Origin of the sequence: Lunatimonas lonarensis (genome assembly GCF_000390185.1) — a bacterium.
Taxonomy (GTDB): Bacteria; Bacteroidota; Bacteroidia; order Cytophagales; family Cyclobacteriaceae; genus Lunatimonas; species Lunatimonas lonarensis.
This window is the reverse complement of the sequence record NZ_AQHR01000010.1, coordinates 1-57671: the sequence shown is the minus strand read 5'-3', so window position 1 is coordinate 57671 and position 57671 is coordinate 1. Positions and strand designations below refer to the sequence as shown.

Sequence of the window (57671 nt, the reverse complement as noted above, 5' to 3'; positions counted from 1 at the left end):
AAGGATGCCTCTTTCCATACCCTCCGGCATACATTTGCCACCCACCTTCTGGAGCAGGGCACCAACATCAGGGTGATCCAGGAACTTTTGGGGCACAGATCCCTGAGGACGACCTCGGTTTACCTTCATGTGACCAATTTCGATCCCTCGAAAATCAAAAGTCCACTGGATGGCCTGTGATGGAAACGGTCAACAGAAGGAACGGGGGAGCGGAGCTTTCCGATATCCTGGGATCCGAGAAGAAAAAATTTCTGGGCACGGGAAGGCTTTGCCCGGACCAGGTGAAGGCATACAATGACATATTGGAGTGCAGGACCGCAAGTATGGGCAGCCACACGCTCACCTGCGATGGCTGCGGCCACATCAGGGTAAGTTACAACAGCTGCCGTAACCGGCACTGCCCCAAGTGCCAGTATGTAAAACAGCTTGTGTGGGTGGAAAAGCTGAAGTGCAGAATGCTCCCGGTAAGGTATTTTCACGTGGTGTTCACCATACCGGAATTCCTCAAGCCGCTGTTTTACCTCAACCAGCGGGAATGCTACGGGATGCTCTTCGCCGCTTCGGCACTGGCGGTGAAGAAGGCGGCATCGAACCCTACCTTCCTGGGGGTGGACGGCGGCTGCCTCTCGGTACTCCACACCTGGGGGCAGGCGCTAAACTACCACCCCCATATCCATATGCTGATACCGGCCGGAGGGCTTGACCCCGACCAAATGGAATGGGTGGCTGCCAACAAGAAGTTTTTTGTACCCGTGAAGGCACTCTCCAAGATATTCAGGGGCGTATTCATGGAAAAGCTTTTCCAGGCTTTGGGCGCAGATCTGCTCAGGATACCCGAAAAACATAAAGGCATGTACGCCGCACCGGAACTCTTGAAAAAGGAGGCCTATTCGAAGATGTGGCATGTCTACATCAAAAAGACGTTCAAGGGGGCCAACCAGGCAGTTGGTTATCTGGGCAGGTACACCCACCGGGTGGCCATCAGCAACAGCCGGATACTGGCCTTCGGGGACGGCACGGTAAAGTTCAGGTGGAAGGATTACCGGGACGGCAAAAGCAAAACCATGGAACTTCCCGGTGCCGAATTTACCCGCAGATTCATGCAGCATATACTCCCCAGCGGGTTTTACAAGATAAGATACTACGGGATCATGTCTTCGGCGAACAGCAAGACCAAAATGGATGACTGTTTCAGGCTGCTGAACGTGGCAAGGTTCATTTCCTTTTACCAGGGGTTGTCCACCTATGAGATTTTGGAGGAAATACTGGGCAGGGACCTGTTCATGTGTGGAGACTGCGGTACCGGCAGGATGGTTTACGGCCTCGCCGGGGAAAAGGGCAGGGATCCCTGAAGCTGCCCCGTGAAAAAACGTTCTTTGAAAACATTGGAAAAAACGAAAACGGATCAGCGTTAATGGGAAAGGACTGCCCTTAGCGGACCGGAAATATCCGAGATCCGGGCGTTCCAACAATCTATGCGGATGTTCTGGTCACCAAACCACAAAAATGGCCCAAAAAGGGAAACATAAATGCCCATAGACAGACCCCCGGTTTCGTCCAACTAAGTTTTAACCGCAATCTAGGGAGCTGCAACCCAAATAGTTGTTTTTTTTGGCTAGATTGCGTTTAAAACCCTTTACGTTACCAGTAAGCCTAAAAGACGACACTACAACCCTCAACGTGACACCAAAAATCGACCTTTGACATCCTGACCAAACTTTACAGACGAACTTAACCCGACAGACCATTTCGCTGTAACTCGACACAGACCAGACGTAAAACTTGGGGACACACAAGCCAACGCAATGGGTTTAAAAATTTTTGCCGACCCGCATTTTAAAAAATTAATTTTCTGCCAGCCCACATTTTGCACATTTGGTTTTGCCCGACACACAAGCCCGAACCTTACAAAACCAAAAGAGCAAAATTTCCCCACCGCACAGGGTGACCGTTTCAATTAAAATTGTAATTTTGACACATCTGTCCAAAACAATTTGTCAATGAGCAACGAAACATTTGGTGACTATATAAGGAAAGCAAGAGAAGCTAAGAATCTGCCATTAAGAAAGGTTGCGGCTCATCTTGACATTGATACTTCTACACTTAGTAAAGTAGAACGTGGGGAAAGACCGGCTTCACCTGATTACTTAAAACCGCTTTCTGAAATCTTGCAACTGGACTTAAAAGAGGTTCAAACGACTTTCATAGCGGACAAAATCAATAAAGACTTTGGCGGACTGGAACACTTGACGGAAGGACTAAAAGCAGCCGAAAAACAAATTAAAAAGACAAAGAAGTAAATGCCGCAAATATTTGACAACATAGAGAATCACTTATCGGAGGGTTTAAATTATACCCTCGATGTTTCACATCGTGCCGACTTTTGTGTGGGCTATTTCAATTTAAGAGGTTGGAAGCAAGTTGCCCATCACATTGACAATTGGAATGGTGGTGATGAAAACTGTTGTCGCTTATTGGTAGGTATGCAAAAGCCACCACTGGAAATTATCAAAGAGTATTTTTCCAAGACTGAGCACGGTGGAATAGACAATCAAACCGCAATTACAATTCGCAAGAAACTTGCACAGGAATTTAAAGAACAACTTACCATTGGTATTCCGACAGAAGCGGACGAGCAAGGACTTAGAAAACTTTCAGCCCAAATTAAGGAAAAGAAAGTTGTTGTTAAGTTGTTTCTCCGTTATCCGCTACACGCAAAACTTTACTTGTGTTTCCGTGACGATAAAATCAATCCAATTATTGGCTATTTAGGCAGCAGTAACCTTACGCTTTCAGGACTTTCACTGCAAGGCGAATTGAATGTGGATGTGTTGGACAGGGACGCATCCAACAAACTTTCCAAATGGTTCAATGACCGTTGGGAGGATAAATTCTGCATTGATATTTCAGATGAACTTGCCGAAATCATTGACAACAGTTGGGCGGCTGACAAACTCATTCATCCTTATCACATCTATTTAAAAATTGCTTACCACCTTGCTCGTGAAGCAAGAGCCGGACTTTCTGAATTTAAAGTTTCCAAGGTTTTTGAAAAACAACTTTTGGACTTTCAGTTAAAAGCCGTGTTGGTGGCAGCACATCACTTGAATAAAAGAGGCGGTGTAATCATTGGCGATGTGGTTGGATTGGGAAAAACAATAACTGCCACCGCATTGGCAAAAATGTTTGAGGATGATTTTCTTTTAGAAACCTTAATCATTTGCCCGAAGAACTTAGTGAAGATGTGGGAGGATTATCGCCACAAGTATCAACTAAGGGCAAAAATTATTTCCGTTACACAAGCACAAACTTTATTGCCCAATGAAAGACGATACAGAGTAGTCATCATTGACGAAAGCCACAACCTGCGTAACAGAGAAGGTAAGCGATATAAAGCTATTCAAGAATACATTCAGTTGAACGATAGTAAAGTGATTTTACTTTCTGCAACCCCTTACAACAAAACATTCCTTGACCTTTCCAACCAGTTAAGATTGTTTATTCCTGATGAAAAAGATTTAGGAATCAGCCCTGAACACTTTATTGAAAGTATTGGCGGTAAAGTGCAGTTTATGGCTAAGTATCAAACGCCAATCCGCAGTTTACCTGCCTTTGAGAAAAGTGAATTTGCAGACGATTGGCGAGAATTGATGCGATTGTATTTGGTTCGCAGAACAAGAAGTTTCATCAAAGCATATTACACCCAAACAGACGAAACCAACAACCGTAAATTCCTCACTTTTGCCGATGGTTCAAGGTCTTATTTTCCCGACCGTTTGCCTAAGAAAGTGGAATACCACTTTGATGCCAACGACCCAAGCGACCAATACGCAAAGCTTTATGCTGACGATGTGGTGCAAATCATCAATCATTTGAATTTGCCTCGTTATGGTTTAGGTCAAGACCAATACATAAATCAAAAACCTTTGGTGAAACCAACCAAAGAAGAATTGGTGATAATGGGTAATCTCGGACGTGCAGGAGCAAGACTAAAAGGCTTTGCCCGAACTAATTTGTTTAAGCGATTAGAAAGTAGCGGCTATTCTTTTTTACTATCCATCAGCCGACACATTCTTCGCAATTACATATTTATCTATGCCATTGAAAACAAACTTCCCTTCCCTATTGGTAAGCAGGATGCCAATATGCTGGATGATTATTTGGAAGATGCAGACATAGAAAACACAGTATCAGAAATTGAAAAAATCAATCTGATGCTGAGTGAAGAATCATACTACAATCAGGCACAGAAGATTTACGATTTGTTTTCATCCACTTATAAAAATCGCTTCGACTGGATAAGCAGCCAATTGTTTTCCAATACGCTTAAAGACACTTTGCTCAACGACAGCCGTGACTTATTGAAAATTCTTGACCTTGGAAAAGATTGGAGTGCAGAAGCAGACAGACAACTCATAACGCTACATAAACTCATTACTAAAAAACACGGCAATGAAAAGGTTTTGATTTTTACCCAATTTGCCGATACAGCAAAATACATCACTGCCGAATTAAAAAAGAAAGGTGTTAAGCAAGTTGACTGTGTTACAGGCGACAACGATGACCCAACTTCATTTGCTTACCGTTTCAGTCCTGAAAGCAACGACAAACGGAAGGAAGTAAATGAAGCTGATGAAATCCGTGTATTGATAACAACCGATGTGTTGAGTGAAGGACAAAACTTGCAGGATGCTCACATCATTTTAAACTATGATTTGCCCTGGGCTATCATTCGTTTGATACAACGTGCAGGTCGTGTGGACAGAATTGGGCAGAAAGCCGACAAAATATATTGCTATTCATTTTTGCCCGAAGACGGCATTGAACGAATTATCCGTTTAAGAAGCCGTCTGAAATCTCGATTAGAGCAAAGCGATGAAGTGCTTGGCTCGCCTGATGAATTATTTTTTGACAATCAAAAAGTAAGGTCGCAACTGGAAGGACTTTACAGCGAACAGTCAGGAATTTTGGACGAGGAAGAAGATGGAGAAGTGGATTTGGCTTCTTATGCTTTTCAGATTTGGAAAAACGCCACTGATGCCGACCCTAAACTGAACAACTTCATACAGGAAATGCCGAATGTGGTGTATGCTACCAAGCAAAACACTGACATCAAAGAACACGAAGGTGTAATTGTTTATAGCCGCACGGCTGATGATAACGATGTGTTGGTTTGGGCTAACAAAAAAGGTGAAGTGATTACACAATCACAACTCACTATTTTAAAAGCGGCTCATTGCACTCCCGACACTGTGCCACAATACAAAATTCCCGAACACCACAAACTGGTGGAAAAAGGTTTGGATTACATAAAAGACATTGAAATAAGCACAGGAGGACAACTTGGCAAGCAAAGCAGTGTTCGCTATCGAATTTATATGCACCTGACACGCTATTACGAAGCATACAAAGACACTTTGTTTGTAACCGAGGCGATGAAAAGGGCTATTGACGACATTTACAAATACCCCTTGAAAGAAACAGCAAAAGAGGTTATTGGCAGACAGTTGAAAGCGGGAGCATCTGACGACCAGTTGGCAAATTTGGTAGTAACCCTGCGTGAAGAAGATAAGTTGTGCATCATTACTGATGAAGATAATGCCGATCGAGAACCGCAAATCATTTGCTCAATGGGCTTAATTAACAAGGAATAGAAAATGGCAAAACTCAACATAGAACGAACACGAAAAGCGTTGCAGTCATTCGACTTCAAAACGCTGTTCATTGAAGAATTGGGTTGGAGCAATCCTACTTCCAATAAAACCATCAATGAATCCATAAAAGAAATTGCCATTAGCCGCAAACCCATTGCCGAGTTAAGCGGTGCAGTGGTTTTTGAAATTACCACTCCCAACGGAGAGGTGCCCGAGCCAAAACAGCGAATAGCAATTGCCAAAGAAATTCAGAAGCAACACTTTGAACACGTTTTAATTTTCATAGACAAAGACCGTAAACAAAGCATTTGGCATTGGCTGAAAAATCAGGATAAGAAAGTTGTAAGCCGAGAGCATTTCTTTTTCCGTCATCAACCCGGTGATGGTTTTATTGCCAAAATTGCTTCGTTGGTGGTGGACATCAGCGAGTTTGACCGTGAAGGAAATATTGCCATTGCCGAAGTAGCCAGCCGTATTAAAACTGCTTTGGACATTGAACGGGTAGTTAAGAAGTTCTTCCGTGACTATCAGAACGAATACATTGTTTTTCTTGACCTGATTGAAGGCATTGACAATGAAGCCGACCGCAGATGGTATGCTTCGGTAATCCTCAATCGCTTAATGTTTATCTATTTCTTGCAAAAGAAAATGTTTTTGGACAATGGCGATACCGAATATCTTAACCACAAACTTGAATTTTCAAAAAAGGAATTAGGCAAGAACAAATTTTACAATGAGTTCCTTTCTAAACTTTTCTTTGAAGGCTTTGCCAAACAAGAAAACCAACGCAGTGCTGCTACCAATAAATTGATTGGAAAAATTAAATACCTGAATGGTGGTTTGTTTTTGCTGCATAAAATTGAAGTAAAATATCAGGGTAAAATCAGTATTCCTGACCAAGCTTTTGATAACTTGTTTGAGTTATTCAACCGATACAGTTGGACACTTGACGACACACCCGGAGGAGCCGACAATGAAATGAACCCCGATGTGTTGGGTTATATTTTTGAAAAATACATCAACCAAAAAGCATTCGGGGCATACTATACCCGAACCGAAATAACGGAATACCTCTGCGAGCAAACGGTTTATAAACTGATATTGGACGAAGTAAACGGAGTGGAATTGCCTGATGACATCCCCGAAAAGCTAAAACAAAAACTAACTACCAAACGCTACGATAGCATTGCCGAACTGTTATTGCATTTAGATGCGGCTACCTGCCGAAAATTGGTGGTGGGTGAAAATGCCGTATTGCCCAACCTGAGTTTGCTCGACCCTGCTTGTGGTTCGGGGGCTTTTTTGGTGGCGGCTATGAAAACCCTCATCAATGTGTATTCGGCTATCTTGGGCAAGATTGAATTTTTGGGTGATAAGAAACTGACCGAATGGAAACAGCAAATTGAAAAAGACCATCCGAGCATCAACTACTACATCAAAAAGCAAATCATCACCAACAATTTGTATGGGGTTGATTTGATGGAAGAAGCCACCGAAATAGCCAAACTCCGTTTGTTCCTTGCCTTGGTAGCCAGTGCCGAAACCGTTGACCAATTAGAACCCCTGCCTAATATTGATTTTAATATTATGAGTGGAAACTCATTGATTGGTTTGATGCGGGTGGACGAAAGCGAATTTAATAAGCACCAAAGTGGCGACTTGTTTAAGAAAAGCTACCGTGAATTGGTAAACCAAAAAGAAGCCGCCATTCGTGCCTTTAAATCTTTTGAAAGCACCAATGAAAACATACAGATAAAAAAGGAAAGCATTGACCGAATGGAAGAAGAAGCCAATGCCACTTTGAACTTGATGTTGGGGCAGGAATTTTCAAACCTCGGAATAAAGTATGAGCAAGTAACCTGGGACGATAAAAAAAACAAAGAAGGCAAAAGCATAAAGCGTAGCATCAACATCAAAGACATTCAAGCCCTTGAACCCTTTCATTGGGGCTATGAATTTTCAGAAATATTCAGAAAGAAAGACGGCTTTGATGCTATCATCACTAATCCGCCTTGGGAAGTTTTTCAGACGAACGAAAAGGAATTCTTTCAGGAATACGATAAAGAAATCAAGAAGAAAAAACTCCGCATTGAAGATTGGGAACAGAACAAAGAAGAGCTAATGGCTGACAAAGAAATTCGTCAAGCTTGGTTAGAATATTCCAGTCAATACCCACATCAATGGGCATATTTTAAAAATGCCAAACAGTATAAAAATCAAATTTCAGTCGTAAATGGAAAAGCTGTGGGTAACAAACCCAACCTGTATTGTTTGTTTACTGAACAATGTAGAAACCTGCTTCGCAAAGGTGGCTATTGCGGTATTGTGATACCAAGTGGCATTTATACCGACTTAGGAACAAAACAACTTCGTGAAATGCTGTTTGACGAAAACAAGATTACAGGTTTGTTTGGCTTTGAAAACCGTAAAACGATTTTTGAAAATGTCGATAGTCGTTTCAAGTTTGTTGTTCTCAGCTTTGAGAAAGGCGGAAATACTCAAAAATTCCCTACTGCCTTTATGCGGCACGATGTAGAAGAATTGACCAATTTCCCTCAATATGGCTCGGTTACTATTTCTGTTGACTTGGTGAAAAGACTTAGTCCTGATAGTTATTCTATAATTGAATTTAAAAGCGAACAGGAAGTAAGCATTGCTGAAACAGTTTCAAAATATCCAATGCTGGCAGGTGATGCTGAAGGTTGGAATTTGGAGTTGTATGGAGAGGAAATGAATATGACCCGTTCGGCAGGTAGTTTCTTAACCAAACCTGCAAAATTTGTCCTTTATGAAGGTGGTATGATTTGGCACTTTACCAATCAATTTTCTGATGCGAGATATTGGATAAATGAAAAAGAAATTAAGACTGACTTTTTAAGCAAGCGAGTAAAAAGAATTGAAGGTTTATATGACCAGCCAAAAGACTTGAAGAATGATTATGAAACCTATCGTTTGGCAATACGCAAAATTGCATCCAACACAAATGAGAGAACTTTAATTTCCACAATCATACCGAAGTATGCCATTGCCGGAAACTCCTTAACTGTAAACTTTCCATTCAAACACGAAAAGAAAAAATACAATGAATTGAACTTTGGGAACGATGAACTCTTTGTGCTTACGTCAATACTCAACAGCTATGTTGCCGATTTTATTTTAAGGGCAAGAGTAACAACGAACTTGAATTTGTTCTATCTCTATCAACTTCCAGTTCCCCGATTAAAACCCAAAGACAAATGGTTTACAGCCATAGTAGAAAGAGCAGCCCGTTTAATATGCACTACCGAAGAATTTGCAGAATTGTGGGAAGAAGTGATGAAAACCAAATGGACAGAGAAGAAAGCGGCTACTACGGAATACGAACGCAATAAGCTAAGGGCAGAATTAGATGGCATTATTGCTCACATTTACGGCTTAAGCGAAGAAGAATTTGCTTACATACTTTCTACTTTCCCTATTGTGCCACAACCGCAAAAGGTAGCCACCCAAAATGCCTACCGTGATGTGGAAAGAGGATTGATAAAACCGAATTAAAAAATCAGCAACGATGATTAAAAATATAGAAGTCAAAAATTTCAAAGCCATTGAAAGTGCCAAAGTAAAACTGACACCGCTAACGGCTTTTATTGGGTATAATGGAATGGGCAAAAGTAGTTTGCTTGAAGCCCTGCAAATGTTCAAATCCATCGTAACCGAAGGTTTGGATGCAGCCGTAAGACCTTGGAGAGAATTTGAACATATTTACTACAAAGGCAAAAAGAAGAAACGCAAATTCATTAAAGACGGCATTGAATTACAATTTGCCCCAATGGAGTTTGCTTTCAATGTGAAACTGGCAACCAAAAGTCCATTGAACCCAACCAAATTCTCAACTTCAATTGGTCAGGAAATAAGCAGTGCCGGAAACATATTTTTTATCGAAGAAAAAGTCAGCTACAAACTATTTGAAAGAAGCCGTGATGCAGACAATAACTACATTACACAAGACCGAAAAGCACCTTGGCAAACACCTGATAAATCTATACTATCAGCCGAATTGGAAATAAGACGATTTGTTGAAAGTTGGCAGTTTCTTTCTATGAACACCTTTTTAATGGGCGACCCTCATTCGCAAAAGAAAACAAGCGGTCCAATTACATTACATAAAGACGGAAGAAACATTGCGGAGTTTTTGCTTTCCATCAGGGACAAAGACATTGAAGTTTATAAAGGTATTTTAGAAACTCTGCAATATGTTTTGCCTTATGCTAAAGACCTGCAACCGCAGATAACACAGGAGTTGGAAAAAATGGTTTACCTGCAACTATCGGAGCAGGATTTTAAACTTCCCGGCTGGATGCTTTCAACTGGAACATTGAAAATATTGGCACTGTTAGCAGTTTTCCGTCACCCTGAACCTTCACCGCTTATTGTGATTGAAGAATTGGAAAACGGACTTGACCCAAGAACCATTCACCTTGTTATTACTGAAATCAGAAATTACATTGACAACAAAAAAGGTCAGGTTTTAATTACTTCTCATTCGCCTTATCTGCTCGACCAATTGCATATTTCTCAAATCGTTTTTGTAGAAAGAAAAGATGAGAAAGTTTCGCTTTCACGTCCGGCAGACGATGAAGAAGTATTGGAATGGTCAAAGAAATTCGCACCTGGACAATTATACACTCAAAAAGGATTCTCAAACTAAGCGTATGAAGTTAGGATTCATTTTAGAGTGCGGCCCGCAAGGGGCAGACTTGAAGGTTTGTAAAAACCTTGTAGGCAGAATCCGCCCTGCTGATGAGTTTGTAGCCATTACGCTTGACAACAAACCCAAATTAATCAGTGGTTGTGGTGAAGCAGCAAAGCAATTAATAAAATCAGGCTGTGAAACCGTTTACATCATTTGGGACTTGTTTCCCGATTGGCGTGACGACAGAACAAGGCCCTGTATGAAAGAAGACCGTGACAATATTTTTGACTCTTTAAACGCAGCACAAGTTCCATTAGACAGAGTGCATTTAGTTTGTATTGAGCAAGAGTTGGAATCTTGGCTCATTGCTGACGGACGAGCCATTTCAAGTTTTCTATCAACTCAAACAAGACAAGTAACCATCGGACACGAAAGACGGCCAGACCAAGTTCAGAATCCTAAGAAGAAGCTAAACAGACATTTCACTCAAAGCAGAGGCGGCAGCTTTAACTACATTGACTATATGCACGCAGAAAAGTTAGTAGCATTAATTCCTGACTTCCAAAAACTGAAAAAGAGTGAAACATTCAAACGATTTTATTTCAAACTGACAGGAACGCAATTGACATAACAATGAGCCAACGCAGCAGTCACACACATACCACAGCCCCGCAAGGCAACCGCACAAACCAAAGCTGTGGTAAGAGTGCGCCTGCCCCACGCAAGAAAAATTATTTTTTAAAATTTCCTCCCCTTCTAAAAATTTTTAAACCCACCACCACACAGCCGACACAGACAGCGAAAACCCATACAGACAGCGGACTGACAAGGACGGAGGACAGAAGGCCTACTGGTAACATACAAGGGCTAAACCGAAGTGGAGCGCAGCGGAATTTCGGGCTTAGCCTGTGTTGATCCCGATAGCTATCGGGACGTAGCGGGTTTTTTGAGGGAAGGTATCTATGGGGATTGAAAAGTTTGGGTGATTTCGGTGGTGTGAAAAATGGTGCTGGCGGGCGTTGGTTCTGCGGCATTTTGACTGGTTGTTTCTTTTCTTTATGCTTTCTGAGTGGTTTTGTTGGCTGATTTTACCTTGTTTTTTGGTGTTTTGGCTGTTTTCGGCCGTGCAGGCACGTGCTGTTCCGTACCGGCCGAAACCGGAAAGTTACCCCAACGCGGTAGGTGATAAGCGAGATGAGAAGTCACTAGGAAAGCGCAGTGCGTTAAATTCGCACGCTGGGTTTGACGAGGCGGGTGCTGGAAACACGATCGGAAGATTGGTGCGCCAGCACTCGACCCTACCTGTGGGAAGGTAGGGGTGAATTGGAAACCACGAATGCCGCCTATAAATAATAAATGCAGTGAGTAAATTCCCCCGCCTGACCCGATTATAGGGCATTTTAAGACGACACTACAAACCATAAATTCACCAACAAAACATGAGTGTTTTTATAAGTTATTCAACCAAGGACAGTGAATTTGTAACCAGACTTTCAGCCGAGTTGGTTAAGAATCGAATTCAAGTTTGGCTTGACAAATGGGAAATGCAGCCAGGCGATTCACTCATTGACAAAATTCAATCAGGACTATCTGACTCCTCATATTTACTTGTGGTTCTTTCAAATAATTCTGTTGACAGTGAATGGTGTAAGAAAGAACTGAACTCTGGACTAATGAGAGAGCTTAATGAAAAGAAAATCGTTGTAATTCCTATCCTTCTTGACAATTGTAAAGTTCCATTATTTCTGCAAGAAAAAGTGTATGCCGACTTTAGGACAGACTTTGATTAAGGTTTTAAATCATTGCTTCGTCCTCTTTCAAAGCTTTTTTCTGAAAATATGGGAAGACATAAAAAGAATGATATTGTAACCGACTATGCAATTCATTGGGAAATTAAAGACGGTCTTTATTACATGACAATTGACTTGATAAATTTGTATGAGAAAGAAAAGAAATCAATTCTTCTACAAATCGAAATAACCGGCTGTAAGAATGCAACAGATAGATTTTTAAAGCAAGTAGAATTGGGAATGGCTTGGCTAATGAAGGAGTCAATTATTTCAATGATGTTCGTAAATCCTGACTTCAGAAATTTAAATATCCTCGTTCAAAACAATGACATTTACAACTATCATATTAAAACACAAGACATAAGAATGGACATTACCTTTGATGTAAAACGGGGCGAATATCTTTCCCTCTCTCTTAAATGATTCGGAGCGAAGAGAGGAGCCCATATCCTTTAAGTTTCAAAAGCAGGAAGCCATTATGGACAATCAGTTCAAGCTTTATTCACCGGATGGGGGTCAAACCTATGAATTGTATGATTTGATCAACGATCCCATCGAAAGAAGCAATGTGGCGGCCAATTACCCTGATAAAGTCAAGGATCTTACGCTCCAGTTGAAACACTGGTTGATTTCCTGCCAGGAAAGCAATAGCGGTGGTGATTATTAAACATGGTAAATTTATTAAAACGATACCCCCCGCCTACAATATGGCTGCCTGGAATGGAACCGTTTGTGTGGCTGGCCGGGCGATGATGATCAGCGGACTCGCTGCCTGAGGCGCTTACGCACAGGAAGATGAATTCCAAAGACAGTAACTATCGGCTTGTCAGGGAGGAATTAGCTGGGTTGTTGCTGGAGAAGCGAAGGGAAGTCAACGAGGAGATGGATTTTAGGTATATATTGGCTGGGGGTAATGTAATCTATTAATATTCAGGTTATTGATACAATCCAGGAAGACCAGCTAGTAAGAGCAAGCTGTTATTTCATAAAATAGAAAAAGGAGACTAGCCAAAACTTTTCATGCTTGTAGGTTTGGTTTTTGGAAAGATGTGAAGTGCTGTTTTTGCATATTTCTTAAAAATGTATGCAGTTGTGGCAAGTTTTTCTTATACTTGAGAGGCACTTGGCAATGCTCCCCAAATAACTTACCATGGATCTCGTTCCGAAAAACACTTCCCCGTCTCAGGAAGCTAATCCTGAGGAGCTTTGGCTTGGGCTGAAATCCGGCGATAAACATGCGTTTGAACAATTGTACAGGCAGTATGTCAGAGTGCTTTTTCAGCTTGGTAGGTCCATTACGGGTGATGCTGAATTCACGGAGGATTGCATTCAGGAGCTTTTTATTGACCTTTGGAGGTATAGGGAAAATATCAAACCTACCGACAATGTTCGGTTATATCTTTTTAGGTCACTTTCCAATAAAATCAATAAAGCGAAAAAAAAGGCCTCTAAAGGGTTGGAGGCTCAGCGGCAGACGGCGTATGACTATCCGCAACGACTCGAAAGTGTGGAGTCCACCATCGTAAACGCCCAACGGGAAGAGGTTCTACAAAAAAAGCTGGCCAGCAGCCTGAAAGAACTTCCTATTCGGCAAAACGAAGTCATTCAGTATTTATTTTTTGAAAACCTTTCGTACGAGGCTACAGCCAAGCTTATGGGCATAAATCTTCGCTCGGTGTACACCTTGGCATGGAAAGCGCTTTCCTCGCTTAAAAAGTCCATATTAACGATTACAATTTTCCTTATTCTTGTTTTCCAACTGTAAATAATGTAAAAAACATATTTTATATGTAAATAACAATTTTTTACGGAATTCTGCCTTGTTTCCATTTTATTCCATTATTCAACAAACCAGCCTATCGCAGGGTAGATATTAACTAGGATAAACCTACTATTCCTTTTTTTTTGAAAGAAGTGAACAAATAGCAAGAATTTATCTTTTTGGACGGATAACTTTTGGGTAATCCGGGCTTATATAAATGAAAGACTTCTTTTATGAGCAACACCGAGTACACTGTTGAGGATTTTATGTTGGATCCAGAGTTTCGAAAATGGGTCCTCTCTCCCGATGAGGAAGCGAAGGCCTATTGGGAAGCTTTTTTGGAAAAAAATCCGGACAAATATGTGCGGATGGAACTGGCTCGGAAGACTTTGCTCAATCTGTCCAGAGATGTTGGTGAAATCAGCGACGACCGGGTGGAGGACATCTGGACCAACATCAACAAAGTCATCAATCAACCAAGCGAAGAGAAAGCCGAAAGGAGGGTAGTGGCCCTAAGTTCGGAGAGCACTCTAAAGCGCTTTGCCTATGGGCAACCCAGAGTAAATTACCGGTCAAATTATCAGTTTTACAGAGTCGCCGCGATTCTTGTAATGGCAGTTGCCTTGAGTGTTTTGTTTAATCTGACCTTTCAGCATCCTGAAGTGGAGCCTATCGCTGTTCCCCTGGTCTATGAAGAGCATGCAGTTCCTCCGGGTGTTAAATCCAATCTTACCCTACAGGATGGTTCCAGGGTAATACTCAATTCAGGCAGTACCCTGCGCTACGTAAAAAATTTTGAGAAAGACCGGCGCGAATTGTTTTTGGTTGGAGAGGCTTTTTTTGAAGTAGCCAAAGATAGTTTAAGGCCCTTTATCGTAAAGACCGGTCAGGTAACTACCACGGCTTTAGGTACCTCCTTTAATATCACCGCTTACGAAGGCGAGCCGCTTGACGTGGCCTTGCTTACGGGAAGAGTGAACGTTTTGTTGGATTTTGAGGAAATCCGGGAAGTCAACTTGTATCCCGGAGAGGGGCTAAATATCAAAGTTGACAAAGGAATACATAGTATGGAGCGGGTTCAGGAGGAAAAGGTATTGGCATGGACAAAAAAGACGATTCTTTTCGATCAGACACCCATAAGAGAAGCCATCAGGGTTTTGGAAAACTGGTACGGAGTCAAGATAGAGATACGTAATCGTCCGGAGAAGGGAGTGCTCCTTTCTGGGAAATTTGTAGACCAAACCCTTGAAGGCGTCCTGGAGGGACTAAGTTATTCTGCCCGGTTTGAGTTTCAGGTGAATAGGGACAGGGTAACCATAAGATTTGATGTATCATCCTAAAAACGGAATGCTTATGTAACACTCCTTTAATTCAAAAGAAAAGGCCATGGATGTTGGAGCAACCATGGCCGGTAATGGCCCACAACGCAGAGACGGCAATCTCTGTGTGGGTAAACATTTGCTTAAACAATTGGCATCGCCCAAACAAACCATCCAAATTTATGAAAAAAAACATACTTAAGCATGTATTGCACATGACCAGGCTATTCTCTATTGCTTTCCTATTCCAATGCCTTACCATGAGCCTTTTGTTGGCATGGAACGGAAATGCGCAAGTCAAGAACATTGAGGACGTAATGGTGACCCTTTCCCTAGAGGATGCAAAGATAGAAAGCGTTTTTCGGGAACTGGAAAGAAGCACAGGATTCAATTTTGTATTTACCAACAAAGAGCTTCGCGATGTTCCCAGTGTGGAGGTGTCATCGGACAGCAACTCCCTATACAATGTGCTGTTGAGTTTGGCAAAACAGACCAATCTCACGTTCAAACAGGTGGATTATAATATCCATGTAAAGAAAACTAAAAATAGTGCGTCTGTATTGATCGAGGAAAAGGCGGAAAATATCTCGGTATCAGGGACGGTTACGGATCAAAATGGAGAGCCTATGCCTGGTGTTACGGTGTTGATTGAAGGGACTTCTACGGGGACTGTAACCGATATTGATGGAAGGTACAGCCTAAATGCAGAATCTGGTTCTGTATTGGTTTTTTCTTTTGTCGGTTATGTAAACCAACGAAAAATGGTAGGAACATCCGGTATCATAGATGTGAGTATGGTGGAGGATTCCAGCTCTTTGGACGAGGTGGTGGTAGTAGGTTACGGAACACAGAAGAAAGTTAATGTCATTGGTTCCGTGTCTCAGATATCCAACCAAAATATTGAAAACAGACCGGTCACACAGCTTTCCCAAGCGATCACTGGGCAAATCCCCGGCGTCACGGTAATTCAGCGAACCGGTAGGCCAGGTGAGAGTGGAGGTTCTATTCGAGTAAGGGGGGTAGGCTCCTTCGGAGCCACACCTGATGCATTGGTGTTGATCGATGGGATTCCGGGCAATATGAATGACATTAACCCGGAGGATGTCCAGTCCATTTCAGTATTAAAGGACGCGTCTTCCGCAGCGATATATGGAGCAAGGGCCGCTAACGGCGTTATTCTTGTTACGACCAAAGATGGAAAGTCAAGTCAACTTTCGGTTTCTTACAATGGTTATGTCGGCTTCAATCAACCTACTCAATTCCCTGATTTTGTCGATTCTTGGGACTATGCCCGGATGTTCAACATTGCTTCTGAAAGTAACAGTTTTTCTCCTGAGGAGATAGAGCGATTCAGGAGGCAAGATGATCCGGACAATTATCCAAACACCCGCTTTTTGGATGAAGTATTTTCCAGAAGGGGTTTTCAGACTGGGCATACGGTGACAATAAATGGTGGCAACGATGCGCATAAATACTTCTTGTCTGGCGGAATTTTAAACCAAGATGGGTTGATCGAAAAGAATAATTTCAAACGATACAATTTTCGGTTAAACCTTATCAGCGATTTGGGCAAGAATTTTAAGCTGAATACCAGGGTTTTCGGATCCCAGGAGGAAAGGAATGAGCCTCAGGCAACAGCCAATAGAGGTGGAGATATGGCTAACCAATTGATTGCCAATGCAGTTAGGTATCCCGCTATTTTTCTAGGCCAAGCGTCTAATGGGGATTTTGGTGTTGGGCCAGAGACCAGTGGAACCCCCGTATCTTGGCTACAGTCAGCTTCTTACCTTCGTAACCCAAGAACGCGGGCAGGAATTAATATGAAGCTGGATTGGAATCCATTGGAAGGATTGACATTTTCAGCCATCGGCGGGTACACGTTTGCGCTTTTGGAACAACGATCTTACCTGGCTTCACAGCGCCTAAATGATGATGTTTTTCATGGACAGTCCTACCTGAATCAGTTTAGCAATAAGGAAATATTTCAAACGACCCAATTCTTAGGTGAGTATGCAAAGCAGATAAACCAAAATTCGTTTGGAATTTTATTGGGATATTCCTTCGAAAACCAAATGGACTCTTTTTTTAATGGTTATAGGCAGGATTTTCCCAGCAATGACTACACCGTTCTCGACATGGGAGGAGTCGACAATCAGCGAGTGGGAGGTTTTGACGAAGAATGGGCCATTCAGTCGGTGTTTTCCAGGTTTAGGTATAGCTATGCCGACAAATACCTGTTTGAATCAACCGTTCGGTACGACGGGTCTTCGAGATTTCCCGAAAACAATAAATATGCATTTTTTCCGTCAATGGCTGTAGGCTGGAGGATTTCTGACGAGGGATTTCTTCAAGGCGCAAGCTGGTTGTCCGATATGAAATTAAAGGCCTCTTGGGGTGTCCTGGGCAATCAGAATATCGGTAACTACCCCTACCAAACGGTTTTATCTTCGGGTAGGGACTATCCTTTTGGAGGGGTCATGGCTACTGGGGCAGCGTATTCGGTATTTATGGATCAAAATATCCGATGGGAATCAACCGAGACCATAGACTTCGGACTTGAGACGGTATTTTTTGATGGAAAGCTGTCGGCTGATATTACGTATTTCGACAGGCATACAAGAGACATCCTATTTAGACCTACCGGCAGCGTTTCGTCCGTATTGGGAGTTCAAATTAGCGAAGTGAATACGGGGGAAGTACGAAATTCGGGTTTGGAGTTTGATATGATGCATCGCAATCAGGTCGGCGGTTTCAAATATGCCATTGGAGGCAATTTCACAATAACCGACAACGAAGTTCTCTCCCTGGGTTTGGGAAATGTGCAGCAACCTAATGGAATGGTGGGCAATGGCTCCAACCTGTTTGTCGGCTTCCCAATGGAAATGTATTATGGATATAAATCTGATGGGGTTTTCCTAAATGCAGAAGATATACAGGGGTGGGCAAATCAATCTCCCGTTACTCCAAACCCAAGACCGGGGGACATAAGGTACAAGGATTTAAGCGGGCCTGATGGTGTACCTGATGGCAGAATTGATCCTACGTATGATAGAACTTACCTAGGTAGTCGAATTCCCAGGTATACCTTTGGTATCAATTTCAACGCAAGCTATAAGAGTTTTGACCTAGCCGTTTTTGGACAGGGAGTTACAGGAGTGAGCGGGCTTTTGGACGGTTATGCCGGTTGGGCTTTTTTCAACCTGGGAAATATTCAGCGCTGGCAGATGGATGGCAGATTTGATCCTGAAAATCCAGTGAGATACCCCAATTACCCTAGGCTAGAGGAAATAACAAATGCGGGAACCCCAAATACCGTACTTTCTGATTTTTGGGTTGTAGACGCTTCTTATTTTAGGATAAAGAATTTGCAGGTTGGCTATACACTACCCACGTCATTTCAAAAGCGAGTAGGCCTACAGAACGCCCGGATTTATTTGAGTGGCGAGAATGTCCTTTCATTAAGCGGCTACTGGCCGGGTTGGGATCCGGAAATCAACTCTGGTGGGGCCTACTATCCTATTTTGGCTACCTACACGATGGGTGTAAATCTAAGGTTTTGATCATTTAAAATGAGTACTGTCATGAAATCGATAACTAACACATACATTCTCAGTCTTTTATTGCTGATTTCATTTTCATGTGATGAAAAATTGAATCAGTTTCCAACGAACGCCTTTGCGAGTGACACATTTTGGACTTCGGAGACCAATGCTATGATCGCATTAACGGGCCTCTACCGAGGAAATATTGTTTATGGTACCCAAGTAGTTCCAACCGATTGGTGGACTTACTGTGGGATCGTTTTTTTGGAATTTGCTACGGACAATTCGTATGATAGACGGGGAGATAATTCAACTTATAACCGTCTGACAGATGGGACGTTATTGCCAAATAATAATGTCGTCTTAGGGTATTGGACAGGGTCATACCGAAGAATAGCAATTGCAAATGATTTTTTGGAAAATATTGAAAATGCGTCAATGCCGGCGGAATCAAGGAACAGGATGCGTGCAGAAGCCAAATTCCTGCGAGCTACCCAATATTTCTACCTTTCACAATTTTGGGGCAGTGTGCCTTTGGTGGTGAATACCCTGACACCAGATGAGGCCAATAATGTTACACTGGCCAGTAAGCAACAAATCGTCGATTTTGTCGAGAGTGAATTCCTTGAGAGTATCGAATTTCTGCCACGTTATGGGGCGCTTTCCGCCTCTGAAATAGGAAGAGCCAGCAAGCAGGCGGCTCTGGCTTTTTTGGCTAGATTATATCTAGGGGAAAAGCAGTTTTCAAAAGCAGCAGCGACCTATCAGCAAATCATTGGGTATGGTGAAAACATCATTGATAGTGATTATAAAACGTTGTTTTATCCTGCCAATGAAAATAGTCGCGAGAATATATTCAGTGTGCAGTTTACATCTGGGTTTGCCGCCAACTCCCTGCCTCAACACGCATATCCGGCGGTTTCCAGTGGGTGGCATATCGTAAATCCAACGGGAAGTTTGGCCGAAGCCTATGGGTTTGAAGATGGATCGCCTTTTTCATTTGACGATCCTAGATACAGCACCGCTAATATGGGAGCCAATAGGGATCCGCGATTTAGAGACACATTCCTTTGGGATGGATCTACTTTTGGCGGCAGAACCTACGTTTGTCATCCGGATTCCGCGCAGTCGGTTGATCAACTTACTTATTCCAAACAGGCTACCAGGACAGGATATGGATTGCGAAAGTTCTTTGACGAGTCTTTTTCGGGAAACTTGATTACGGACTACGGAGGAAACATCCCGATTATCCGGTATGCGGAAGTTCTCCTCGGGTATTTGGAGGCTGTTATGGAGGCGGGCGAGCCCATTACACAGGAACTTCTGGATCAAACGATCAATCAGGTAAGGGGTCGGCAGTCTGTAGGTCTACCACCAATTACTGAAACCAATGTGGAGCAATTGCGAACTATACTTAGAAACGAGCGGCGAATAGAGTTGGCCTTCGAAGGAATACGGCTTTGGGATATCTTCCGATGGGGGATAGGAGGAGAAGTTCTTAGGGGTGATTTCTGGGGAGCGGCCTTTCCTGGTTCCACCAGACTTCCCCAGGTATCCAGAAAACCTGACCCGTTGTCCAGATGGCATGTGACCACAAAGAATTTCCGCGTGGGAGTTGATGACAAATGGCCGATTCCCGAGGCTGAAACGAATATTAACCCCAAGTTACTCCAATAGGATGTCATTTAATCCGTAAATTAACTATCGTTTTCGCGCTATTATTGGAGCGTTTAAAATCATCTAACACGCTCATTGGGTCAATGCAAGTCGCTTCGTTGGCAAACACTTAAGTGAATGGGTAAAGATTATTCAATACTCCATAAAGGAATAGACGAAATAAAAGACCATAAACAAATGCAAAGAAGAAAAGCTGTAAAAGTACTTGCCCTGGGAGGAATTGGAACCTCCTTGCTTCCTGGTAGTACGTTTGGATCAAGCAGAGCTCCCAAACCACTGGATAGTACTTTCCAAAGTGATTGGCACCAATGGCCAAACCTCGACTGGATAGGCCCGGAATACTGGGGCAATCGATTGCAGGATTGGAAAATCGTGGAGGGAAAGGCTACCTGTGTGGTTAGTGGCAACAACAGAACCTTGTATCATCTAGGACTCCATCTTTCTGACCGTTTCCAGACGTTTCAGTCCAAACTGGTGTTTTCCCTAATCAATGTGGATGATGAAGAGGGATATGCTGGTTTTAGGCTAGGTGCTAAGGGTCCGTTTGACGACTATCGGTCAGCTGTGGTGTTTGGAGGAGGCTTGGACTGTGGATTGAGAGGAGATGGAAGGCTTTTCATCGGGGATAGGATTTCCGAGAGCCGAATCTCCGATCTTACAAAACCCGTTCACGCGAGCCTCCAAGCCGTTCCTGTTCAAGGTGCTTTTAGCTTAAAACTGGAGGCCTTTGATCCCAGTACCCAAAAGGTGTTATCCACGGTTGAGTTTTCCGGTGTTGATCCGAAGCAATTGGTAGGACAGGTTGGCCTCGTTTGCCATGCAGGGGGAGAAAATGTAACAAAAATCCAACCATCGGCTGAATTTGCATCTTGGGAAATGAGTGGTGAAAAACTTGATCACTACGTAGACCGGCAGTTTGGGCCTATTTGCTTTTCCTACTATACCCTGCACAAAAAGGAGTTGAGGCTAACGGCTCAAATGGCACCCGTTGAAAACTTTGTGAACCATGAAATTCACCTGGAAATACGACGAAATGGCGTCTGGGAGGCTATCGCTCAAGGGAAGATCAATCGACTGGGCAGGGTCGTTCGTTTCACACTGAGGGATTGGGACAATGCCAGCGAGGTTTCCTATCGGGTGCGATTGGATTTGCCTTTTTCCCAAGGCGTCAGGCATTATTTCTATGAAGGCAAAATAGCCGCCGAGCCACTTGGGCAGGCAGAGGTCAAAATGGCTGTTTTCAGCTGCAACGCTGACCACGGTTTTCCGGATCAGGAAGTGTCGGATAACGTAGGCAAACACCGTCCGGATATAGCCGTCTTTCTAGGCGATCAATTTTACGAGAGCACCGGTGGCTTTGGCATAGAAACGGCACCTTTGGAACGGGCAAGTTTGGATTATCTGCGCAAGTGGTACATGTTTGGATGGTCTTACCGAGACATATTCCGAAATATCCCCTGTGTGTTTATACCAGATGACCATGATGTGTACCATGGCAATGTGTGGGGTGAGGGTGGAAAAAGGGCCCCTATCGAATTGGGCTGGAATTACGACTCACAGGATCAGGGCGGATATAAGATGCCACCCGAATGGGTAAATATGGTTCAATTAACGCAGACAGGCCACCTACCGCCGCCTTATGATCCTTCTCCGCTGATTCAGGGTATAGGCAGCTATTTTACCGATTGGGTATATGGAGGGATCAGTATGGCCATTTTGGAGGATCGAAAATTCAAGTCGGCACCCAAAAACGTACTGCCGGAAGAGGCTAAGGTGGTCAATGGTTTCATCCAAAACCGAAAGTTTGACATAAAGGCCCATTACGATATAGATGCCAATTTGCTGGGAGACCGTCAGATGGAGTTTCTGGAGAAATGGTCCGAGGACTGGGACGATCAGGTAGAGATGAAAGTGGCCCTGTCTCAGACCAATTTCTGTACGGTGGCCACGCTGCCTGAGGGAAGCATCATAGACAGCATTGTGCCGACCCTTCCCATCCCCAAGCCTGGGGAGTACGTGCAGGGAGATGCACCTACCAGCGATATGGACTCCAACGGTTGGCCACAAAAAGGAAGGGACAACGCCTTACGTATTTTGCGTAAGGCCTTCGCCCTGCACATCGCCGGAGATCAACACTTGGCCACTGTGGTACGCTACGGGGTCGATGAGTTCGGAGATGCGGGGTATGCCTTCGCAGGCCCCGCATTGAACAACCTCTTCCCCCGGCGTTGGTGGCCGCCAGTTCCTGAAGATCACCAGCCCTTGGAAGGAAAACCCAAGTACACCGGTAACTTCTTCGACGGATTTGGAAATCGGATGACGGTTCATGCAGTTGCCAATCCCAGGCAAACAGGCCGGTTGCCCGCTAGAATTTATGACCGATCTACCGGTTATGGCATGGTGGTCTTCAACAAAAAGGAACGCACCATGCGTATCGAATGCTGGCCAAGGTATGTGGATCCATTGTCCAATCCCGGAGGTCAATACGATGGTTGGCCCATCACCATTACCCAAGCGGATAACTACTCCAAAAAGGCCCTGGGATATCTGCCCGAACTGGATTTTAAGGAAATTGAGAATCCGGTGGTAACGATCGTCCATGAAGCAAGTGGAGAGACGGAATATTCACTTCGGATAAACGGAAGCCGGTTTAGGCCCAAAGTGTTTCGGGAGGGAACCTACCGGGTGCTGGTAAAAGGCAGCGAGTCGGGAGAGGTGAAGACGTTGGCAGGGCTATCCATGGATACATTGGGCATAGCGTCCATTCAGGTGCAGGTAGGAACCAGCCCGTCTGTTTGATGGGAAGGGCATAGATCCGACTATACATCTAATCCCAAACCTAACCAAAGGCCTTCCAACTACTCTTGGAGGGCCTTTATTCGTTTTATGAAGTAGGTGAGCAATGGGTAAACGGGTTTTCTCCAAGTTCTGCCGATAAAAGATAAAATAGACTCATGAATCGGAATTTACGAGATTTTTTCCCATTTTGAGAACTAATAAGTGGAGGGTTTTATGCGAAAGAACACCAAAAAAGGGCGTGTACCGAAGAGCGAATGCATCAGTCAGGGCCAGCTTGCGTTTGCAGTTCTTGAGACCTCTTCTGAAAATTGCTCGACCCTTTCAGCCGTTGGGTATCAAAGGTTGGGCAGGAGGAACATTGATTTTATTGGGAGGTTTAATATCTTGGAATTCAGCAAATGCCAAACTGTATTGTTTTTTTTGGTTCTGTGCTTACTCGGACCTATCTCCAACGCAACCGGCCAAACCTCCACAACCTATAAAACCGCAAGAGAGGGGAGGCTATTCAAAATTTTTCAGTTCCCTACCGATCAAATGCCAAGAATCGATGGGGATTTTAGTGACTGGGAGATCGTTCCGAAGGATTACACCTATGGTACCGATGAATTGAACGATACTGAGGATGGCATGGGAACCGACATTTCTCCCGAAGATCTGGACGTAAAGGTGACCATAGGTTGGGTAAAGGGGATGAATCGTCTTTACTTTAAGTATGAGGCCTATGATGATTTTTGGGATTTCGAGCGGTTCAATCCAGAGGGTTACCTAAACGATATATTTGAGCTCGTGGTGGATGGTGACCTTTCCGGTGGGCCATTTATTTATAACCCTCTGTACGATCGAAACGACTTGAAATGGGAGCCCCAATCCGATGCCTATATCGAAAATCATCTAAATTTTAGCGGCGTTCACGCCCAAAACTACCATATTTTCACCCCGCCCGTAAACAATGCATGGGTGCTGGTGTGGGGTAGCCAACCCTGGATTTCCGAGTTCCCCAGGGCAAATTGCGCCTACGACTTTGATTTTAACCATGGCGAAAGTGGCACGCTGCGATTGGAAGGGTGGATCACTCCCTATGATTATGCACCCCACGACGGGCCTGAACGGGCAATCGAATCCAACTTATGGGAAAACAAAGTCATTGGCCTTTCCTGGTCGATCTTGGACTTTGACGGGGGAAAAAGGGAAGGCCATGTTAATCTCTCCCATGATGTCAGAATGGTCAGCGATGCCTCTTATTTATGTGCCTTTAGATTAATGCCCTTGGAAGCGCAGTTTCTGCCACCAATCAAAGCGGATTGGACTTTTGAAGTGATTGACAAGGATAGGGGATTAGTGGCTTTTAAAGACGAGTCTATTGGCGCAATCGAGAAATGGAGCTGGGATTTTGGAGATGGCGAATGGTCCAACGAACAAAACCCGATCCATCGCTTTGAAAAAAGGGGGGTCAGAAAGGTCATCACGCTGGAAGTAGAAGGCAGACAGGGTACTTCCAAACGAACCCGATATTGGGAAGTGATGATACCGTAGGTACCGGATAACTTTCCGAACGTGTAAAAATCCGGCATTTGAAGGTGTCGGTAGCGCATGAAAGCGGGTATATCCATGCGATTAACTGGTAAAATCAGTATCTTGACTGCCAGCAGGAGGGGAATGGAGATGCGGTAGCCATTTTTTTGCGCACACAGAGGGGCATCGTGGTAGGTAGTGGATAGGAGAGGATTTGGGAGAGTTGGTGCGCTGGCGTATTGGAGCACTTTCCGCTGATTCGCAAAGATGCCCAAAAAGTAGAAATAGGATTAGATAATAATGAACCTAAAAAATCAAGAAAAGAAAATATGCCCAGACTAGCTGCCTTTCCACACGCCTATATACCGGCACTATGCAACGATTCTCTAACCTGTCTTTTGCGCTTTAGCCTTTTTTTTGGGGTGCTTGTCTTTTTCAGCTGCCCTGCCAGCCTGTTTGCCCAATCAAAGCCCATTCGGGTACTGGTATGGGATGAACAGCAGCCTGAGCAGCGGGAAGTGTATCCAGATTTTCTGGGCAACCACCTGGCGCAGCACCTGCGGCAAAACCCAGCCCTGCGCGTAACCTCGGCCAATATCAATCAGCCCGAACAGGGGCTCTCCAAGGAGTTGCTTGACGAGGCAGATGTCCTTATCTGGTGGGGCCATGTGAGGCATCAGGAGATAGCCGTGGAAACGGCCCAAGCGATCGTGGACCGGGTCAAGGAGGGAAGGCTTTCGCTTATTGCACTGCATTCGGCGCATTGGTCACTACCATTCCATATCGCGATGGAGGAGCGGGCAATACAGGATGTGGTTAACATGTTGCCCTTTGGAGAACGGGATAAGGTAGTTCCGGAGTTCATTCAGTGGCGAAGTAATGTGATGCCAAGCCGCCGGGAGAGTCCCCGATTTGATACCCGACTTGAAAAGTTACCAAACGGCCATTGGCATGTGTTGCTGGAGCGGCCTACCAGCGTTTTTCCGGCCTGCTGCACGCCGAAGCAACCGAGTACGGTGCGGGTGCTGCTCCCCGAACATCCAATCGCACAAGACCTTCCGGCCACGTTTACGATACCTGAAACAGAGATGTATGACGAGCCCTTCCATGTTCCGGAGCCCGATGAGGTGATTTTGCGTGAGACCTGGACTGGGGGAGAGCACTTCCGTAGTGGTATAATATGGAGACTGGGCCGCGGACAGGTTTTCTACTTCCGCCCCGGCCACGAAACGTATCGGGTCTTTACCGAGCCCGAGCCGCTGAGGATCCTGGAAAATGCCAGCCTCTACCTGGGTAGCCAGGTACAGGCTGAGGCCGAAATCAAGACCATGAAAGGACTACCCAAAAGGATGTTGGTGTTCTCCAAAACTTCCTGGTACCGGCACCCGGCCATCCCCATGATCAACGACCACCTGGTACACTTAGGTGGTGTGTATGGCTTTGAAGTAGACGTCACCGAAGATGCCGAAGATTTTACCGACGCGAAGCTCGCCACGTACGATGTAGTACTGTTTATCAGTACCACCGATATTGGCAAGTCCCTGAATGCTGCGCAGCAGGAGGCGTTTATTAGGTGGTACAGGTCGGGCAAGGGATTGGTGGCCATGCATGCTGCCGGTGTCCATCACGACACCTGGGATTGGTATAGCCAGCTATTTGGGACTGATTTTGATAGTGATTCGGAGTATGTTCCCGCCCGGGTGATGGTCGATCCCGCTGTAAAAAGTCATTGGCTGGTGCAGGGGTTGCCGGAAACGTTCACAATAGATGGGGATTGGCTGAACTTCAAGCGCAGTGTGCGCGACCTTCCCGGAGTGACGATCCTGTTGACCCTGGATGAAACTACCTACGATCCTGTCCGGCCTCAGTTCAAAAAAAGTGGGGGAAAACCGATGGGTGAGGACCATCCGATGGCGTGGATTCGGGAGTTTGAAGGCGGTCGCTTTGCCTACACCATGATCGGGCATGACCTGCGTCCCTTGGAAACACCGTTTGGGGAGCAGCACTTGATACGGATGATCCGGTGGGCAGCCGGTGCCACGGAATAGGTCACCTTGTCACTTATCGAGTGGAAAATTTCAGAAAAAAGCGGTAGTCTCAGCCTGGTACTTCTACTAGGCAAAGGGTAGTGTTGGAAGATAACTGACTTTATAAGTATGGTTACTTACGGTCGGGCCAATAAGCACATTGATCTCTGTTTCCTACAGGTTCACCAAACTGCCATGCTGTGGTATACGTATGAATTCATGCCGTTCCGGTAATGACATTACTTCCTGTAGATGAGCGGTTTCCTATCGTACATTAGATTGTTGGAATCCCGGATTTTCATACGATTTCAAGAAAGCCGTACTCTGTCGAAGAATACAGCTCTCCGATATCTTTTTTGTGTTTGACCAGCAAATGCTCCAAATAAGCATTACTTTGATTGCCGGTTCTTAATAAAACCACTTTAGGTGGAAAACCTCTTGAGTTGGCAAGGTTTAAAAAGTCAATATCATTGCTAACGATTATCAAATCGTTGATTAAGGCATATTTCCAAATATCAAGGTCTTTAGCTGGCATTGCAAGACCGATATTGTCCACATGGAAACAATCTTCAAAATGGGAGCTGAGCTTGCGTGACAAACGCCAAGACATGTTTGCGTCCAAAAGCAATTTCATGCTATGCCGCCACGATTTTGATAAACGCTTCCCGATTAGCGGCAAATGCAAGCGCTGCTAGGATGTGCTCTTCTTTTAATATCGGAAAATCTTCAAGAATTTCGTCTTTGCTCATTCCTGAAGCCAGCCATTGAAGTATATCAACAACCGCAATACGCGTACCCTTGATACAAGGCTTGCCGAAACGTATATTCGGATCAATTACAATATGGGATGAAAAATGTTCCATATTGTAAATCTCGGTAAAATTTCATTCATGTCCAATACAGTTTCCCATTGTACATTTCTGATTGATGGAAGAAAATTTACCCATCAGTGATATTTCATCAATTCAACCAAACTACTATACAGTTACCCGCAACCTTACCATCCCGCTTTGCCTACACCATGATCGGGCATGACCTGCGTCCCTTGGAAACACCGTTTGGTGAGCAGCACTTGATACGGATGATCCGGTGGGCAGCCGGTGCCAAGGAATAGATCACCCTGTCACTTATCGAGTGAAAAATTCCAGAAAAAAGCGGTAGTCTCAGCCTGGTCCTTTTAGGGGCTGAGTTAGGGTATCGAAGATATCTACTTTCACATGTAGGCTTACTAAGGTTGAAGGGGTATATTTACACGTATCCAACCTTGACCTACCGATAGATTCCCCATGAAATGCATCAAGAGATTTGGCAGGTAATGGGATAAAAAGACCAACCACACCATGAAACCGATCTTTCTACTCCTTTTTTTGCCACTGCTACTGTCCTGTGGCGAAGAAAATAAGCCCAACATTATCCTAATTAACGTCGATGATCTTGGCTGGCGGGATGTGGGTTTTATGGGCAGTGATTACTATGAAACCCCAAACCTGGATAAATTGGCCGCGCAAGGTATGGTGTTTTACTATGCCTACGCCGCGGCGGCCAACTGTGCCCCCAGTAGGGCTTCATTGATGAGTGGGATGAACACCCCCAAACACCGGGTATATACGGTGGGTAGTTCGGAAAGGGGGGAAGCAAAGACCCGTAGGATTATTCCCACACCCAACCAGGAATTCTTGGCGGATTCGATCTATACCTTGGCTGAGATGCTTTGGGATAACGGGTATACGAACGGCACATTTGGAAAATGGCATATCAACGAGGATCCCTTGCAACACGGCTTCCATGTAAATGTAGGTGGTAGTCAGAGGGGTAATCCGGGGAGTGGGGGGTATTTCAGCCCCTATAAAATTGATTTTATCGAGGCTGGCGCGGAAGGGGAGTACCTGACAGACCGACTGACCGACGAAGCCATTGCTTTCTTAAACCAAAATAGGAAAGAACCTTTTTTCCTATACCTCCCCTTTTATTCGGTGCATACGCCCATCATGGGCAAGAAGAACCTCATTGAGAAATTTAAAGATAAACCGGGAACCGAAGGGCAGGAGCGGGCAGATTACGCCGCCATGGTGGCTTCCGTAGATGAAAATGTGGGCAGGCTAATGACAGCGGTGGATGAATGGGGCCTTGCTGAGAAAACGCTCGTTATCTTCACCTCAGACAATGGGGGCATCCGGGATATTTCCCATCAGACGCCATTACGGGCAGGAAAGGGCTCCTATTACGAAGGAGGCATCCGGGTACCGTTGGTTATCCGTTGGCCCGGAAAAATTAACGCGGGCACCACATCCTATGTTCCGGTCACCCACATGGACTTTTATCCGACAATCAAAAATATCATCAAAGGAAAAGACCGCGAGGCCAGCGAAACTCTGGATGGTATAGACCTTTCACCCCTGTTTGCCCAACAAGAAATGGACGAACGGTCGCTCTACTGGCATTTTCCCATCTACCTCGAGGCGTATAATCCCAAGGAAGATGGGGGTAGGGATCCGCTTTTCAGAACCCGACCTGGATCGGTTATCAGGAAGGGCAAGTGGAAGTTGCACCACTATTTTGAGGACGACGGATACGAGCTTTATGACCTGCAGCAGGATCCCGGAGAAACCCAAAATCTGATAAATACCCACCCCGAAGTAGGAGATCAACTGAAAACAGCACTCCATGCCTGGAGAAGGCAGGTTGATGCCCCCGTCCCAAATGAGCCCAATCCGCTGTATGAGGATGAATTTCATCGAAAGTTACTCAACGAGCTAGTGGTCAACTAACAGAATGATCTGCCAATGGTCAACGCCTGGGTAGGTTTGCCTTTTTTATCACAGCGAGCAGAATCGCTCATCCATCTAGTTTGTTCCGAATGGTTAAAACAATGCATTGCCGCCACCTAAGAGAAAACTACCTGTAAAATGGCTGATTGTTGATTTCGCTCCGGGCACCGTAAATGGGTTCCGGTAGCCCGACTTCCAGGGCACCCAAATCAGGTGCATTTCCGGTGTATAGATCATTTACATTGGGAATAAGCACGCCTGCGTTCACGGCATTTGCTTTGGGATTGAGTTTGAAATTCAGGTCTACCGCGTGGTACACGGGGCCGGGTCGGTCCTCTCCAGGGGCTTTGATCGGCATCTTAAGACCTTCAAAAATATCATAATCGACAATTATACCGTGTGCCTCCAGACCGCTCGCTTTGCGCAGATCCGGCAATGTCTTAAATCCCACTCGCTCGCCTGCAGGAGATAACCATACAAATTGATTTTCCGGGCTGTCCGGTCCCCGATTGGGCCGGTACCCGTTGTAATCCGCTACGGAATACGGCGTTGTATAAGGGAAAGCAGCGATGATGGTCGGTCCATCTGCTCCCAGAAACAGATTATTGCGGTAATTTGAATTTGGGTGCACGCTCCCGGCGTTGTTTTCGGCGATGAAGGTGTTATGGTAGGCAATCAGGCCAGGCACTCCTCCGTGAATCTTGAGAGCTCCTCGTACGATGTGGTAGAGCACATTTCGGATGTAGTAGGCAGGCCCCCCAAAGACGGGTTGAGCGCTTATCCCGCTGCCGGCAGAGTTTACTCCCCGGTTCCGCATCACCCGGATGTTGTGCACTCCGCCATCCGCCTCGATAAAGTCGTCGACCAGGAGGTGTAGATCATTGTTGTAAATATCAATCGACACAGCCTTTAGCTCCTGCTCTTTTTCGGGGGTACCATAGGTCGAAATGCCAATGGCATCGTGGAAGAAAGCGATCGAATTGTAGGCAATTACGTGCCCGGATCCGTAAACCTTGATGCCGTAGTAGGAATCGAGCAGGTGCGTTCCATAGGGAATCAGTCCTTCCCGGTGGGCCTGCCAACCGTATAATCGATAGCGATCGTCGCGCCCGATGAGGACGTTATCTTGGATAAGGAAGTTTTTTGAGCCGGCGTATTCGGTTACGATGCCCTCCCCTACATTTTCAAAACGGCAATTTCGTACCGTTAGGTCAGTAGCTCCTGCCAAGTGTTTCCTGCCGGCTTCGAAGACTCTGCCGACATTCCGAAAGGTAAGCCCTTGAAAGATATGATGCTCGGAGGCCATGACATTAAATAAAATGGCAGCTCCTGCTCCATCAAAGATCACCTCCCCATCGCCGGCTGCCTCGATGACGATCGGCCGTTCAGCAGTGCCTTTTGCGGTGAAAAAATAGGTTCCGTCAAAGGGTATATTATGCCAATCAGGGTAGTTGAGCAGGTTCCCTTGATATAGCCCCCCGTGTATTTTGATAATATCCCCGGGCTGCACCACATCCTCTGCTACGACGTTCCAATCCCCCTTGGTGTTGGTTGAGCCGCCATAAGCCGAAACAAGGCCGGGGTAATGCGGTTCCTCTTTTTCCCCTGTATAATACTGTGGGTATACATGCCTGACCCTGCCCCCGGTGGCAGCCTTCGGCTCGGCGCGTGTGGAAACGGTCACTGTTTTTACCGCCTCCCCTTCAACGCCGTCGGGATCTTCCAAGGTAAAACGGGCTTCATAGGATGTGTTTTCGGCAAGATCCAATATGCTTCCTGCAAACATGTCAGGAGTGGTGTAATCGATTCCAGCTCTTTCGATATGTTCTCCGCCGATCCGAAGGAGGGGCATTCCTTTTTTCCATTCGCTGCCCGATCCAGCAATTCTATACTCGACCTTTACCCTTGCATTCCGGTTTTCGTCGCCCTCGATATACCATTCAAATCCAAGATTAATCAACGTGGGCGGTTCGACGATGAATTCCCCCGGGCTTACGGTATTTTGCGCGTTCAGAAATAATGGGAAGCAAACTACCAGTACAAAAGCTGCCACCAACCTGGTCGGCTGAGCCATGGTAAGGTGCGGGTTTCGCAGTCTCCTACCGGTCGACTTGGTAAACAAGGATAGGACAATTTTTTTGTTAAGTTGATCAGAGAACTTTATCATGGTATATTTAGGGTTGCCTTTTGTCTGCCGAATCGTTAATTTACACTAAAAATACGCCATTTTGCTTTATGGGGGAGTGATGTAGAGGAAAATTAAACAATACCTTATGAACAATATTAGACTGCTTGCCGGATTGCTTTTTGTCTTTTGTCCGTATTTTCCAGAGGCGATCGCTCAAACAAGTCCCCTTGAACTGAATCCGCCCCGGCTTATAGTGGGTGCGGATATTGCCCGGCAACATGCTGTTGAGACCCGAAAGTTTAGCGGGATATCCAGTCTGGCAGTAAGTCCGAAAGGGCGTCTGTGGGCGGTATGGTACGCAGGGATAACTCCCGGAGAGGATCTAAATAACTACGTAGTGTTGGCGACGAGTGGGGATTTGGGTAAAAGCTGGGAAGAAGTGCTGGTCATTGATCCGGATGGCCCGGGGCCGGTGCGGGCTTATGATCCGGAGATTTGGCTGGCTCCGGACGGGAAGATCCGGGTTTTTTGGGCGCAAGCTTCCGCTAGAACCGGAGGCACCTGGGCGTTGGTCACAGAGGGAACAGCAGCGGGTGTTTGGGCCTTGGAAATAGAAGATCCCGAAGCCCCCCTTTCGGTATGGGGCGAACCAAAGCGCCTTGCCGATGGGGTGATGATGTGTAAACCCCTTGTTTTGTCTACAGGAGAGTGGGTGCTTCCGGTTTCATTTTGGAAAATGGAAAAGGAAAATGCCCGAATGGTGGTCTCTTCAGATGACGGGCAATCCTGGCATGTGCGTGGCGGGGCCTCCGTACCAGATGATGTGCGTGCTTACGATGAGCACATGATTGTTGAACGAAAGGATAGATCCCTATGGATGCTGATTCGAACCAAGTATGGAATTGGGGAATCAACCTCCATGGATCGCGGGGTTACGTGGACTCCAGTGGTTCCCTCCGGAATACAGCATCCTTCCTCAAGGTTTTTCAAAATCGAAAGGTGATCAGCACAGGGGTCAAATAGGAGCGATATTAGAAGCGCTCCAAGGCTCCCTTGATCGTGGCTGTTTTCAAAAACTTATCATTTTCAAGTTGGGGAATAGGAGCATCCACCTCGGCCGTCCATTTCCTCACTTCTTTCAGTAGTTCGTCTGCGATCTCTTTTTTGGAGAGGGCTACATTCGTAGTTTCGGCAAGGTCGTTTTTGAGATCAAAAAGTTCGAAATCACCGTACTCATAGTAGTAGATCAGCTTCCAGTCCCCCCGTATCACGGTAGTAGAAGGAACGGCTCTCCAATGGTTTTCCTGCGTGCCGTAGATCGGTAGTACACGTTCCGCACCTTCTCCTTTTAGATACAGCGGGAAATGAAAGAAAATCGATCTTTCGGGAATGGTGTCGCCTCGTAGGAGCGGTACAATCGATACGCCGTCGACGGGCTGGGTGGTAGGCAGGGGAACATTCGCCAGTTCTGCAAAAGTGGGCATGAAATCAATGCCGGATACGGCTGAGGTAACGGCACCGTTGGGTTTGATGAAACGGGGCCATCGCATGCAAAGGGGTGCCCTGATTCCCCCTTCGTAAAAGGATCCTTTACCTGACTTTAATGGGTCGTTGGAGGTGTTTTGCACCAGGCCGCCGTTGTCTGAGGTGAAGATGACCAAGGTGTTTTCGGCCAGGCCCAATTCCGATAGCCTATCAAGTATCCTTCCTACGCTGATGTCCAGTTGTTCTACCTCTGATGCATAGGTAGGGTTGGCATCCGCAGCACCCCAGGCTGCTTTTTTGGATTCATAATACCTGATACGCTCGCTTTTTGCTGCCATCGGGTTGTGTACTTCCCAATGGGACAGATAGATAAAAAACGGTGAATGTTGATTTTCATCGATAAACGATAGTGCGGCATCGGTCAATCGCTCGGCGACGGTTGTGTCATTGTAGTATCTTCCCTCGGTGCCGTTTTTATTTGAAAACTCCCCCCGGATACCGGCGGATGAACTCTCCTTAAAGCCTTGGTTATCATCCCCAATATGCCACTTGCCAAATCGGCCCGTTTGGTACCCGGCGGTATTGAGCAGTTCCGCAAGGGAAACCCATGCAGAGTCAACATGATTGATATTTACTTGAAAGGTCTGGTACGTGGAATCCTCTCCAAATGTGGGCACCTTCCACCTCATCTTTTCTATATCCCCCGGTCTGGCATATCCCTGCGGTAGATACACGTGGTGTCGAGGATTGTACATGCCCATAAGTATGCCCGCTCGGGAAGGCGCACAGTTGGCGGCAGATGGGTAAAACCGATCAAATACAATCCCTTCTTTTGCGAGGCGGTCTATGTGGGGTGTTTCGTAAAACGTCTGCCCATTAAAACCTACGTCCGCCCAACCCAAATCATCGGCCAGAATGAACACAATATTGGGAGCTTGATGCGGCGATGAGTGCGCCGGGTCATTGGTTCCACAACCTACCAAAAGTATCAGGGCCCATGATAAGATGATGGGGCCAACGAGGGAAGGAATATAGATGGGGCGTTCGGTATTATGCATCGCAGGTAATACTTTGGTGAAAGATAGTGATTTTTTTAGACGACGCGGAATGCCGTCCAGATTCCCCGAGCGGTGGCTTTGGAAGTTAAGACCACGCTGGCCGCTGTGAAGGGGTACGGATGCTAATTTTTTGAGGTAGATCGGAAGGGGATGCTTTGTCCAAAGCTGGGATTATCGAACCGAAAGGTGTGACCTTTGTACGGTGCATACGCAAGCGCTTGTTTTACCCGCAAAGGGTTCACCCAGAGCTTGGTCTGGCTCGTTCCCATTGGGTTTGTGTTTTCCGCTGGTAACAATCTCTACCTAGTTTTTGGGCTAATCGGGATTAAAGTATATCTTTTAGGGTCGATTTGTATTTCAATAAAACCCGCCTTATCCTGTATGAAAAATTTGCTTTTTGCCGCCTGCCTGTTCGCTTTATCATGTGGCCTATCCTTCGGTCAGGCCCTGCCTACCGGCAACCCGGCCGATTTTCGCGTCAAAACCTGTCTGCATTCCATCGGCTATTCTGGCCTTTGGCGGGGACAGTCTACCTTAACCGTGGACGAGTTTCTGTTGAAAGCAAAAGAACTGGGTTACGACGGGGTCATGCTCATGGCAAAGGCTCCCCACCTGTCGATTTTGGAATACGACAAAGATGCCCGCCGCAGGCTCAAGGCCCGGATCGCCGAGTTGGGCTTGACCTTGGTGGGGCTTGCCGGGTATTCGGATTTTACAGCGGGTATAGACAAGCCGGGCATACCCCACTTGGAAATTCAGGCAGCCTACATCGGTCAGATGGCTGAGCTGGCCAGTGACCTGGGTACAAAAATGATCCGAATCTTTACGGGCTACGAACGTCCGGGTATTCCCTATGACCGGCAATACGCCATGGTAGTGGAAGGCATTACCCTCGCGGGAAAGGAAGCCCAAAAGCATGGTGTTACCTTGGTAGTACAAAACCACCACGACATCGCCATTCACCACGATGCCATGTATTGGATGCTGAAGGAAATCAATCTGCCCAATGTGCTGTCGGGCTGGGATGCCTGGTCACCAACGCTGGAGGGGCTTTCTAAGGAGGAAATTCGGAACTCTGTCCTGAAAATGAAGCCCTTTTTGGCCAACACTATCTTGGCAGACTATGTGGCACTGCCCCGCTACCACTACGAGCACGCGCTTACCAACTACCGGGAGGAAAGGCCAGTGATGCGTGCCACGGTAGTCGGAGAGGGGATCATCGATTACGAAAATTTCATTGGAGCACTCAAGGAAATCGGCTATCAGGGCTACCTGGTCTATGAAATGTGCGAAGTATTGGAGGGTGGCGGATCCATCGAAAACCTGGATGCCACTGCGCGGAAATTTTTGGAGTATGTGAAGCGTTTTGAATAGGATGGCTTAGGGTTCAAGTGAGAATTTAGTTATTGATCAGTGGTTTATGGTACAGGTAGCAGTAAATCAAAACCTTTTACGAAAAGCATCTGCAAATACATTTTCATTTTATCACTTGCCCAATTCGAATAGATGGTTTAAGTTTGACATAATATGTCATTTCAAAAAATTCATATGAAGAATGTTGGGCAAACAATAAGGGCGAAGAGAGAAAGTATGGGGCTCCTTCTTAGGCAAGTGGCAGCCTATCTTGATATTGATCAAGCCATTCTAAGTAAAATAGAGCGGAATGAACGAAAACCAAACAAAGAGATAATAATTAAGCTAGCTGAAATTTTAGAATTTGACAAGGAAGAGTTGTTAGTTCAGTTTTTAAGTGAGAAAATCGCTTATGAAATTGTTGATGAAGAATGTGCTAGTGAAGTACTGAAGGCAGCTGAGGAGAAAGTAAAATATATGAAGTCTAATTTTATTAAAAGCTGAAAATGGGTGCAGAAGATACGGCAAGGGAAATTAACGTATTTGAAGAACCACAATTGGATATATTGTACTATCCAAAGGCTTCTTCAAAATCAATGGAACATGATAAAACGGAAACATTGAATGTACTTTCTCTTTTTTCAGGTTGCGGTGGTATGGATTTGGGATTTGAGGGTGGATTTGCAGTATTAAAAGATTCAGTAAATGAAGTTTTAACCCCTCACTTTATTGATAAGGATTTAGAAAATGGTTTTGTTCAGCTGAATAAGACTAAGTTTAAAACTGTTTTTGCTAATGATATTTTAGATGATGCACGAAATGCTTGGGTGAATTATTTTTCGAAGCGAGGGCATAATGCTCAAGAGTTTTATAAAGAAAGTATAGTTGACCTAGTTAAAATGTATCGAAACGGTATTAATGTTTTTCCCGATGAAGTTGACATTGTTACAGGAGGTTTCCCTTGTCAAGATTTCAGCATCGCAGGAAAAAGAAATGGATTTTATTCTAATAAGAGTCACAAGGGCGAATTGATAAATGATAAGAAGGCTTCTGTTGAAACAAGGGGTCAGCTATATATGTGGATGAAGGAAGTGATTGAGATAACCCAGCCAAAGATATTTATAGCGGAAAATGTAAAAGGACTTGTGAATCTTGGGGATGTTAAATCGATTATTCAAAGTGATTTTTCTTCCGCTAGTGAAAACGGCTATATAGTTCTTAATCCAAGAGTTCTCCATTCCGCTGACTTTGGCGTTCCTCAATCAAGAGAAAGAGTGATTTTTATCGGGATCAGAAAATCAGCGTTAAACAAAGATGCGCTTAAGGAAATTGAAAAGGATAATATTTCGGATGTCTACAATCCATATCCATACCCTACTCATTCGTACACTGTTGATGGCCATGATTTAAAAAATTTCGTACAGCTAAAGGACTTATTTAAGTATTTGGATGAGCCTGAAAACACAAAAGATTTGTCTCAGAAATATTATTCAAAAGCTAAATTTATGGGGAAGCATTGTCAAGGACAAACTGAAGTGAAACTGGAAAGTATTTCACCAACTATCCGTTCTGAGCATCATGGAAATATCGAGTTTAGAAGGCTTTCTAAAGCAAATGGTGGTAAAATCTCAATTGAGTTAGATAAAGGGTTAAAGGAAAGAAGATTAACAGTCCGGGAATGTGCATTAATCCAAACTTTTCCGCCTGATTTTGATTTCGTCATAGAAAACAAAAACGGCAGAAAGGGTTCTTTTCTAGTTAGTCCATCTCAAGCATATAAAATTATAGGGAATGCTGTACCGCCCCTTTTAGCATACAGTTTAGCGAAAAGACTTGAAGATGTATGGGATTTATATTTTGAAAAAAAATAATGATAGTTTCAGCTAACCCAGACCCTAGTAGAAGTGAATTTGATTTGTTGCTTAGATCGACAGTTTTAGAGCTTAATATTCATGCTAAAAATGCATCAAAAGAGGTCTCAACTCTGTTAGGTAGGAAGTTAGAGCCTTATGTAAAGGACTTAATGAGTGAGAAAGCAAAAGGAACACCTTTTGAAGGTTCAATTGAATTAATTGGTGGGCAGAAATTCCCAGATATAATTGCCAAGAAATACTATGGTATTGAAGTTAAAACTACGACTCAAAATCATTGGAAGACAACCGGAAACAGTGTTTTGGAAGGAACGAGAGTAGAGAATATTGAACGTATTTTCATGTTGTTTGCCAAGTTGTCTAATCCCATCGAGTTTCGTTGTAGGCCTTACGAAGATGTTTTGTCGGAAGTAGTAGTTACTCACTCGCCACGGTATTTGATAGATATGAATTTAGAAGAAGGTAACACGATTTTTGATAAGATTGAGGTGGCATATGACACGTTACGAAAGAAGGAAAACCCTATAAAACCAATAGTTGAGTACTATAAAAGTAAGCTAAAGCCAGGCGAAGAACTTTGGTGGATGGACGCCGACGATAATAGCAAACCCAGTAACCTTATAATAAGGATTTGGAATAACTTGTCAATTAAAGAAAGATACGAGTTAAAAAATAGAGCAATGGTTTTCTTTCCTGAGCTTTTTGGAAATGGAAGTGATAAGTTTGGACGTTTTGCCATATGGCTTGTAACTCGTGAGGCAGTGGTTTGTCCAAACATTCGAGATTTGTTTACAGCTGGTGGTAGAAGTGATTGCATAATTGGTGGAGTGACTTACCGCAAAGTCCCAAGGATTTTTTTGAACCTATTTACTAGTGTTCCGGCTATTATTGAAGTGATTAAGCAAACCTCAGCCTTTGAGCTTTCTGAATATTGGGAGACTAGAACAACAAATAAGACTAAGATTTTAGACTGGATTAATTTAGTCGTTGAAAACTCAAAAAAGGTACAGGATGCTAGGCATTTAAATATTAGGGAAATATTGACTGAAATTGCATATTAATTGCGAGTGTAAGTGAGGTCAAACAAGTAAACTGTAAGCAATAAAGACACGATAAGGAGTCATTATACTTGGAATTAATCTTTGAAAAACCATTTGTCTTTTTTGTGTTGTAAGGCGGAAATGCAGTTTCAAAAAGGGCGTGACTATACGAATTCATGAATTAGCCACAATGCAGCGCAATTGATTATATACCTACAGGACAGAAAAGCATGAGACGCCATGGATTGAACATCCTTTTGATAGCCATAGTAGCCCTAACCGTGGTGGTTTGGGCCTACCGCCGCGAGTCATCCATCCTGTTTTCGGAGGAGGTGGAGGCTGCTCTTCCGGAGGAGATCGACTTTAATCTGCATATCAAACCGATCCTGTCGGACCGCTGCTTTGCCTGCCACGGTCCTGACGAAAATAAGCGGGAAGCAGGTCTTCGTCTGGACGATGAAGCCTTTGCCTTTGCCGCATTTGGGGAGGGCAAGAGGCAGTATGCCCTCGTGCCAGGCAAACCCCATAAGAGTGCGGTGTACCATCGAATCGTATCTACCGATCCAGATCTGATCATGCCACCACCGGAGTCCAACCTGGTTTTGTCTCCCACGGAGATTGCCCTGATCACCCGTTGGATTGAGCAGGGGGCGGCCTATAAGCCCCATTGGTCTTTTATCCCGCCCAGCAAGCCGGAACTTCCGCCTGTCGACCGATCCGATTGGGCCACGCATCCCATCGACCGGTTTGTGTACACCAAGATGGTGCAGCAAGGGCTGGAGCCTTCGGAACAGGCCTCCAAAGAAACACTGATACGGCGGGTATCCTTCGACCTCATCGGCTTGCCTCCTTCCGTCGAGGAGGTGGACGAATTCTTGCTCGATACCTCCCCCAATGCGTACGAGAAGCTGGTGGATCGCCTGTTGCAGTCGCCCCATTTTGGGGAGCGCATGGCCTCTGAGTGGCTGGATGTGGCCCGGTATGCGGATTCCCACGGGTACCAGGATGATGGCATGCGGAACATGTGGCCCTGGAGGGACTGGGTCATCCGCTCCTTCAATGCCAACCTGCCCTACGATGAATTTATCGTCTGGCAGTTGGCGGGAGACCTACTTCCGGAAGCTACGGTAGACCAGGTACTGGCTACGGGCTTTAACAGAAACCACCCCCAAAGTCAGGAAGGAGGGGTAATACCGGAAGAATACCGGGTAGAATACGTGGCCGACCGGGCAAACACCCTGGGGAAGGCGTTTCTTGGCCTTAGCACCGAATGTGCCCGCTGCCACGACCACAAATACGATCCCCTATCCCAAAAGGAATATTTCCAGCTTTACGCCTTTTTTAACAGCATCAAGGAGACCGGACAGGTTCCCTACATGGGCGAGCCCAGCCCCACGCTGATCCTCACCGATGAAGAGACGGAGGAAAAGCTTGCCTATATCCGGGAAAAAATCAGCGAACAGGAGCGGGAACTCGATCCCAACCGGGAGGAGTACCGCAAGGGGTTTGAAAAATGGCTGCTGAAAATGCGGGCCAATCCGCCTTCCCAACTGGAGCTGCCAGGTCGGGTGGGGCATTATCCCTTGGATGCGCCCATAGACAACCAATTCAAAAACATCGCAGACCCCGCAAAACCTGCCAGCATGGTAGTGATCCAAACGGACAAGGACCTACAGGTAGTGGAAGGGAAGGTTGGAAATGCCGTGAAGCTTGTAGGGGACAGTTTCGTGGATTTGGGAAACCAGCTGGCCTACTTTGAGCGCAACGAGCCTTTCAGCATCAGCCTGTGGTACAAGGCACTGGCCGACAGCCTGAAGGGGCCGATTTTTTCCAAGACCGGTGGCTTTGCCAACGGATTTCGAGGCTATGAACTGCTGGCGGCAGGAGATGGTACCCTGCGGGGCCTGATCACCCATACCTGGCCGGCAAATGGCATAGAGGTATGGACAAAGGAAAAGGTACCGGTAGGGGAATGGGTACACTTGGCCATGGTATACGACGGAAGCAGTAAGGCGTCCGGTTTGCAGCTCTTCCTGAACGGAAAGCCCCTTACACTGGAGGTGGAAACGGATAACCTGCGGCGTAGTATCCTGTCCTATGGCAAGGAAAAGCGCAGTATCGGGCACCCCGGAAACCTGCAGATAGGGAAACGTGGAACCAATTTTGCCGAAACCTTGGACCAGTCGCTGGTAGACGAATTCAGCGTATTTGACCGGAGGCTATCGGCGATCGAAGTGGAGGCGCTGCATTCCTCGGGAAATCCGCTTTCATCCTACCTGGCAAAGGGTATGGAGAAGGAGCTTTTCGACCATTACCTGCTGTCGGTAGACCAGGTGTACCAAGGCAGGCTGAACAGCCTGACCCAGCTTAGGGGAGAGGAAAGCGCCGTCCTCAGTGCCCAGCCCGAGGTGATGGTGATGCAGGAGCGGCAAATACCCCTTCCCACCCATGTGCTGGCCAGAGGGACCTACGATGCCCCAGCCGAGCAGGTTTTTCCCGGTACACCCAGCGCCATCATGGCCTTTGCGGAGGATTTTCCCCAAAACAGATTGGGTTTGGCCAAATGGGTGGTTCACGAAAACAACCCCCTCACCGCACGGGTAGCGGTAAACCGGTATTGGCAACTTGTTTTTGGCAGGGGCATCGTATCCACGGTGGATGATTTCGGCAATCAGGGGGCATTTCCATCGCACCCGGAACTGTTGGATTGGCTGGCTGTCCACTTTCGGGAATCGGGCTGGAATGTGAAGGAGCTACTGAAACTCCTGGTCACCTCGGCGACCTACAAGCAATCATCGGAGCGGAACGATCGGTTGAGGGAAAAGGATCCCGATAACGTTTGGCTTGCCAGAGGGCCGAGCTACCGCATGCCGGTGGAGATGATCCGCGACAACGCGCTAGCGGTCAGCGGTCTGCTTTCGCGGGATATTGGGGGCAGGAGCGTTAAGCCCTACCAGCCTGACGGCCTTTGGAAAGAACTGGCCACCGCCAATGTAAGGGAATATGTGCAGGATACCGGCGGGAACCTTTATAGAAGGGGTCTCTATACCATATGGAAGCGCAGTTCCCCACCTCCTTCCATGATAAGCTTTGATGCGTCCGATAAGTATACCTGTACGGTAGAGCGCCAAAAGACGAATACGCCGCTGCAGGCGTTGGTGCTGATGAACGATCCGCAGTATGTGGAGGCGGCGCGGGCCTTGGCCGAGCGGATGATCCGGGAAGGAGGGCTCGATACGGAGGAACAGATCAGGTATGGATTCAAAGCAATGACCAGCAGGAGTCCGAACCAACGGGAGCTGGGGATATTGAGACGGCAATATGAATTGGAGTTGGAGGAGTTTAGGACGGCCCCGCATACCGCCCTCGGCCTGCTGAAACTCGGGGATTCCAGTCCCGACCCAAGACTTCCCAGGGAGGAGTTGGCGGCCATGACCCTGGTCGCGTCCACCTTGGTAAACTACGATGATGCGGTATACAAGCGATAAGGCCAGCGCGGTGAGCGGGCAAAGCTCCGCATGGAATAGTAGGATAGGCCGGACAATATCCCACCGGATTGGGACTGGCTGCGAGGTCTTCGTAACACAGATTATTGACAAAAAAACAACCTGCTTGATCAAATGAGCAATTTACATAACCTTCACATGGACCGTCGCCGGTTTCTGACCAAAACCAGTTTGGGATTGGGGAGCCTGGCATTGGCTTCCTTACTGAATCCAAGTCGGCTGATGGGTATGCTTCCATCTGCCGAAAGCGATGGACCAAACACGGGAGGCATGCATTGGGTGCCCAAAGCGAAGCGCGTCATCTACTTGTTTCAAAGTGGAGGGCCTTCCCAAATGGAGCTGTTCGACTACAAGCCCCTGCTGAACGAACGCTTTGGGCAGGAGCTGCCAGAGTCGATCCGTGGCGGACAGCGCCTTACCGGTATGACTTCCAGCCAAAATTCCTTTCCGCTGGCCGGATCGGTATTTAACTTTGCCCAGCATGGCCAGAGTGGTGCCTGGGTAAGTGAACTTATGCCCCATACGGCGAAGATTGTGGACGAACTGTGCTTCATCAAGTCCATGCACACCGAGGCGATCAACCACGACCCGGCCATCACCTTTTTTCAGTCCGGCTCCCAGCTGGGGGGCAGGCCCTCCATGGGCTCCTGGATCAGTTATGGGCTGGGCAGTGACAACAAAAACCTGCCGGATTTTACCGTGCTGCTGTCTAAGGGCCGGGAGGGCGACCAACCCCTCTACGCCAAGCTCTGGGGAGCGGGTTTTTTGCCCTCCCTGCACCAAGGGGTTCAGTTTCGCGCCGGCAAGGATCCGGTTTTGTACCTGAACGATCCGGACAACCTCACAAAGGCCAGCCGCCGAAGGATGCTCGATGCGCTTAAGGAACTGCACGAAATCAGGTATGAGCAGGTATTGGATACGGAGATCAACTCCCGCATTGCCCAATATGAAATGGCCTATCGCATGCAGGCCTCGGTACCTGAGACCATGGACCTGTCCAATGAACCCGATTATATCTACGACATGTATGGGCCGGAGTCCAGGATACCAGGCACCTTTGCCGCCAACTGCCTATTGGCGAGAAGGCTGGCAGAAAAGGACGTTCGGTTTATTCAATTGTACCATCAGGGATGGGACCAGCATGGGAACCTGCCCAGGGACATCCGGATCATGAGCAAGAGCGTAGACCAGGCCAGTGCGGCGCTGGTGATGGACCTCAAGCAGCGGGGCTTGCTGGAGGACACCCTGGTGGTCTGGGGCGGTGAATTCGGCCGCACGAACTATTCCCAGGGCAGATTGACCAAGGACAACTATGGCCGAGACCACCATCCACGCTGCTTTACCATGTGGATGGCGGGAGGAGGTGTGAAGAAAGGCATCACCTACGGGGAAACCTGCGAGTTTGGATACAACATCGTCAAAAACCCCGTGCATGTACACGACTTCCAGGCGACCCTGCTCCATCTGCTGGGGGTAGATCACGAAAAGCTCGTATTCAAACATCAGGGAAGGCGGTTTCGCCTCACCGATGTCAGCGGCCACGTGGTCCGGGATATTATAAGCTGAGAAACTGTGTGTAGGCACCTGGGAAGTCGGCACATTACCGGATTGTTTTCGCGGCAGTCGAAATGGCAACTACCGTTTTCGGTTTTATCTAATTTATGCCAAATTTATAAACCCAGTAACCCATGATTAGACGATGCAAACCCTACGAATTCTATGCTTGTGTAGCCTCCTGATGGCCTCATTTGAGGCCTCTTATTCACAGGGCAAGAGCCTGCTTGAAATACAGGATACCCGTTTTTTGATGAATGGGAAACCATTTCCTTTTACAGGGATCAGCTTCTTCAACGCGATTTACAACGAGGAGTTTAACCAAACATCAGCAGGTCGAAGAGAATACTTGGCCAAATTCAATGCGTATGGGGTAAACGTGCTCCGGGTATGGTGCCAATGGGACAATGCCCGGGGATTCATTGACGGAGGCAGCGGGCAGACGATGTATATGCCCGACGGTTCCCTGAAAAGAAATCATTTGCTCCGATTGAAAGAAATCGTCCAGGATGCAGATGAAACGGGAACCGTGATACTCCTGGTTTTATTCTCTAGGGAAAGTTGGAATGAAAACATCCGGCTGGATGACCAATCGTCTGAGCGTGCAGTGGGCGAGTTGACCAAGGAGCTGTCTCCCTATCGCAATGTGATATTTCAGATTTGGAATGAATTTGACTATCGGGCGGTGCCCTATGCCAAGCTGATCAAACAGATTGATCCTGCGCGGATAGTTACCAATTCGCCCGGTTATAGCGGATTTTTGGGTACCTTGGAGGAAAATAGGGTAATGGATTACCTTTCTCCCCATACTTCTAGGGAGGACGATAGAAACTGGGAAATAGCCCCCATGGAAATTCGCTATCTGCTCACCAAATTCCAAAAGCCCGTAGTGGACGATGAACCGGCCCGTAGAGGTACGCCAAAATTTGGAGGCCCGAAAAATCCCACATCGCCCACTGATCATGTGCTGAGAATCTACAATGTGTGGAAAGTGGGCGGCTATCCGGTCTACCACCACGATATGTTTCAGACCGGATACGGTACTGATCCCGTTCCACCGAATGGTATTCCTTTGCCAGGCTTCAGTGCGTACCATGATGTGGTATTTGAGTTTTTGAAAAATAGGGACAGATACCTGAGCGCCATTGAGGCCTCCGGAATAAAGCTTTGATAGCAAAGGTTTCACCCCAAAGTAAGAATCCATTGACTATCCAGCCTACCAAATACCCGCTGGATGAGCCAGTTACCAATTAGGAAAATGTCCATTCAAACGTTATAGTCGCCCACTTCACCAAACCCAAGAAATAACCATGATTGTAATCCACACCTACACCACGGCCGTCATTATGGTGATTATCACCATGCTCTGCTGGGGTTCCTGGGCCAACACCCAGAAGATGACCACCCATAAATGGCCATTTCAGCTCTATTACTGGGACTACGCGTTGGGCGTATTACTGCTCTCCTTGGTCCTCGCATTTACGGCCGGAAGCATAGGTACGGAGGGCCGCAGTTTTTTGCCAGACCTTATACAAGCAGAAATCGGAGCGTTGGGATCGGCCTTTTTGGGAGGTGTGGTCTTCAACATTGCCAATATCCTGCTCGTAGCGGCCATTTCCATCGCAGGTATGGCAGTGGCATTTCCCATCGGGATAGGACTTGCCCTGGTATTGGGCGTATTGGTCAACTACATCGCCACACCCCTCGGAAACCCGGTAGTATTGTTTTCCGGGGTGGCCTTGGTGACCACCGCCATTGTTATCAATGCCCTGGCCTACCGAAAGATTCCCGCCACGACAAAGGTCACCACGTTGAAAGGCGTTGCCATCTCGCTGCTGGCTGGGTTTCTTATGGCGTTTTTCTATCGGTTTGTTGCAGCGTCTATGGCCACGGATTTTGTGAGTCCAGAGGCGGGTAAACTCACCCCCTATACTGCTTCTGTGATTTTTGCGCTGGGACTGCTGGTCTCCAATTTCCTCTGGAATACCCTCTTCATGTACAAACCACTGGCCGGCGAAAAAGTAACCTATACCGATTACGTTACCAAGGGCAACGTCCGCCTGCATCTGATCGGCATGTTGGGCGGTGTGATCTGGAGCATCGGCATGACCTTTAACATCATTGCCGCAGAACAGGCCGGGTTTGCCATTTCCTACGGGCTGGGACAAGGAGCCACGCTCGTGGCTGCCCTGTGGGGCGTGTTTATTTGGAAGGAATTCAAAGATGCCAAGGGCGTCAATGGACTGCTTACGGCCATGTTTCTCTGTTTTGTGCTGGGGCTGGCCTTGATCATCGTTTCCAGAATTTACTAGGCAGCATCCCAAAACCATTAACCCAACGAACCAACACATGAAATCGAGCATGACGCAGCCGTCACACACTCGGATGCCCCGATAGCTATCCGGGGCTGCCATGCGAGATTCCATCCCGATAAACCGGGACAAGTTCTGACCATTGAAAAATCAATTATAGACACATGAAATCGAGCAATCAAATACTGGTAGTAGGCAGCTCAAACACCGACATGGTTTTGCAGGTTCCCCGGATCCCGGCACCCGGGGAAACCATTCTCGGCAGCCATTTTTTCATCGTCGCCGGTGGCAAGGGGGCAAATCAGGCGGTGGCAGCGGCACGTACCGGGGCGGAGGTCACCTTTGTCACCTGTGTGGGGGACGATGCGTTTGGAAGACAGGCCATCGAAAACTACCGCAAAGACGGAATCGACACCGATTTCATCAAAGTACAGCCGGGAACGCATACCGGAGTGGCGCTGATCAATGTGTCAGACGATGGGGAAAACAGTATTTCCGTGGCGTCGGGGGCCAACAATCACCTGTTGGCCTCGGATATGGAGGGAATGGCAGAGGCCTTTAAGGGTGCCAAAATCGTATTGGCACAGCTGGAAACGCCCCTGGAAACCATCGAACGGGTGGCGCAGCTGGCGGAATCCAACGGGATACCCTTTATTCTAAATCCGGCACCAGCCACCGAACTGCGGGATGGACTGCTGGAAAAGGTCAGTATTTTGACCCCCAATGAAACCGAAGCGGCACTCCTTACCGGCCGAAAGGAAGCAAAAGAGGGAGACCTTGGAGCCATCGCCGATGAGCTGCTGGGCAAGGGGGTAAAAACCGTCATCATTACCTTGGGCAGCAAAGGGGTTTACCTGCGCGATAGCCAACACCGGGAAATGATCCCGGGGTATACGGTGCAGGCAGTTGACACTACTGCGGCAGGAGATGTGTTCAATGGATCGCTTGCGGCGGCGTTGGCGGCAGGCCAGGCCATACGGGAAGCCATCGACTTTGCCCAGCGGGCGGCGGCGATCTCGGTAACCCGCCGGGGCGCGCAACCTTCGGCTCCCTTCCTTCACGAGGTTGTCAATTCCCTATTTTAGCTTTTAAAATACGTCTATGCAAAAAATAGCCACCTCTTTGATTTTGCTACTGCTGTTGGCCTGTGCCCCGCCGCAAGCCGAACAAAAGGAGCCATTTCTTAATAAGCCGATCAAGATCATTCTGGATACCGATATGGGCTCCGATTGCGACGATGCGGGTGCTTTTGCCGTTCTTCACCGGTACGCGGATCTTGGAAGGGCCGAGATTATTGGATGTATTTACAGTTCCGGCAAGGTTCCCTTTGGCGCAGGCATAGTGGATGCAATCAATAGGTACTACGGTCGCCCGGATATACCCATTGGCGCCTATTATGGCACGGACGTCGGCGATCCGGTGGATAAGATGACGGCGGAAAAATTGGCCCGCGATACGGCAGCCTTCAATAACAGGATCATCTACAACACGGACGCTGAAGAACAAACCCGCTTAAACAGGCGGCTCCTTGCTGGCAGTGAGGATCACAGCATCACCTATGTGACCATCGGACATACCAAAGGCCTGTATGATTTGATGGTTTCAGCACCCGATGAGGTATCATCTTTGAGCGGCTACGAGCTGGTCAGCCAGAAGATAGACCGCTGGATTGCCATGGGTGGGGTGAATGTAGCCAATCCAAGCCAGGAGTTTTTTCAGGACTGGAACCTCTTTCGGAATGGTTCGGCGGAATATTCGGCCTATCTGATTGCGAATTTTCCGAGACCAGCCTACTTTTCCGACGGGGGTTCCCAGGTGATGACGGGAAAATCCCTTGTGCAGGCACCTTCGGGAAGTATCGTACGTACGGTCTACCGGGATTGGCTCTGGAATATGTCTAAGCATACCTTGGCGGACCAGCGGCCCAGTTGGGACCTGATCGCGGTATATTTTGCGGTGGAGGGGCTGGGCGAGTTTCTGAAAGATTCCGGCAATGGACAAATGGAGGTAGACTTGGAAAGAGGCGTGCGCTGGCTTGCGGACGATCAGGTGAAAGACCGGACATTGATACAGCAGCGAGAAGGCACCGATGAGCTGTTTGCTGACTACCTAAACGGGCTGCTGGGAGCCGACCCCAGCCATCACCAGGAGTAGTCGGAGTGGAGTTTTTGGGTACAGATTTAATTTGGAGTTGCCTATTCGCAAGTAAATAATTCCTTAATGGGGTTGAAACCTAAAACCTTCGAATCGGATTCGCTTTGATTTTTGGAAATATTCATCAAATTGTTAGAATAGACAATATTGGTTTTTGATTTTTTCCTTAACTTGAGGTGGTAATGGACACATTGAAACTGAGGTTCTTATTGAGAAAGATTGTGGAAAGGAACGACGAACGTTCTTTCTCGGTATTTTTTGACCATTATCATACCAGATTGATAAGGCTTTCTTTACTTTTTGTGCCTAGGATGGATCAGGCTGAAGACGTGGTTGCAGAGGTTTTTCTAAAGTTGCTTGGCAAAAAAGATTCCCTATTGACTATACAGAATTTTGAAGGATACCTTTTTAAGATGGTGAAAAACGAGTCGTTGAGGTACATAAAAAGCCAAAACAAAAAGGATACGGGAAATGTGTTGGTTGATGACATCAAGGACTACCTTGTCGTAGATCAAAGTGATCCAGAAAAGAGGATTGTGGTAGTCGGGATCGAAAAGTTGCGGGGAGGCGTATCATGTTGGTATAGCAGGGTGATCGAATCGGCGTCCAAGGCCAGTCCCGGCAGTTTTATGGGAATACATATAGCAATGATGCGCTGGTGAAGACGGGCTGCTGGGCCGGTTGCAAAGGAATGGAGAAGGATTTTCCCAACCCGGTGTGTGAAAAATTGGGCAAAAAGGGGGAGAATTTTAGTGCTATGCACCGGCTGATTAGGATGTTCCAGGCCTGGGTTTGGGGAAGCGACCATTCAGTGGTAGCTCTGCAACCGTATATCAATTAACATACCTACCGGTTTAACCGGCTCAAGATGGAGGAGGGGATATTCGAGAATCTGGTTGTGAGGATGCTGGCACAGCCGCCATACCCATACAAGGTGTTTATTTATTGAATACCCAATTCAAAAAATTTGTTTTATTTTTTTGAATTTTATGTTTACACTGCTAAATTTAAGTCACTTTTAATATTGTTTTATAGTCAAGGGTACTGAAAATGATCAAATTTAGGATTATTTTACAGTTTTTAATTAATTAGGTAATAAATTTACCACAAATTTCTATTATAGTTTTAACTACCATAATTCTGTAGTCATCGGATGCCGAAAAGATGTTAGTAGAGTAGGCACAACTATTAACTATTTAAACTATGAAAACCTACATTTCAATTGTCTTTGCGATTGCCCTTTTTGTTTCTTGCCAGGAAGATGTTGATTTTAATCACCCGGAGTTAAATTTGGCCAATGCTTCTGAAAGATTCGAACAAATGTATCTTGATGGATTGGAAGTTGCCGTTCAATCTTTGGATCAAAGCCTACGAGGGGGAGGAGGTAAAGGACTAATCTTAGACTATGAATTCTTACAGTATCAAACATTTCAGCATTTGGAGAAAAATTACTTTTCCCTCAGCGATTTTAACGTTGAAGCGTTTTTATCAGACAAACAGGAAGCCAGAAACTATACCAATTTTGATCACAATTCTGCTGATTTTCTGGAAATTTTGGAAATGGCATACAGTAGTGAACAACTCACAATTCTGAGGGAATTTCTTGATGAGTTATTTATTACTGAGGACTACGGTAAGGTAAAATCACTTGCCAGAAATTTTCAAAGCAAGTTGAAAAACCATAATTTGTCCGAAGAAGAAAAACTCGAACTTCTTTCTGTTGGTGCCGGATTTTATGCTTTTGCTGATTTTCTGGAAAGGGGCGGCATGGAGAGGATTGGAGAAAAATTAGCTGGGCTAGCAAATGAATCAGATTATAACCCTAACTTACGGTGTAGAGTGGATATGAGGGCAGTATGGGCAGGTGCTGTTTTTACCGGAGGAATTGGTGCCGTTAGAGGTGGCATGGCTGGTTGCGTAGGCGGTACTGTTTTGTTTCCGGGGCTTGGTACAGCTACAGGATGCGTTGGAGGGGCTGTTTTTGGCGGCGCAACAGGGTTTATTGAAGGTGCAATTGGTGGCGTTGCAGGATCCCTATTATTAACTTGTTGGAGGTAATATGAAATCGACAGATATGAAGTCTCATTTAATTTCATTTATTGTAGGGGCAATTGGAGCGTATGTATTAATGATTACAAATCCAATAGGGTCTACGGATCCAACTGACTTTGGCTTTTACTGGGCAGTTGTCCTTGCGATGTTTGCTTCATTCTCTACAGCTTGGGGAGTTAAGAAGTTTCAAAAAAAGCCTGAGGAATAGACGTTTTCAAAGGCAATATTAAAAGTGATAACCACCTTTCCAGAAAGCCTTTCTGGAAAGGTGGTTTTTGGTTGCTAACACTAGTTGAAAAGGGTGTAAATCGATGTAGCCTGCCACTTTTCCCTTTTACCTATAGTATTTGTCAACCACGAAAATCGGAATTCGAGATCAGGGAACCGACCATGTTAACAATAATTGCAGCTTGAAAGGCAGCCACAATGTGGTTTCAAAAGTGCTTTCCGATCCGGATGAAGCACTTTTATGACAAATTCGCTATCGATTCCGAAGCTTATATGCTGCTCTCTCGGGTCTACCGGCTATCTTTATTCCTATCCAGATAAAGGTCGAGGCGCTGGAATATGTCTAAGCATACCTTGGCGGACCAGCGGCCCAGTTGGGACCTGATCGCGGTATATTTTGCGGTGGAGGGGCTGGGCGAGTTTCTGAAAGATTCCGGCACTGGGCAGATGGAGGTAGACTTGGAAAGAGGCGTGCGCTGGCTTGCGGACGATCAGGTGAAAGACCGGACATTGATACAGCAGAGAGAAGGCACCGATGAGCCGTTTGCGGACTACCTAAACGGGCTGCTGGGAGCCGACCCCAGCCATCACCAGGAGTAGCAGGTGGGCTGTTTCAGAGGGTTTGCCGAGTTAGATGATCAAATGAATAAAATGCAAGACAAATAGATGAAATCGATTTACTCAATACCCCTGATTTTTTTATTTATCACCCAATGGAGCTTCGGCCAAGGGGACACCAAACCCAACGTGTTGTTTATCATTTCCGATGACCTCACGAATACGGCGGTGTCCGCCTATGAGAATGCTGCGGGGCACACACCGAATATTGACCAACTGGCGGCGGAGGGCACCCTCTTTACCCGCGCCTATTGCCAGTTTCCCGTTTGCGGTCCCTCCAGGGCATCCATGCTTTCGGGGTACTACCCCCATGGGACAGGTACCTTTGGCTATGTGTCGGGAAGGGAGCAAATTGGCCCGGACCGCCAGATGTGGCCACAGTTGTTTAAGGACAATGGGTACTATACCGCCCGGGTAAGCAAGATATACCACATGGGCGTACCGGGAGACATAGAGAAGGGTACGGATGGTACCGACGACCCTGCCTCCTGGACCGAACGCTTTAACAGTCAGGGGCCGGAATGGCTGGCCGAGGGCGAAAGCGAATTGGTGCAGAACAATCCCTTTAGCCTCAAGCCCAAGCAGGGCGGAAACGTGATGACCATCGTAAAGGCCGAAGGCGATGACCTGGTGCATTCGGATGGTAAGACGGCAGAGAAGGCCTCGGAGCTGATCCGAAAGCACAAGGATCAGCCCTTTTTTCTGGCCGTTGGTTTTGTCCGACCCCATGTGCCATTTGTGGCACCCAAAAGCTATTTTGATCCCTTTCCCTATCAGGAGGTGGTACTGCCGCCCAAGGTAATAAACGACTGGGACGATATTCCCGAGCGGGGAATCAATTACGTCACCACCAAGCACGCCAAGATGTCGGAGGAGCAGGAAAAAAAGGCAGTGGCAGCCTATTATGCGTCGGTTGCCTACATGGATGCGCAGGTTGGGAAAGTGCTGAAAACGCTAAAGGATGAAGGCCTTGAGGACAACACCATTGTGATATTCACGTCCGATCACGGCTTCCATCTGGGGGAGCACGGATTTTGGATGAAAGTAAGCCTGAGGGAGGAGTCCGTAAGGGTGCCGTTGATCATCAAAGTTCCCGGGCAGCAGCCCCAGGTTTGCCATTCCCTGGTGGAACTGTTGGATTTATATCCCACGGTGGCCGAACTCGCCGGACTGCCCACGCAAGGACACCTGCAAGGAAAAAGCTTGGTCAAAACCCTTGAAAACCCCGATCAGGAGGTTCGGGAGATGGCCTTTTCGGTGTCGGTGAGAGGTCAGGGCCATTCCTTTTTGCTCCGCTCGCAAAAGTGGGCCTACATCCAGTACGACGAGGATGCCGGTGGAGGGATGGAGCTCTTCGACATGCAGCACGACGTCAAACAATACAATAACCTGGCGTACCTTCCCCGGTATCAGCCGGTTGTGGCGGAGTTCCAGGAGGCCTTACGGACAAAGCTCCAAGAAGTCAGAGACAACGACCTCAAGTAAGCCAAATGGTTTCTTTCGAAAAAGTAGTCTATATTTGACAAGTAACGTTTGGTGGCGTTTCGTTCAGATAGCCCCTTACACATATTCCTTATCAAATAAAAGCAGCCTGTTTATTCAGTTTTCTAGCGGTGTTTGTGGTTGCATTAGGTTTTTGCCAGAACAATGCCAGGCCCAATATCATTCTGATCATGGCGGATGATATGGGCTTTGAATGCCTTGGTAGCTATGGAAGTGCCGTGTACCAGACTCCCAACTTGGACAGGATGGCTGAGAACGGGGTACGCTTCGAACATTGTTACTCCCAGCCGCTTTGCACGCCCTCACGGGTAAAGATCATGACGGGAAAGCACAATTTTCGCAATTACGAGGCATTTGGCTACCTGAATCCTGCTGAAAGAACCTTTGGCAACCTGCTTCAAGACGCCGGATACGCCACCTGCATAGGTGGCAAATGGCAACTAAACGGCATTTCCGGCGGGAAGCTTCCCGGCTGGGAGGACACCAGCCGTCCCCACCATTTTGGGTTCGACGAATACTGCCTGTGGCAGCTGCACAACACCCGTGCCGAGGGAGAGCGCTATGCCAATCCGCTGCTGGTCCAAAACGGAAAGGCCCTTCCGAGAGACGCAAATGGGTACGGTTCGCAGATCATTTCGGAATTTATCCTGGATTTTATCGATCGAAAGAAGGATCGTCCCTTTTTTGTGTATTACCCCATGAACTTGGTGCATGACCCCTTTGTGCCCACACCCGACAGTGAGGACTGGAAAGATCCGGACAAGCGGGATCTTCAGGATACCAGTTATTTTAGAGACATGGTGGCCTATACGGATAAGATCATAGGGAAAATCATGGATAAACTGGAAGAAACCGGCGTGGCAGACAATACCTTGGTGATCTTCACCGGTGACAACGGCACCCATGTGAACATTTATTCCAAAATGCAGGATGGCCGCGTGATAAAGGGGGACAAGGGCAATATGACGGATGGCGGAACCCGGGTGCCGCTGATCGCCTATTGGAAAGGCCGCTCATTGATTGGGGTGGTGAACCGTGATTTGGTGGATTTCAGCGACTTTTTGCCCACCTTGGCAGAGGCAGCGGGAATAGCCTTACCCGACTCCCAGCAGGTGGATGGACGGAGTTTCCTGCCTCAGGTATTGGGTAAACCAGCAAATCCCAAGTCCCATATTTACATGTATTACAATCCCAAGTGGGGCCGATTTTCCAACGGGGTCTTTGTAAGAAATCAGCGGTACAAGCTATACGACGACGGTCGCTTTTTTGATATAGAAGCCGACGTACTCGAACAGCATCCCCTATACCTCGCCGACCTCACCGGAGAGCTCCTCGAAGTGGCCGCTGGTTTTCAGTGCATTATGGAGGAAATTCGTTGAGTCTTGAAAATGATATATGCTGCGCGATATTCAAACGATACATGCTGCGCGATATAGGTGGATACCTGCCTGGCCGGCAGGCGGGTATGCCTTCGGCGATATATTGGGTTACGTTCGGGAGGGTAGGATCGCTTCGGATTTATGGTTTTGGAAAGGATGTTGGGTGGTAAATTTTGCGAGGTCTAAATTCTTAAGTCTTACGCCTTACGTCTTAAATCCTACGTCTCCAGAACCGAAAATTACCCCGAACAGGGTATTTTTTGCATGAAAATTAAACCCTATCTTTATCGGTAGCTGTAGGCAGCGGATTTCGCTGAAGGTTGTTGGGATCCATGGGGGAGATAGGAATTACCTTGTAAGCGGCGACGAGATAGAAGGTAACCAAACCAGACCAATCCGGCAATAAAAAGCGAGAAGGGTCTGGCCAAACCAGACCTATAATAAGTTGTATGCCATTAAAGGAACCAATGCAGAACCCATGAAGTATACTCTTCTAATAATTCTTATTCTGACCTTTGTAAAAAGCTTTGGACAAGAAAGTGATAGTAAAGAAATTTCTGATTTTCAGAGAGAAAAAATTCAGTTAGCAGAGAATTTTTTGATTGAAACATTTAGTGAAAGTTTTTTGAAGGATACCCTTGAGTTTAAAGGTTTATATAAGTCTGTATTGGATATGGGAGCATTTGAAATCAAAACAGAATTTTCCAAAGACACATCTAGAAATATGATTTTGATTTTTTTAAATGGCGAAATTGTCGAAACTGAATACAATACTAAAATAACAAGGCAGAATATTCTTGACTATTTCAAAGGAGCTTCGCATGAAAATATTTTTTTAAACTATAATCATGCTTTAAGCTTAGCAAAAAAAGTAAACTTTGAAAAAGGAGTTAAAGATTGGGTAATTTCAATTAATGGTATTGCAGATTCTGTATGGTGGACAGTTACATCTTATGAAAAAATAGAATATGAACCTGTATATTCTGCAAATGGGAAGGATTTTAAGGTTAATATAAAAGATGGTAAAATCAAAATATCTGATTGGGTTAAAATTGAATAACGGCATACAACAGCACCTAAGAAAACATGGGGCGGTCATTGGTAAGCGAAAGTTTTGTTCACCAATCAAACATCACTTAAGGCCGACAGATAATAGCCCTGAAATGCCCCACGTTTCTTAGCTGCCGACCGTTAGCGTCAAATTTTGACAACGGCTCCTCAAACAAAAAATAGACATTATGATTGAAAAAAATAAATCGACAAAACTAGCTGACAAGTTATTTCCAGAAGTTGAAGAAATAAATCTTGACATACTAAATATTCCCCCTGACAAAAGGAGATTAAATACTGAAACGTATGATTTTACAGTTTCTTCACTAATTGATTATCTCAAGAATGGACACATTATTATTCCTGAGTTTCAAAGGGGCTATGTTTGGAATAGAGCGCAAGCTTCTAGACTTATTGAGTCATTAATAATCAATTGTCCAATTCCTGTAATCTTTCTTAGCCAAAACCCAGATGAGACCTTGGCAGTAATTGATGGAAACCAAAGATTGAATAGCATTAAGTTATACTTGGCAGACGATTTTGAATTACGTGGCTTAACCGCTTATCCCGAGCTTGAAGGTTTTAAATTTTCCGAACTTGACCCAAGATTTCAAAGGCATATTCAAAATAGAACAGTTAGATGTATCGTCATTTTAAAAGACACCCACCCTCAAATAAAATTTGATGTCTTTGAAAGACTTAATACGGGTTCTGTAAAACTAAACTCACACGAGTTAAGACACGGTATTCATTCAGGCCCATTTATGGAGTTACTTGAAAAGCTTGGAAATGATAAAACATTTAGAGAACTAACATTAAATAAGGCAGACAAAAGAATGAAGTCTGATGAACTTGTTTTGCGTTTTCTTTCTCTCGCAGAAAACTGGAGAAATTACACTAAACCTTTAGTCGCGTTCTTGAATGGTTACAGTGAAGCAAATAGGAATGCCAATGCCGGAAAACTTATTGAATGTGAGAATGATTTTAGAAATACTCTTAACACGGTAAATTCAGCGCTTCACAAATACGCCTTTAAAACATATGACGAGTCATTGAAGAATGCAAAATTTAATGCAGCTCTTTATGATGCTCAAATGATTTCATTTTATGAATTAAATCCAAGTCAAGAAAAAATAGAAGCCTTGGCAAATAAAAACTTCATTTCTAAAAATCAAAAATTTATTGAAAGTGAAGATTTTAATAAATTCATATCCTCAGGAACAACAGATAAGAATTCTGTCGTAGGTAGAATTAATGAATACAAAGAATTTCTTAAAAATCTTCTTTAAGCTATGCCATACTCTAAGAGCAGAGCAAGGAGAGATTTTGAGACAACATATTCTGAACTTCTTTCCCTTGCAAGACAAATTTCTTACAGGAACGTCATATTGTCATATGACCATAAGAATATGATTTTTCAGTCTTCCATTGTTTTACTATGCTCTTCACTAGAAGAATATTTAAGAGTTTTCGTTGAAGATATGTTTTTTAGGTATCGTTCAAATGGAGCAACACTTTCTGAAATTCCTCTCAATCCAAGAACTTTCTCCCTTTTCCATAGACAAAGGACAATTTATGAAGGATTTATACATAACAGAGATGAGACAAAAGTGCTAGAGAGACTTAATGTAACGAATTCCCATATTTATTCCGTAGTTGACGACAATGTTATCTTAACAAATCATATTGACCCAAAGACAATAGTGAATGACAAGAAGTATCCTTCACCGAAAAACATAAAAATCCTATTCAATAGACTAGGAATTAAAAATATTTTTGCTGAGACAAATAGAATTGGAGGGAAGGACTATGAACTTTTATTACGTTCCTTTCTTGATGTAAGAGAAACAATTGCTCATCAAGAATCAACAGACTTGACATTTGTTGATGTAAAACGAAACTTTGAAAACATTAAGGACTTCTTGGATAAACTTGACAGAACTACCTATAAACACATTTGTGAAGTATCGGGACAAAAATACTGGATATAAATCAGCCGCTAACATACAAGGGCTAAACCGAAGTGGAGCGCAGCGGAATTTCGGGCTTAGCCTGCACTTCGACAAGCTCAGTGGTCTAATTGACAGAAGCGTAGCGGGTTTTTTGTGGGAAGGTATCTATGGGGATTGAAAAGTTTGGGTGGTTTCCGTCGTATGAAAAATGGTGCTGCCGGGCGTTGGTTCTGCGGCATTTTGACTGGTTGTTTCTTTTCTTTATGCTTTCTGAGTGGTTTTGTTGTGTGACTTTACCTTGTTTTTTGGTGTTTTGGGTGTTTTCTGCCGTGCAGGCACGCGCTGTTCCGTACCGGCCGAATCCGGATGCTAATGGGGTTCATAGGCGTTGCGTTTTTGGTTGATGGCCGGTGGCGGCGAGTTGGGGTCAAAGTACAGGATGGTCTCCATGGAACCAGCTCAACTAACGTCTGCTCAAATGGCTCAAATAATAGAAGTGACTGAACAAAATGGCGGCGGTTAAGTGGCTGAAACGCCAAGGCAAGTGCTCTCCAGGCCTGTTTTCGCATTGGAATTTTGCCCAACATTCGGTATCTTACCCAAGAAGAGCCGGATGATGGAGGATTTTTTACCCACCAGCCTGTCCTACCGCGTCAGGAGTTCTGTGCGGAGGTAGGGGTGAATTGGGAATCACGAACGCCGCTTTTAAATAATAAATACAGTGAGTAAATTTCCCTGCGTGACCCGATTGCTGGCCAGCATAGAAAACTAAAACATGTAAATTTATGAAAGTAAACGACAGTATTAAGGTTTCAGACAATCACTCAATTGTAAGCAGCCGCCCATCCCCATCTGTTTTTTCGGGTAAATGGTTTGGATCTTTGCGGGCATGATAGATCCACAAAC

At 45.9% G+C, this 57671-nt stretch carries 44 protein-coding genes (1 of these 44 running past the window's edge); 40 read left to right on the top strand and 4 right to left on the bottom strand.

Annotated elements, in window-relative coordinates:
• The 18 genes from ADIS_RS23295 to ADIS_RS22115 form a co-directional block, all read left to right on the top strand.
• Window positions 1-180: the final stretch of a tyrosine-type recombinase/integrase gene (locus ADIS_RS23295; RefSeq protein WP_316931187.1), read on the top strand. Its footprint begins 399 nt before the window's first position; only the last 180 of its 579 coding nucleotides appear in the window; its start codon lies beyond the left edge, outside the window; the stop codon is at window positions 178-180.
• On the top strand, window positions 180-1352 hold the full coding sequence (locus tag ADIS_RS01225) for an IS91 family transposase (RefSeq protein ID WP_035804226.1): 1173 nt from the start codon (window positions 180-182) through the stop codon (window positions 1350-1352). The genes ADIS_RS23295 and ADIS_RS01225 overlap by 1 nt, the downstream gene beginning before the upstream one ends.
• A 648-nt stretch (window positions 1353-2000) precedes the next feature.
• A complete protein-coding gene (locus ADIS_RS01220) occupies window positions 2001-2300 on the top strand; it encodes a helix-turn-helix domain-containing protein (protein WP_010852430.1) in 300 nt (99 codons plus the stop codon).
• The gene (locus ADIS_RS01215) at window positions 2301-5654 is read left to right on the top strand and encodes a helicase-related protein (protein ID WP_010852429.1); all 3354 of its coding nucleotides are present in this window, start codon (window positions 2301-2303) and stop codon (window positions 5652-5654) included. It abuts the gene before it with no gap.
• Window positions 5655-5657: 3 nt separating this feature from the next.
• A complete protein-coding gene (locus ADIS_RS01210) occupies window positions 5658-9188 on the top strand; it encodes an Eco57I restriction-modification methylase domain-containing protein (RefSeq protein WP_010852428.1) in 3531 nt (1176 codons plus the stop codon).
• Window positions 9189-9201: 13 nt separating this feature from the next.
• Window positions 9202-10341, top strand: coding sequence for an AAA family ATPase (locus tag ADIS_RS01205; protein ID WP_010852427.1), 1140 nt, complete (start codon window positions 9202-9204; stop codon window positions 10339-10341).
• 4 nt (window positions 10342-10345) lie between these two features.
• Window positions 10346-10957, top strand: a complete 612-nt coding sequence (locus tag ADIS_RS01200) for a hypothetical protein (RefSeq protein ID WP_010852426.1) — start codon at window positions 10346-10348, stop codon at window positions 10955-10957.
• Window positions 10958-11765: 808 nt separating this feature from the next.
• Window positions 11766-12116 carry a toll/interleukin-1 receptor domain-containing protein gene (locus ADIS_RS01190; protein WP_035804239.1) on the top strand — a complete coding sequence of 117 codons (351 nt, stop codon included), beginning with the start codon at window positions 11766-11768 and terminating at the stop codon, window positions 12114-12116.
• 48 nt (window positions 12117-12164) lie between these two features.
• Window positions 12165-12539: a hypothetical protein gene (locus ADIS_RS01185; protein ID WP_035804224.1), complete on the top strand. Its 375-nt coding sequence runs from the start codon at window positions 12165-12167 to the stop codon at window positions 12537-12539.
• 55 nt (window positions 12540-12594) lie between these two features.
• A complete protein-coding gene (locus tag ADIS_RS01180) occupies window positions 12595-12783 on the top strand; it encodes a hypothetical protein (protein ID WP_010852422.1) in 189 nt (62 codons plus the stop codon).
• Between the two features lie 128 nt (window positions 12784-12911).
• Window positions 12912-13043: a hypothetical protein gene (locus tag ADIS_RS23535; protein ID WP_010852420.1), complete on the top strand. Its 132-nt coding sequence runs from the start codon at window positions 12912-12914 to the stop codon at window positions 13041-13043.
• A gap of 223 nt (window positions 13044-13266) precedes the next feature.
• Window positions 13267-13881 (top strand): RNA polymerase sigma factor, encoded by a 615-nt coding sequence (locus ADIS_RS01175; RefSeq protein ID WP_010852419.1) that lies wholly within the window; start codon window positions 13267-13269, stop codon window positions 13879-13881.
• A gap of 230 nt (window positions 13882-14111) precedes the next feature.
• Window positions 14112-15218: a FecR family protein gene (locus tag ADIS_RS01170; protein WP_010852418.1), complete on the top strand. Its 1107-nt coding sequence runs from the start codon at window positions 14112-14114 to the stop codon at window positions 15216-15218.
• Between the two features lie 161 nt (window positions 15219-15379).
• Window positions 15380-18757, top strand: a complete 3378-nt coding sequence (locus ADIS_RS01165) for a SusC/RagA family TonB-linked outer membrane protein (protein WP_238325353.1) — start codon at window positions 15380-15382, stop codon at window positions 18755-18757.
• 21 nt (window positions 18758-18778) lie between these two features.
• Window positions 18779-20416 (top strand): RagB/SusD family nutrient uptake outer membrane protein, encoded by a 1638-nt coding sequence (locus tag ADIS_RS01160; protein WP_035804221.1) that lies wholly within the window; start codon window positions 18779-18781, stop codon window positions 20414-20416.
• A 177-nt stretch (window positions 20417-20593) separates the two neighbouring features.
• The gene (locus ADIS_RS01155) at window positions 20594-23215 is read left to right on the top strand and encodes an alkaline phosphatase D family protein (RefSeq protein WP_035804235.1); all 2622 of its coding nucleotides are present in this window, start codon (window positions 20594-20596) and stop codon (window positions 23213-23215) included.
• A 213-nt stretch (window positions 23216-23428) separates the two neighbouring features.
• Window positions 23429-24748, top strand: coding sequence for a PKD domain-containing protein (locus tag ADIS_RS01150; RefSeq protein ID WP_238325352.1), 1320 nt, complete (start codon window positions 23429-23431; stop codon window positions 24746-24748).
• A 308-nt stretch (window positions 24749-25056) separates the two neighbouring features.
• Window positions 25057-26775 carry a ThuA domain-containing protein gene (locus tag ADIS_RS22115; protein WP_010852413.1) on the top strand — a complete coding sequence of 573 codons (1719 nt, stop codon included), beginning with the start codon at window positions 25057-25059 and terminating at the stop codon, window positions 26773-26775.
• A 277-nt stretch (window positions 26776-27052) separates the two neighbouring features.
• Here ADIS_RS22115 and ADIS_RS01135 read toward each other — a convergent pair whose 3' ends face one another.
• Entirely contained in the window at window positions 27053-27388 is a 336-nt protein-coding gene (locus ADIS_RS01135) for a DUF5615 family PIN-like protein (protein ID WP_010852412.1), read from the bottom strand.
• A 1-nt stretch (window position 27389) separates the two neighbouring features.
• On the bottom strand, window positions 27390-27617 hold the full coding sequence (locus ADIS_RS01130) for a DUF433 domain-containing protein (protein ID WP_010852411.1): 228 nt from the start codon (window positions 27615-27617) through the stop codon (window positions 27390-27392).
• An 86-nt stretch (window positions 27618-27703) separates the two neighbouring features.
• Between ADIS_RS01130 and ADIS_RS22840 the strand changes: the two genes are divergently transcribed.
• On the top strand, window positions 27704-27868 hold the full coding sequence (locus tag ADIS_RS22840; RefSeq protein WP_010852410.1) for a hypothetical protein: 165 nt from the start codon (window positions 27704-27706) through the stop codon (window positions 27866-27868).
• A 226-nt stretch (window positions 27869-28094) separates the two neighbouring features.
• Window positions 28095-29522, top strand: a complete 1428-nt coding sequence (locus ADIS_RS01125) for a sulfatase (RefSeq protein ID WP_010852408.1) — start codon at window positions 28095-28097, stop codon at window positions 29520-29522.
• 127 nt (window positions 29523-29649) lie between these two features.
• On the opposite strand, the gene ADIS_RS01120 is transcribed toward ADIS_RS01125, so the two are convergent.
• Window positions 29650-31689 (bottom strand): right-handed parallel beta-helix repeat-containing protein, encoded by a 2040-nt coding sequence (locus tag ADIS_RS01120; protein ID WP_035804219.1) that lies wholly within the window; start codon window positions 31687-31689, stop codon window positions 29650-29652.
• A gap of 106 nt (window positions 31690-31795) precedes the next feature.
• Between ADIS_RS01120 and ADIS_RS01115 the strand changes: the two genes are divergently transcribed.
• Entirely contained in the window at window positions 31796-32653 is an 858-nt protein-coding gene (locus ADIS_RS01115; RefSeq protein ID WP_010852406.1) for a sialidase family protein, read from the top strand.
• Window positions 32654-32681: 28 nt separating this feature from the next.
• On the opposite strand, the gene ADIS_RS01110 is transcribed toward ADIS_RS01115, so the two are convergent.
• Window positions 32682-34193: a sulfatase gene (locus ADIS_RS01110; RefSeq protein WP_010852405.1), complete on the bottom strand. Its 1512-nt coding sequence runs from the start codon at window positions 34191-34193 to the stop codon at window positions 32682-32684.
• Between the two features lie 381 nt (window positions 34194-34574).
• Between ADIS_RS01110 and ADIS_RS01105 the strand changes: the two genes are divergently transcribed.
• The 19 genes from ADIS_RS01105 (at window position 34575) to ADIS_RS22110 (ending at window position 56804) form a co-directional block, all read left to right on the top strand.
• Window positions 34575-35567 (top strand): sugar phosphate isomerase/epimerase family protein, encoded by a 993-nt coding sequence (locus ADIS_RS01105; RefSeq protein WP_010852403.1) that lies wholly within the window; start codon window positions 34575-34577, stop codon window positions 35565-35567.
• Between the two features lie 153 nt (window positions 35568-35720).
• On the top strand, window positions 35721-36050 hold the full coding sequence (locus ADIS_RS01100; protein ID WP_155907003.1) for a helix-turn-helix domain-containing protein: 330 nt from the start codon (window positions 35721-35723) through the stop codon (window positions 36048-36050).
• Between the two features lie 2 nt (window positions 36051-36052).
• Window positions 36053-37417, top strand: coding sequence for a DNA cytosine methyltransferase (locus ADIS_RS01095; protein WP_010852400.1), 1365 nt, complete (start codon window positions 36053-36055; stop codon window positions 37415-37417).
• Window positions 37417-38478: a hypothetical protein gene (locus ADIS_RS01090; protein WP_010852399.1), complete on the top strand. Its 1062-nt coding sequence runs from the start codon at window positions 37417-37419 to the stop codon at window positions 38476-38478. The genes ADIS_RS01095 and ADIS_RS01090 overlap by 1 nt, the downstream gene beginning before the upstream one ends.
• A 209-nt stretch (window positions 38479-38687) precedes the next feature.
• Window positions 38688-41945 carry a DUF1553 domain-containing protein gene (locus ADIS_RS01085; protein WP_081634839.1) on the top strand — a complete coding sequence of 1086 codons (3258 nt, stop codon included), beginning with the start codon at window positions 38688-38690 and terminating at the stop codon, window positions 41943-41945.
• Window positions 41946-42077: 132 nt separating this feature from the next.
• A complete protein-coding gene (locus tag ADIS_RS01080; RefSeq protein ID WP_010852397.1) occupies window positions 42078-43529 on the top strand; it encodes a DUF1501 domain-containing protein in 1452 nt (483 codons plus the stop codon).
• Window positions 43530-43662: 133 nt separating this feature from the next.
• A complete protein-coding gene (locus ADIS_RS01075; RefSeq protein WP_010852396.1) occupies window positions 43663-44688 on the top strand; it encodes a cellulase family glycosylhydrolase in 1026 nt (341 codons plus the stop codon).
• A 139-nt stretch (window positions 44689-44827) separates the two neighbouring features.
• On the top strand, window positions 44828-45829 hold the full coding sequence (locus tag ADIS_RS01070) for a GRP family sugar transporter (protein WP_010852395.1): 1002 nt from the start codon (window positions 44828-44830) through the stop codon (window positions 45827-45829).
• Between the two features lie 164 nt (window positions 45830-45993).
• A complete protein-coding gene (gene rbsK, locus ADIS_RS01065; RefSeq protein WP_010852394.1) occupies window positions 45994-46914 on the top strand; it encodes a ribokinase in 921 nt (306 codons plus the stop codon).
• Window positions 46915-46930: 16 nt separating this feature from the next.
• Window positions 46931-47983, top strand: a complete 1053-nt coding sequence (locus ADIS_RS01060; RefSeq protein ID WP_010852393.1) for a nucleoside hydrolase — start codon at window positions 46931-46933, stop codon at window positions 47981-47983.
• Window positions 47984-48165: 182 nt separating this feature from the next.
• Window positions 48166-48645, top strand: coding sequence for an RNA polymerase sigma factor (locus ADIS_RS01055; RefSeq protein ID WP_081634838.1), 480 nt, complete (start codon window positions 48166-48168; stop codon window positions 48643-48645).
• A gap of 541 nt (window positions 48646-49186) precedes the next feature.
• A complete protein-coding gene (locus ADIS_RS01050; protein WP_010852390.1) occupies window positions 49187-50041 on the top strand; it encodes a hypothetical protein in 855 nt (284 codons plus the stop codon).
• Between the two features lies 1 nt (window position 50042).
• Window positions 50043-50243 carry a hypothetical protein gene (locus ADIS_RS01045; protein WP_155907001.1) on the top strand — a complete coding sequence of 67 codons (201 nt, stop codon included), beginning with the start codon at window positions 50043-50045 and terminating at the stop codon, window positions 50241-50243.
• Window positions 50244-50602: 359 nt separating this feature from the next.
• Window positions 50603-50863, top strand: a complete 261-nt coding sequence (locus ADIS_RS01040; RefSeq protein ID WP_010852387.1) for a hypothetical protein — start codon at window positions 50603-50605, stop codon at window positions 50861-50863.
• Between the two features lie 66 nt (window positions 50864-50929).
• On the top strand, window positions 50930-52366 hold the full coding sequence (locus ADIS_RS01035; RefSeq protein WP_010852386.1) for a sulfatase: 1437 nt from the start codon (window positions 50930-50932) through the stop codon (window positions 52364-52366).
• 128 nt (window positions 52367-52494) lie between these two features.
• Window positions 52495-53763 carry a sulfatase-like hydrolase/transferase gene (locus ADIS_RS01030; RefSeq protein WP_010852385.1) on the top strand — a complete coding sequence of 423 codons (1269 nt, stop codon included), beginning with the start codon at window positions 52495-52497 and terminating at the stop codon, window positions 53761-53763.
• Between the two features lie 478 nt (window positions 53764-54241).
• Window positions 54242-54823, top strand: coding sequence for a hypothetical protein (locus tag ADIS_RS01025; RefSeq protein ID WP_010852382.1), 582 nt, complete (start codon window positions 54242-54244; stop codon window positions 54821-54823).
• A gap of 178 nt (window positions 54824-55001) precedes the next feature.
• Complete coding sequence (locus ADIS_RS01020; protein ID WP_010852381.1) at window positions 55002-56102, top strand: DUF262 domain-containing protein; 1101 nt, start codon at window positions 55002-55004, stop codon at window positions 56100-56102.
• Between the two features lie 3 nt (window positions 56103-56105).
• The gene (locus ADIS_RS22110; protein ID WP_010852380.1) at window positions 56106-56804 is read left to right on the top strand and encodes a HEPN domain-containing protein; all 699 of its coding nucleotides are present in this window, start codon (window positions 56106-56108) and stop codon (window positions 56802-56804) included.
• Window positions 56805-57671 lie beyond the last annotated feature (867 nt).

Coding starts and splice junctions, on each gene's coding strand:
- ADIS_RS01070 (WP_010852395.1), top strand. CDS start 44,828: ATGATTGTAATCCACACCTACACCACGGCCGTCATTATGGTGATTATC.
- ADIS_RS01190 (WP_035804239.1), top strand. CDS start 11,766: ATGAGTGTTTTTATAAGTTATTCAACCAAGGACAGTGAATTTGTAACC.
- ADIS_RS01055 (WP_081634838.1), top strand. CDS start 48,166: ATGGACACATTGAAACTGAGGTTCTTATTGAGAAAGATTGTGGAAAGG.
- ADIS_RS01185 (WP_035804224.1), top strand. CDS start 12,165: ATGGGAAGACATAAAAAGAATGATATTGTAACCGACTATGCAATTCAT.
- ADIS_RS01135 (WP_010852412.1), bottom strand. CDS start 27,388: ATGAAATTGCTTTTGGACGCAAACATGTCTTGGCGTTTGTCACGCAAG.
- ADIS_RS01025 (WP_010852382.1), top strand. CDS start 54,242: ATGAAGTATACTCTTCTAATAATTCTTATTCTGACCTTTGTAAAAAGC.
- ADIS_RS01210 (WP_010852428.1), top strand. CDS start 5,658: ATGGCAAAACTCAACATAGAACGAACACGAAAAGCGTTGCAGTCATTC.
- ADIS_RS01220 (WP_010852430.1), top strand. CDS start 2,001: ATGAGCAACGAAACATTTGGTGACTATATAAGGAAAGCAAGAGAAGCT.
- ADIS_RS01120 (WP_035804219.1), bottom strand. CDS start 31,689: ATGATAAAGTTCTCTGATCAACTTAACAAAAAAATTGTCCTATCCTTG.
- ADIS_RS01020 (WP_010852381.1), top strand. CDS start 55,002: ATGATTGAAAAAAATAAATCGACAAAACTAGCTGACAAGTTATTTCCA.
- ADIS_RS01075 (WP_010852396.1), top strand. CDS start 43,663: ATGCAAACCCTACGAATTCTATGCTTGTGTAGCCTCCTGATGGCCTCA.
- ADIS_RS01170 (WP_010852418.1), top strand. CDS start 14,112: ATGAGCAACACCGAGTACACTGTTGAGGATTTTATGTTGGATCCAGAG.
- ADIS_RS01160 (WP_035804221.1), top strand. CDS start 18,779: ATGAAATCGATAACTAACACATACATTCTCAGTCTTTTATTGCTGATT.
- ADIS_RS01045 (WP_155907001.1), top strand. CDS start 50,043: ATGAAATCGACAGATATGAAGTCTCATTTAATTTCATTTATTGTAGGG.
- ADIS_RS01125 (WP_010852408.1), top strand. CDS start 28,095: ATGAAACCGATCTTTCTACTCCTTTTTTTGCCACTGCTACTGTCCTGT.
- ADIS_RS01060 (WP_010852393.1), top strand. CDS start 46,931: ATGCAAAAAATAGCCACCTCTTTGATTTTGCTACTGCTGTTGGCCTGT.
- ADIS_RS01105 (WP_010852403.1), top strand. CDS start 34,575: ATGAAAAATTTGCTTTTTGCCGCCTGCCTGTTCGCTTTATCATGTGGC.
- rbsK (WP_010852394.1), top strand. CDS start 45,994: ATGAAATCGAGCAATCAAATACTGGTAGTAGGCAGCTCAAACACCGAC.
- ADIS_RS01205 (WP_010852427.1), top strand. CDS start 9,202: ATGATTAAAAATATAGAAGTCAAAAATTTCAAAGCCATTGAAAGTGCC.
- ADIS_RS01095 (WP_010852400.1), top strand. CDS start 36,053: ATGGGTGCAGAAGATACGGCAAGGGAAATTAACGTATTTGAAGAACCA.
- ADIS_RS01225 (WP_035804226.1), top strand. CDS start 180: ATGGAAACGGTCAACAGAAGGAACGGGGGAGCGGAGCTTTCCGATATC.
- ADIS_RS01040 (WP_010852387.1), top strand. CDS start 50,603: ATGTCTAAGCATACCTTGGCGGACCAGCGGCCCAGTTGGGACCTGATC.
- ADIS_RS01165 (WP_238325353.1), top strand. CDS start 15,380: ATGAAAAAAAACATACTTAAGCATGTATTGCACATGACCAGGCTATTC.
- ADIS_RS01090 (WP_010852399.1), top strand. CDS start 37,417: ATGATAGTTTCAGCTAACCCAGACCCTAGTAGAAGTGAATTTGATTTG.
- ADIS_RS01155 (WP_035804235.1), top strand. CDS start 20,594: ATGCAAAGAAGAAAAGCTGTAAAAGTACTTGCCCTGGGAGGAATTGGA.
- ADIS_RS01050 (WP_010852390.1), top strand. CDS start 49,187: ATGAAAACCTACATTTCAATTGTCTTTGCGATTGCCCTTTTTGTTTCT.
- ADIS_RS01080 (WP_010852397.1), top strand. CDS start 42,078: ATGAGCAATTTACATAACCTTCACATGGACCGTCGCCGGTTTCTGACC.
- ADIS_RS01100 (WP_155907003.1), top strand. CDS start 35,721: ATGTCATTTCAAAAAATTCATATGAAGAATGTTGGGCAAACAATAAGG.
- ADIS_RS22115 (WP_010852413.1), top strand. CDS start 25,057: ATGCCCAGACTAGCTGCCTTTCCACACGCCTATATACCGGCACTATGC.
- ADIS_RS01215 (WP_010852429.1), top strand. CDS start 2,301: ATGCCGCAAATATTTGACAACATAGAGAATCACTTATCGGAGGGTTTA.
- ADIS_RS01175 (WP_010852419.1), top strand. CDS start 13,267: ATGGATCTCGTTCCGAAAAACACTTCCCCGTCTCAGGAAGCTAATCCT.
- ADIS_RS01150 (WP_238325352.1), top strand. CDS start 23,429: ATGCGAAAGAACACCAAAAAAGGGCGTGTACCGAAGAGCGAATGCATC.
- ADIS_RS01115 (WP_010852406.1), top strand. CDS start 31,796: ATGAACAATATTAGACTGCTTGCCGGATTGCTTTTTGTCTTTTGTCCG.
- ADIS_RS01130 (WP_010852411.1), bottom strand. CDS start 27,617: ATGGAACATTTTTCATCCCATATTGTAATTGATCCGAATATACGTTTC.
- ADIS_RS22110 (WP_010852380.1), top strand. CDS start 56,106: ATGCCATACTCTAAGAGCAGAGCAAGGAGAGATTTTGAGACAACATAT.
- ADIS_RS01180 (WP_010852422.1), top strand. CDS start 12,595: ATGGACAATCAGTTCAAGCTTTATTCACCGGATGGGGGTCAAACCTAT.
- ADIS_RS01085 (WP_081634839.1), top strand. CDS start 38,688: ATGAGACGCCATGGATTGAACATCCTTTTGATAGCCATAGTAGCCCTA.
- ADIS_RS01110 (WP_010852405.1), bottom strand. CDS start 34,193: ATGCATAATACCGAACGCCCCATCTATATTCCTTCCCTCGTTGGCCCC.
- ADIS_RS01200 (WP_010852426.1), top strand. CDS start 10,346: ATGAAGTTAGGATTCATTTTAGAGTGCGGCCCGCAAGGGGCAGACTTG.
- ADIS_RS23535 (WP_010852420.1), top strand. CDS start 12,912: ATGAATTCCAAAGACAGTAACTATCGGCTTGTCAGGGAGGAATTAGCT.
- ADIS_RS01035 (WP_010852386.1), top strand. CDS start 50,930: ATGAAATCGATTTACTCAATACCCCTGATTTTTTTATTTATCACCCAA.